Here is a 56728-nt window from a genome sequence, read left to right as displayed (position 1 = left end):
GATATCGACTATGGCAAGATTCAGCTCTATGCCGGAAACTACGATTTCTGGTACGAGTCCAGCCAGCTGATGATCAAGCAGATGAAGGAAGCCAACAAGAAGAAGGAAGAGAAGATCAAGGAGCTGCAGGAGTTCATCCAGCGATTTTCTGCCAATGCTTCCAAGTCTAAGCAGGCAACCTCCAGAAAACGTGCTCTGGAGAAGATTGAGTTAGATGAGATCAAACCGTCCAGCCGTAAGTACCCGTATATCGACTTCCGTCCGGAACGTGAGATCGGTAATGAGGTATTAAGTGTAGAGAACCTGTCTAAGACTATCGATGGTGTGAAGGTTCTTGATAATATTTCCTTCATTCTCGGACGCGAGGACAAGGTAGCATTTGTAGGACCGAACGAGCAGGCAAAGACCGTTCTCTTCAAGATTCTTTCCGGCGAGATGGAGCCGGATGAGGGATCCTATAAATGGGGTCTGACCACCAGTCAGGCATATTTCCCGAAGGACAATTCGAAAGAGTTCGATAACGACGACACGATCGTAGACTGGCTGACCCAGTACTCTCCGGTTAAGGATGTGACCTATGTCCGCGGATTCTTAGGACGTATGCTGTTTGCCGGTGAGGACGGCGTGAAGAAGGTCCGCGTTCTTTCTGGTGGTGAGAAGGTGCGCTGCATGCTTTCTAAGATGATGATCTCCGGTTCCAATGTCCTGATTCTGGACGAGCCGACCGACCATCTGGATATGGAGTCCATTACCGCTCTGAACAACGGTATGATCAAGTTCCCGGGCGTGCTGTTATTCTCCTCCCGTGACCACCAGATCGTTGAGACGACCGCAAACCGTATCATGGAAATCGTAAACGGCAAGCTGATCGATAAGATTACTACTTACGATGAGTATCTGGCAAACGATGAGATGGCGAGAAAACGTCAGGTATTTACTGTTACGGATAGTGAAGAAGAGGACGACTAAGAGCTGGAATCAAAGTGATTTAGACAAAAGTCTGAAAGATAAAAGACAGCCCCAGACGCTGCATGTGAGCGATGCCTGGAGCTGTCTTTTGCACATCTATGGTGTCAATGTCCCGTTTTTGGCGCGATCAATCCTTCTTATGGCGTGATTCCAGATAAACCAGGTAATTGATGTATTCGATCAACTGCTTTTTCGTGGAAGTCTGGAAGGATGAGATACGCCCATTGACCTCTCCATAGGTGACATTTTTAAGAAATGGTTTCGCCATTTCGGGCGGATTCTTCGGGTAGGAGGTTCGACCGAGAATATAATCGGCGCTGACCTGGTAATAATCCGCCAGTTTTATCAGATGCCGAAGAGGCAGATCCGTCCGGTTTGTTTCATAGCGGGAATAGATTTGCTGAGTTGTACCCAGCAGACTGGAAATTTCCGCCTGCGTTTTTCCTTTGTCCTCCCGTAAATCACGGAGCCGGTCACCAGCAGCAATCATTTAAAGCACCTCCCGCATACATCAAATATTTGTGAAAACAATCTATCATACAAGTATGCGCAGAACTAAAAGATACAATTAACTGGTGTAGAAACAGTAAAAAATACATTTATAAAAATGTAAACAAAAAAGAATATCCGCTCTATGGAATAAAACGGCAACTGGGTTTTTGTTTTACTGTTTACAGTCTGCCCGAATTAGTTTAAAATAAAAGGAAACAGGCAATTCTGCTTTGAATGAAAACGGGCAGGATTGTGGATAAGAAACAGAAAGCGAGGACAATTTTCATGAGTCAGAAGCCAGTTCTGGTGATCATGGCGGCTGGTATGGGCAGCCGGTACGGCGGTTTGAAGCAGATTGATCCGGTCGATCGGGAAGGAGATCTGATCATCGATTTTTCGATCTTCGACGCAGTCGAGGCTGGATTCGAAAAGGTCGTATTTATTATCAAGAAATCGATTGAGAAAGAGTTTAAGGAACATATTGGAAACCGCATGGAAAAGCACGTGCAGGTGGAGTATGTGTATCAGGAAAATGACCGTCTTCCGGATGGGTTTGAGGTTCCGGAGGGACGCGTCAAACCGTGGGGAACCGGTCATGCGATTCTCTGCTGCAGCGAGGTGATCGACGGACCGTTTGCGGTGATCAACGCGGATGATTACTATGGAAAATCGGCGTTCAAGGCGATCTATGATCGTCTGGCATCCTGCGGTGATGATGACAAATATCAGTATGCGATGGTTGCCTATCATCTCTACAACACATTGACGGAAAACGGGCATGTGGCGCGCGGCGTCTGTACGGTGGATGCGGATGGACATCTGGCGGATATCCACGAGAGAACGCGCATCGAGAAGCACGGCGATCAGGCGGAATATACCGAGGATGACGGCGCAACCTGGGAGCAGCTGGGGGAGGATACGCTTGTATCGATGAACCTCTGGGGCTTTACTTCCAGCATCTTAAAGGAGTTAAAGGCGCGCTTTGTTCCATTTTTGGAGAAAAACCTGTCGGTAAATCCACTCAAATGTGAGTATTTCCTCCCGTTTGTGGTGGATGAACTTCTGAAAGAGGGGAAAGCCGAGGTGACCGTGTTAAAGAGCGTGGACCGCTGGTACGGCGTGACCTACAAGGAAGATAAGAAGATGGTGACAGACGCGATCCAGGGGATGAAGGACGGCGGTCTGTATCCGAAAAAACTTTGGGAAGAGTAAGAATGAAGAGATAGGTATTAGGAAGGAAAAATGGGTATGAGCAAGTTGATGAAAAGCCTGCCGTTTCGGCTGGTGCTGGGTGTAGCGATCGGTATTATTGCCGGTCTTATAGCAAATGAAAGTTTTATGAATCTCGTTGTGACGCTGAATTATATTTTTGGGCAGATTATTTCGTTCTGTGTACCGCTGATCGTCATCGGATTTATTGCCCCGTCGATCACGAAGCTTGGAAAGAATGCCTCCAGATTGCTTGGAGTAGCGCTGATTCTGGCGTATACATCGTCTCTTGGCGCGGCGCTGTTTTCGATGGCAGCCGGATATACGCTGATTCCGCATATGTCGATTCAGTCGGCAGTCGATGGACTGCGCAGTCTGCCGGAGGTTGTCTTTAAATTGGACATTCCGCCGATCATGGGCGTCATGAGTGCGCTGGTATTTTCCGTTATGATTGGTCTGGCAGCGACCTGGACCAAGGCGGTGACGGTAACGAAACTTTTAGACGAGTTCCAGAAGATCGTTCTGGAGATTGTACAGAAGATTGTCATTCCGATTCTTCCGGTTTACATCGCATTTACGTTCTGTTCCCTGGCATATGAGGGAACCATCACAAAACAGGCTCCGATCTTCATTTCGGTTATCCTGATTGTTATGGCAGGTCACTATATCTGGATGGCGCTGCTGTATACACTGGCTGGTATTTACTCTGGCCGTGACCCGAGAGGCGTTATCAAGCATTATGGTCCGGCATATCTGACGGCAGTCGGTACGATGTCTTCTGCGGCGACCCTGGCAGTGGCGCTCAGCTGTGCCAAAAAGGCAGAGCCGCTTCGTGACGATATGGTTGATTTCGGTATTCCGCTGTTTGCGAATATCCATCTGTGCGGTTCGGTTCTGACTGAGGTATTCTTTGTCATGACGGTATCCAAGATTTTGTACGGTGCCCTCCCGGATATGATGACGATGGTTCTGTTCTGTGTTCTTTTAGGCGTATTTGCCGTAGGTGCACCGGGTGTTCCGGGCGGTACGGTTATGGCGTCTCTGGGACTGATCACCGGTGTCCTCGGTTTCGATGCGACCGGAACGGCGCTGATGCTGACGATCTTTGCGCTTCAGGACAGTTTTGGTACTGCCTGCAACGTAACGGGTGATGGTGCGCTGACCCTGATGCTGACGGGATATGTGGAGAAACATGGGATTAAACATCAGGATTTACACGTAGATTTATAAAAATGAGAGAGGTGGGGCAGGCAGCAGCCGCCCCGAAACTGCTCTGCATCCACAGACCAGTTTCGGAGCGGCTGCCACCTGCCTGCTGTCTTTTTATGTATCGGAAAAACCTTATTTGATAAAAAGGAGAAATAGAATGAAAAAAATGATTTCCTGGAACGTAAACGGCTTGCGGGCGTGTGTGGGAAAGGGATTTCTGGATGTATTTCATGAGCTGGATGCGGATATTTTCTGTATTCAGGAGAGCAAGCTGCAGGAAGGGCAGATTGATCTGGAGCTTCCGGGGTATTATCAGTATTGGAGCTATGCGGAGAAGAAGGGGTATTCGGGAACGGCGTTGTTTTCGAAGGAGGAGCCGCTTAGCGTGAGCTATGGTCTTGGCATTGAGAAGCACGATCATGAAGGGCGCGTCATTACGGCGGAGTACCCGGATTATTATGTGGTGACCTGCTATACGCCGAACTCCCAGAATGAGTTGGCGAGACTTCCGTACCGGATGCAGTGGGAGGATGATTTCCGCCAGTTTTTGAAGAAGCTGGAGGAGAAAAAGCCGGTTATTTTCTGTGGGGATCTGAATGTGGCACACACGGAGATTGACCTGAAAAATCCAAAGACGAACCGGAAAAATGCCGGATTTACGGATGAGGAGAGAAGCAAGTTTACGGAGCTTCTGGACTCTGGATATATCGACACGTACCGCTATTTTTACCCGGATAAAGAGGGCGTTTATTCCTGGTGGTCGTACCGGTTTAAGGCACGCGAGAAGAATGCTGGGTGGCGGATTGATTATTTCTGTGTTTCCAAGAGCCTGAAGGACCGGCTGGCGGGCACACAGATTCATACGGAGATACTGGGTTCGGATCACTGCCCGGTAGAATTACAGATAAAGGATCGGGATGAGACATGAATTTACTGACAGCAGAACATCTGAAAAAATCATATACGGAACGGCTGCTTTTTGATGACGTGGCATTTTCCATCGGTGAAGGTGATAAGATTGGTCTCATCGGCATCAACGGAACCGGAAAATCTACTCTTCTAAAGATTGTAGCCGGTCTGGAAGAGCCGGATGAGGGTACGGTGGTAAAGGGACGAAATCTCTATATCCGTTATCTGCCTCAGAATCCGGAGTTTGAAGCGGGACGGACCGTCTTAGACTGCGTGATCCGGGAAAATATGGCGCATGAGCACGCCTGGGATCTCGAGGGCGATGCGAAATCCATGCTGAATAAGCTTGGAATCACCGATTATAGTGCCAAGGTGGAGACACTTTCGGGCGGACAGAGAAAGCGCGTTGCGCTCGCAGCGGTGCTGTTATCGACGGCGGATCTGTTGATTTTAGACGAGCCGACGAACCATCTGGACAGTGCGATGGCGGACTGGCTGGAAGAGTACCTGAAAAAATTCCGCGGCGCGCTTCTGATGATCACGCACGACCGGTATTTCCTTGATAACGTGACGAACCGCATCGTCGAACTGGACAAGGGAAAGCTGTACAGTTATCAGTCCGGCTATGAGGGCTATCTGGAATTAAAGGCAGAGCGCGAGGCGATGGCGGTGAGCTCGGAGCAGAAACGCCAGAATATCCTGCGGACGGAGCTGGCGTGGATCCGGCGCGGCGCACAGGCACGCAGCACGAAGCAGAAAGGGCGTATTCAGCGCTTCGAGGCGTTGAGTGCGGTGGAAGCTCCGAAAGTAGATGGAAATGTGGAGATGAGCTCGATTTCCAGCCGTCTCGGACGGACCACGGTCGAGGCACACCATCTTCATAAGGCGTATGGTGACCGCCTCCTGATCGATGATTTTTCCTATATCTTCTTGAAGGATGACCGCATCGGCATCATCGGACCGAACGGCAGCGGCAAATCGACGCTGATGAAAATGATTACCGGCTGGGTGAAACCGGATTCGGGCGAGACGATCATCGGCCAGACCGTAAAAATGGGTTATTTTTCACAGGAAAACGAAGATATGGATCAGTCGATGCGCGTGATCGACTACATTAAAAATGTGGCAGAGTACGTGCGGACGGCGGACGGGCTGGTATCGGCATCCCAGATGTTGGAACGGTTCCTGTTCCCGTCCCATATGCAGTACACGCTGATCGGCAAGCTATCGGGCGGCGAGCGGCGCAGACTCTATCTGCTCCATATCCTGATGGGCGCGCCAAACGTCCTTCTGCTCGACGAGCCGACCAACGACCTGGATATCGGCACGCTGACGATTCTGGAGGATTATCTTGATCATTTCCAGGGGATCGTGATTACGGTATCGCATGACCGGTATTTCCTTGACCGCGTAGTGCGCCGGATCTTCGCCTTTGAGGGCGGCGGCGCGATCCGTCGGTATGAGGGCGGCTATACCGACTATCAGGCAGCCTGTGGGGAACGCATAGCGGCAGAGATGGAGGAATCCGGTCAGGAACACGGCAGAGGCCAGAAGACCGGAGGCGCTTCTGGTGCGGGAACGTCAGATGCAGCGGAGACGGCAAAGGATAAAAACCGCGGTCGCCAGCGCGAGAAAAAGCTCAAATTCAGCTATATGGAGCAGAAAGAGTGGGAGACGATCGAGGATGATATCGCGGCGCTGGAAGAGGCAATCGCGGATCTGGAGCAGCAGATGCAGGACTCTGCCCGCGATTATACGGCTCTGAACGGCATCATAAAGGAAAAAGAGGAAAAAGAAGCTCTTTTGGAAGAAAAGATGGACCGCTGGATGTATCTGAACGATCTGGCGGAAAAAATAGAAGCGCAGGCAGCTGCTCACAAGTAGGCACTTTTGGAACCGAAAGTGCCGTATGAAAACGTGGAGGTGGCGGATTTTGCCGATTTGGAATGCGAAGCATCGGCAAAATCCTGTTACAGTCTGCATATGTGTGGACTGTAACAGGCGCAGGCAGCTGCTCACAAGTAGGCACTTTTGGAACCGAAAGTGCCGTATGAAAACGTGGAGGTGGCGGATTTTGCCGATTTGGAATGCGAAGCATCGGCAAAATCCTGTTACAGTCTGCATATGTGTGGACTGTAACAGGCGCAGGCAGCTGCTCACAAGTAGGCACTTTTGGAACCGAAAGTGCCGTATGAAAACGTGGAGGTGGCGGATTTTGCCGATTTGGAATGCGAAGCATCGGCAAAATCCTGTTACAGTCTGCATATGTGTGGACTGTAACAGGCGCAGGCAGCTGCTCACAAGTAGGCACTTTTGGAACCGAAAGTGCCGTATGAAAACGTGGAGGTGGCGGATTTTGCCGATTTGGAATGCGAAGCATCGGCAAAATCCTGTTACAGTCTGCATATGTGTGGACTGTAACAGGCGCAGGCGGCTGCTCACAAATAGGCACTTTTGGAACCGAAAGTGCCGTATGAAAACGTGGAGGGGATACAGGTGAAAGCAGAAAAAATCGTGAGACAGAAGATAAGAACCCCTGATTTTACACCGGGAATCAAGCGGACAGAGACGGGAATGCACTTGTGCGTCGAGGCACCGGGGACATTCTGCCATCTGGCAATTTATGAGACAGGTAAAAAACAGGGTGTTCGGATCCCATTTTCCCCGGAAGAACGGGTGGGGGATCTCTGGATGATGGAGCTTGCGGGCGATGATTTTTCGGGACTGGAATACACGATCGAGACCGAGCAGGGGGAGCTGCCGGATCCGTGCGGGCGTATCTATACAGGACATGAGCGCTGGGGCGATCTAAAAGCTGCGCTCCGTCCGATGCGCTGCCGTTTTCCGGAAGAAACGTATGACTGGGAAATGGATCAGCCGCTGAAACATCCATATGATGAGACGATCCTGTACCGCCTGCATGTGCGCGGATTTACCCGTCATACTTCTTCTGGCGTCGGGGAGCGGGGAACGTTCCGTGCGCTGACGGAGAAAATTCCCTATTTAAAGGAATTGGGTATCACAGCAGTTGAATTAATGATGCCGAATGAATTTCAGGAAGTGATGATGGAGGATGGGGCAGACGGGAATCCATATGCGACCGGGGCACCGACCGGACGGCTCAATTACTGGGGCTATGGGGAGGGATACCTGTTCGCGCCGAAAGCTTCATATACATCTGGGAAAGAGAAAGAACCGGAGCGGGAATTTAAGGATCTGGTGAAGGAATTTCATAAAAATGATATTGAGGTGCTGGTTGAGCTTTATTTTACCGGGAAGGAGAGCGCGGCGCTGGCGCAGGAGGCAGTCCGTTTCTGGGTTTACGAGTACCATGTGGATGGCGTGCACCTGTCCGGGTTTGCGCCGGCCGAACTGCTGGCGTCGGATCCGCTGTTAGCTGATACGAAGCTATTAGCTGGTTCCTGGGATGGCGTGCGCGTGCCAAAAACGGCAGCGGCATCGAAGCTGCGGGAGCGCCGTTGGCATCTGGGCGAGTACAATGAGGGATTTTTGACCGATATGCGCCGGGTATTAAAGGGCGATGAGGATCAGGTCGGCCGTCTCATTTACCAGACACGCCGGAATCCGGACGCATATGGCGTGATCAACTATATGGCGGCGACAAATGGCTTTACGATGATGGATATGGTTTCCTGTGAGCAGAAGCACAACGAGGCGAACGGGGAGAATAACCGGGACGGAAACGATTATAATTATACGTGGAACTGCGGCATCGAGGGCACGACGCGGAAAAGGAAGATTGTGCAGATGCGGAAAAAACAGCTCCGCAACGCATTTCTGCTGCTCTTTTTGAGTCAGGGAACACCGATGTTTTTAGCGGGCGATGAGTTCGGCAATTCCCAGAACGGCAACAATAATGCTTACTGTCAGGACAATGAGATTTCCTGGCTCAACTGGCATCAGCTGGAGACAAACCGGGATATTTATGAATTTGTAAAATATATGATAGCGTTCCGCAAAGCGCATCCAGTGTTCCACCTGCCGATGGAGCCGAAAAATATTGATTACCTCGTCTGCGGACACCCGGACGTTTCCTACCACGGCGTCAAAACATGGTGCCCGGAGTTTGAAAACTTCCGCCGCCAGCTCGGTATTCTCTACTGCGGCGAGTACGGGCGGAGAGCGGACGGCACCAGCGATGACTATTTCTTTGTCGCCTACAATATGCACTGGGAGCCGCATGAATTTGATCTTCCGAAACTTCCGAAGGGAATGCAGTGGACTCTGTGCATCAACACAGACGACGCAGACAATAACGGAATCTGTCCGCCAGAAAGCCTGGAGGCAGGGCAGGAGCCGCAGGAAGAGCTTCGCCAGTATATGGTTCCGCCGCGGAGTATTCTGGTATTTCGCGGCTTTAAGCCAATTTCCGGTCCGGCATCCGAAAAGGATGGCAAAAAAGCCGGGAAAGTGGTAAAATCGGTAAAACGGCAGAATGTCAGAAAAGAACCGGCAAAGGAAGCGGAGACTGTGGTTGCGGCAGCGCGCGAACTGTAAGAACGGAATTGAAAGAGGATAAAGCAAGTTGAAAAAGAAACTTTTTAGAGGGCTGGCAGCCGCCCTGTGTGCTGCCATGATGGCAGGGAGCGCGGCGCTTCCGGCATATGCGGCGGGTCCGTCACGGGAATCGGTTCCCTATGCGGATTCCTATGCCTCCTATCAGTGGGCTTTTTTAAATACAGGTGAACTGCGTCTGGTGCCGAGCCATACGGCGGCGGTGGATGCAGCGATTGGGGCGATTACCGGCAGCCCGGCGCTCTCAGCAGATGGAACGGTTCGTTCTCTGGAAGGGATCGATATAAATATTGTCCCGGCATGGAAGAAATATGACGCGAAAAGTGAAAAACGTCAGGTGATTGTGGCGCTGATTGATACAGGGGTTGACATAACTCACCCGGAGCTTAGCGGTTCGATCTGGACGAATACGGGGGAAATCCCGGGCGATGGCATTGACAATGACGGAAATGGTTATATCGATGACGTTTACGGCTGGAATTTCTATGATAATAATGCCCAGGTATTTACCGGGGTGGATGACAATCATGGTACCCACTCGGCGGGCACGATCGCGGCGGCGAGAAATGGAGTCGGAACGGTTGGAATCTGCGATCCGGCGTATGTGAAGATCATGGTGATCAAGACGCTTGGAACATCGTCCGGTGTCGGAACCGTCAGCAACGTGGTTAAGGCGATCCGGTATGCGCAGGTGAACGGCGCGTCGATCTGCAATCTGAGCTTTGGCACGATGAAATATAGCGAGGAGCTGTATCAGGCGATCAAGGATTCGGGGATGCTGTTTATTGTGGCGGCTGGAAACGGTGACGCCTCCGGTAATGGCTACAGCATCGATGAGCAGCCGATGTACCCGGCAAGCTTTGAACTGGACAATATCATTTCCGTGGCAAACCTGCGCTTTGACGGTCAGCTCGACCGTGCGTCCAATTACGGGGTGAGAAGCGTGGATCTGGCAGCGCCGGGCAATTATATCCTGAGCACGATCACGGGCAATGACTATGCCTACATGAGCGGCACATCAATGGCGGCGCCGATGGTGACCGGAACGGCGGCGATGCTGTACTCCTGCGATGCGTCCCTGTCGCTTATGGATGTGAGAAACCGTATTCTGCAGTCGGCGCGGCCGCTTGAGAGTCTGTCCGGCAAAGTGGCAACCGGAGGTATGCTGGATGCCGGGGCGGCGATGCCGTAGATGAGAAAAACGAAAAGAAAGATTGTTAAAAAAATATTGAAATTCTCGTTTGTATGTGATACTATGACCGGGTGAGATAATTACTCCGCAGATTCACATGTTTATATGTATGAAGACGGAGTAATTACCATGATTTCTTCGGGGCAGGGCGAAATTCCCTACCGGCGGTATAGTCCGCGAACCGCGATGGCGGCCGATTCGGTGAGATTCCGAAACCGACAGTATAGTCTGGATGAGAGAAGAGGCAGGAGTCAGAGAGTGTACCGCTTGAGCGTAAGCAGGCTGGTGTACATCGGCTAAGTTGCGATTTATTATCCCAGGTCCCGAACAACCTGGGATTTTTTAGTTTTACAAATGCAGCTAGTCCGGCACTTGATTCATACTCCTCCTTCGGAGAAATGAGTTTTAAAACCGAAAGGAGATTTAAGATGAAGACAGGAAAATGGAGTATTCAAAAATTGATTTATACGGCGATGCTGGCAGCGGTTGCTGGCGTGCTGATGTCATTGGAATTTTCGGTTCCGATGATGCCGCCGTTTTATAAGGTGGATTTCAGTGATGTACCGTCTGTGATTGCCGTGTTTCTGATGGGACCGGTATCCGGTATCTGTGTAGAAGTCATCAAGCTGTTAATCAAGCTGATTACTGTCGGAACTAACACGATGTACGTCGGTGAGCTGGCCAACCTGATTGCGGCGTTCCTGTTCGTATGGCCGCTGTGGTTCCTCTATCAGAAGCTGGGCGCTAACCGTAAGGCAGCTGTAGAAGCACTTCTGATCAGTATCGTGATCCGCACCGCGTGTGCATGCTTTATCAATGCGAACATTACGCTTCCGTTATATGCGAAAGCGATGAGCCTGCCGCTGGATGAAGTGATCCGCATGGTAGCGTCGGTCAACCCGGCGATCAAAGACCTGAATGGATTTATCATCCTGGCGACGATCCCATTCAATGTATTGAAAGTGGGACTCAACTATATCGTTGGACAGCTTTTGTTTGTACGCCTGCGTGCGGCGAAGATTGTGCCGAAAGCAGTATAAAATGAAATAAGAGGAATGGTTTGACGGATTTGGCTGTTTGCTGTGAAACGGCAGAACCATTTCATAGAAAGGATTGTCGGGAAACCGCTGGGAAAGCTGCCTGGGGGAAGAATCCCGGACAATCCTTTTTGTTTGATGGAACGTGCAAAGACATATCTGTTTTTATAAGAGGAGGAGATACTATGATACGTAACTATAGAGATTTGACAAGATGGGAAATGGAGCAGGTGGACCGTGAGAACACGATTGTCCTGATTCCGCTCGGGGCGCTGGAACAGCATGGCAATCAGGCACCACTGGGAACGGATGATATTATCGCGGAGGCGATGAGTCAGGAGATCAAAAAGGCACTGGAGGCAGAGGGGGAAGAAGACTTCCCGATGCTGCTGTTTCCGGTGATTCCGGTGGGCTTAAGTACAGAGCATAAGAATTTCTGCGGTTCGGTCACAGTCCGGCCGGACACTTACTATCATCTCTTATATGATATATGCGTCAGCCTGGCGCATCACGGTTTTAAAAAGCTGGCTTTTTTGGTATGCCATGGTGGGAATGCGCCGATAGCGCAGGTTTTAAGCCGGGAACTTCGGAGTGAGCTGGGGATTGCACCGTTTATCCTTTCATCGGGGGCATTTGGTCATCCGGATGTAAAAGCAACGATTTCAAAGGGGAATATCTGGGATTTCCACGGTGGAGAGATGGAGACATCGATGGTAATGGCGGTCGATGAGAGTCTTGTGAAGCTGGAACTTTCGGAAGCGGGAGAGCCGACGGCGTTTGAGAAGACCCGCGCCCTGAAGCCATACGGTCCGGTTTCGATCGGCTGGGTGTCGGAGGATTGGAAAACAAAAGACGGATCGCCGATTGGAATTGGAGGAGATCCGTCTGGTGCAAGCGCCGAGAAGGGGCGAATTATATTAGAGACGAGTGCGCGGGAACTGGTCCCGGGGCTGTTAGATATCCGGGATTGGAATGAATAGGAATCAAACTTAAAAATGGGGTGTCTATGTCATCCGAATACCAGTGTTATTTACCAGATTCCCAGCGTCCGGATGCACCGCATGGTAATACCAGTCCGGTGCGGGTAACCGGAAGTCCCAGCTCGTCCGATTTCACTGTGCCGCCGTGGGTGGAGGCAACTTCGGTTGAGAGCATATAGGTCAGGACGGACGGCGCCAGCCCGGTGGTGTAGGAGTTGATGAGGAAGAAGAGCGGGTTGTCCGATAACAGTTTCGTACAGAGCTGCACGAACGGGTAAATCGAAGTTTCGATCTTCCAGATCTCGCCTTTCGGTCCGCGGCCGTAGGACGGCGGGTCCATGATGATTCCGTCGTAATGGTTGCCGCGGCGGATCTCACGCTCAACAAATTTCACACAGTCATCGACGATCCAGCGGATGGGTGCATTTTCCAGCCCGGAGGAACGGGAGTTTTCCTTCGCCCAGGCTACCATGCCCTTGGAGGCGTCCACATGGGTCACGCTGGCGCCGGCTGCGGCTGCCGCCAGGGTAGCGCCGCCTGTGTAGGCAAAGAGGTTTAAAACCTTGATTGGGCGTCCGGCATTGCGGATGCGGTCACCGAACCAGTCCCAGTTTGCCGCCTGCTCCGGGAAGAGACCTGTGTGCTTGAAGCTGAACGGTTTTAAGTTAAAGGTCAGTTCTTTGTAATGGATCGACCACTGCTCCGGCAGGTCGAAAAATTCCCATTCGCCGCCGCCCTTGGAGCTTCTGTGGTAGTGTCCGTTCATCTTTTTCCAGCCGCGGTGTGTCTTGGGGGTGTTCCAGATAACCTGCGGGTCCGGGCGAACCAGAAGATAGTCGCCCCACCGCTCCAGTTTCTCTCCTTCGGAGCAGTCAATCACTTCATAATCGTTCCATCCATCTGCAATCCACATAAAATTTTATCCTTTCAAAAAAATGAGGCGCAAACCCCGGAAAAGGGTATCTGCCGCCTTTATAATCGGTGTTATCCATAAGCCATTTCCATCCAAATGGCATAAATGGTTACTGTTCCCGGGTAGGCACTTTTGGAACCGAAAGTGCCGTAAGAAAACGTGGTGACAGCAGGAATTTGCCGTATTTAAATGCGAAGCCACGGCAAATTCCGTTACTGGGCACGATGCGTGCACAGTAACCATAAACGCAGTCTGTCTGACCGGAAAAACGGTTCAGTTGAAATGCATACCTAATTATATCGGTCATTGATTGGCGTGTCAAACCTTTTGAACGGCTTCCTGCCAAAAAAAAGTAAATAAATTGAAAGATAAATCTCCTTGAAGATTCCTACATCTCCTGTTAAAATGTATATTAGGTAAAAGATAGATTGCACGTATCTGGAACAAAACAAGGCGTTATAAGCATCTGATGCAGTCTCCACACGACGGGAAGTGTGCGAATGCGCAGCAGGTGGGAGAATAGACGTTATCAATCGTGAACTGGGAGGGCTTGTATATGAAGAAACAGAAACTGGCAGTCTGCGTCCTTTCCGCAGCGCTGATGATAGGGGCGGCGACCCTGACATCTTACGCGGCAGAAGGCTGGCAGCAGTCTGGAAACAGCTGGATATATGTGGACAACAATGGCAACAAGGTGACGAATACCTGGAAGAAGGGAGCAGACAATCTCTGGCGCTATCTCGATTCCCAGGGCAACATCGCGTCGAACTGCTGGGTGGACGACGAATACTTTGTCGAGAGTACCGGCATCATGGCGACTGACAAGTGGCTGAAACTGCCGAAGCGCAATCCGGCATGGAACGAGACTTCCGCTACGACGGTCTGGTACTATTTCTCCACCAGCGGAAAGATGGTATCCGACGGCTGGTCCAAGATCGGAGGCAAGTACTATTACTTCGACGGTGATGGAGCGATGCAGACGGGCTGGGTGGATGATGACACCTACTACACGAATGCAGATGGTGTCATGCAGATCGGCTGGGCATATCTGGAAGATCCGGATGATACCAAAAAGGACGATGATGAAGTGAAACCCGGCGACGACGATGAGGATCATCATTGGTACTACTTTCAGAGTTCAGGAAAGAAATATGTGCCTTCTTTAGGCGGTGCTAAATATAAACAGTATAAGATTGACGGAACCTACTACTGCTTCGACGAAAACGGAGCGATGCAGACCGGCTGGGTCGATATGGGAAATTCCTCTGGATTTGCAAATTACCGTTATTATCAGAGCAACGGTCAGGTACAGACTGGCTGGCTCTCCACGACTCCGCCGGAGGATGATGATTACAATCTGGATCTCGGCAGCGATGTACAGTGGTATTATTTTTCAAGCAACGGCGAGCCGAAGGTGGGTCCGAAGATTTCTGACGCTTCGACGAGCAACCTGGTTCGCATCAACAATATTACCTACTTATTTAATGAGAAGGGCAACCCGGTCTATGGTCTGAGACGTCTGGAGGTAGGAACGAGCGGTCAGTATGCCTGCTATTTCTTCGGCGCGGACAAGGCGACCAGCTCAGTCGTAAAAGGCAAGGGAAATGTAGTAGAGGGCGACGGAACGACCGGACAGTTCTATTTCGCTGACAGCGGCAACAAGGCTGGACGCGGCTACTCAGGTGTGGAGGATGGATTCCTGTACTACATGGGTAAGCTTCAGAAGGCAGACAGCGGTACCAAGTATGAAGTCATTGAAGTCAATGACAAAAACTATCTGGTAACGACGAGCGGCAAGGTAGTGAAATCCAGCACCGTGAAGGATGCGAACGGCACAAAGTTTAAGACAAGCTCTGCGGGTGTTGTCACAGAGGTGGACGGCACAAACGACGATGGCAGCGACGAGGCTAGAACCCCGGTGGAACCGACGTATTGGGAGGATTAATTAAAAAAGCTGGGAGTCTTCTCGAATGAGATAAAATTTCTGCATGGAAATATATTCTTGTGGATAAACAGGAGTTTCTTCTATATAAAAGGTGTAATTACCCACCGGAAGAAGAAACTCCTGTTTTTTCTTGAAAAATATAGATTTTTTCTTAAAAAAACACTTGCATTTCCCAGAAAGCTGTGTTATTATAACGAAGCTGTGGCATGATAGCGATGAAACGAGAGGTTGCTGCTTATGATAAGCAGGTTATTCCGCGGAGCGAATGTCAAGTTAGGAAACTGGCGACAAGTCACTGTACAAGAATAGAGTATCCTGAAGACAAATGACGGATTTGGTGTGTGGACTGCGAGGACACACACGGGTATGTGTACAGTCACCGCTTGTCGTGCTTAATAGTACGAAAAGGAGGCGACTTTTTTTATGGCAAGTCAAGTAATGAGAATCACACTGAAAGCTTATGATCATCAGCTGGTAGACACATCCGCTGCAAAAATCATTGAGACTGTAAAGAAAAACGGATCAAAGGTGAGTGGACCGGTGCCGCTGCCAACTAAGAAAGAGGTAGTAACCATTCTGCGAGCAGTTCATAAGTACAAAGATTCCAGAGAGCAGTTCGAGCAGAGAACTCATAAGAGACTCATCGATATCATTGCTCCGAGCCAGAAGACAGTTGATGCACTGCAGAGACTGGAAATGCCGGCTGGCGTGTCCATCAACGTAAAGATGAAAAACAAATAATTAAGAATCCTATACTAGTTTAGATAGAGACATCTGGACAGTTCTAGGATGAACGCGGGAGTTTGACGAACGCGTTCCGCTGTAGAAAAACAGGAGGTCAGATTAATGAAGAAAGCGATTTTAGCTACCAAAGTCGGAATGACTCAAATCTTCAACGAAGACGGAGTTTTAACTCCAGTAACCGTTCTTCAGGCTGGACCGTGTGTTGTTACACAGGTTAAGACAGAAGAGAACGATGGCTACAAAGCAGTACAGGTTGGTTTTGTAGACAAGAGAGAAAAACTTGTGACAAAGCCGGTTAAGGGTCATTTTGACAAGGCAGGCGTTGCTTACAAGAGATATGTAAGAGAGTTCCGCTTAGAGAATGCTGAAGAGTATTCTGTAAAAGACGAAATCAAGGCAGACATCTTCGCAGCAGGCGATAAAATTGATGCAACTGCTATTTCCAAAGGTAAAGGTTTCCAGGGTGCCATCAAGAGACACGGCCAGCACAGAGGACCGATGGCTCACGGTTCCAAGTTCCATCGTCATCAGGGTTCCAACGGTTCTGCAACCACACCGGGACGCGTATTTAAGGGCAAAGGAATGCCGGGTCACATGGGCAGCGTAAAAGTAACTGTTCAGAACCTGGAGGTTGTTAAGGTTGATACTGAGAACAACTTACTCCTTGTTAAAGGCTCTGTACCGGGACCGAAGAAATCCTTAGTAACAATCAAAGAGACAGTAAAGGTCGCTAGATAAGGCTTTTACGGGAAAGGAGGAACATACAGATGGCAAACGTATCTGTTTTCAATTTAGAAGGCAACGAAGTTGGCACATTAGAACTGAATGATGCTGTATTCGGTGTAGAAGTAAATGAACATCTGGTTCACATGGCAGTTGTAGCACAGCTTGCTAACAAACGTCAGGGAACTCAGAAAGCAAAAACCCGTTCCGAAGTTTCCGGCGGTGGTAAGAAACCGTGGAGACAGAAAGGTACCGGACATGCAAGACAGGGTTCAACAAGAGCTCCGCAGTGGACGGGCGGCGGCGTAGTATTCGCTCCGACACCACGTGATTATACAATCCGTTTAAATAAGAAAGAGAAGAGAGCTGCTCTTAAATCTGCTCTGACAAGCCGTGTAAACGAGAACAAGTTCATCGTAGTTGAGGCTATGAACTTCGACGAGATCAAGACAAAGAAATTTGTTGAGGTTATGAACAACCTGAAAGTAAACAAAGCTTTAGTTGTTCTGGATGAGGCTTGTGACAAGGCTGTATTATCCGCTAGAAACGTGGCAGACGTTAAGACTGCTTCCGTAAGCACCATCAACGTTTACGATATCCTGAAATACAACACAGTAGTAGCAACCAAGGCTGCTGTAGCTTCTATCGAGGAGGTATATGCATAATGGCAAACGTACAGTACTATGACGTAATCCTCAAACCGGTTGTAACTGAGAAGAGTATGAATGCTATGACAGACAAGAAATACACCTTCCTGGTACACACCGAGGCAAACAAAACTATGATCAAAGAAGCCGTTGAGAAGATGTTCCCGGGCACCAAAGTTAAGAGTGTCAACACCATGAACATGGACGGCAAGACAAAGAGAAGAGGCATGACCTTCGGTAAGACAGCTGCAACAAAGAAAGCTATCGTTCAGTTGACCGAGGACAGCAAAGAGATCGAGATCTTCGCTGGTTTATAATTCATCCTCAATAGACAATTATACGACGAACACTATGTCGTGAAAAACATGAAGAAACGCCAGGAGGCGTTGAACGAAAGGAGTCAAAGTCATGGGAATTAAATCTTACAGCCCATATACACCTTCCAGAAGACATATGACCGGCTCTGATTTCTCTGAGATTACAAAATCCACACCGGAGAAATCCTTAGTAGTTTCTTTAAAGAAGAACGCAGGTCGTAACAACCAGGGTAAAATCACCGTTCGTCACAGAGGCGGCGGTTCCAGAAGAAAATATAGAATCATCGACTTCAAGAGAAATGCAAAAGACGGTATCGCAGCAACCGTACTTGGTATCGAGTACGATCCGAACCGTACAGCAAACATCGCTCTGATCTGCTACGCAGACGGCGAGAAAGCTTATATCCTTGCTCCGGCTGGTTTACAGGTTGGACAGAAGGTTATGAGCGGTGCAGAGGCTGAGGCAAAAGTTGGTAACTGCTTACCGCTTTCTGAAATCCCGGTTGGTGCACAGATTCACAACATCGAGCTTCTTCCGGGCAAGGGTGGTCAGCTGGTTCGTTCCGCTGGTAACTCTGCTCAGTTAATGGCTAAAGAAGGCAAATATGCAACCCTTAGATTACCGTCCGGAGAGATGAGAATGGTTCCGATCAGCTGCCGCGCTACTATCGGTGTAGTTGGCAACGGCGACCACAACCTGATCAATATCGGTAAGGCTGGTAGAAAACGTCACATGGGTATTCGTCCGACTGTCCGCGGTTCTGTTATGAACCCGAATGACCATCCGCATGGTGGTGGTGAGGGCAAGACCAGTATCGGTCGTCCAGGTCCTTGCACACCTTGGGGCAAACCGGCACTCGGCCTGAAGACCAGAAAGAAAAACAAACAGTCTAATAAGTTAATCGTAAGAAGAAGAAACGGTAAACAGTAATAGGAGGTATACTAATGGGTCGTTCATTAAAAAAAGGACCATTTGCAGATGCTCATCTTTTAAAGAAAGTAGATGAGATGAACGCAGCAGGACAGAAACAGGTTATCAAAACCTGGTCCCGCCGTTCCACAATCTTCCCGCAGATGGTTGGACATACAATCGCAGTTCACGATGGTAGAAAACATGTTCCGGTATACGTGACAGAGGACATGGTTGGACATAAACTCGGTGAGTTCGTAGCCACTAGAACTTACAGAGGCCACGGAAAAGACGAGAAGAAAGCAGGACGTAAGTAAGTTACGCTTGAAAGGAGGTTTCACCAATGGCTAAAGGACATAGATCCCAGATTAAAAGAGAAAGAAATGCTAATAAGGATACGAGACCGTCGGCTAAGCTGTCTTACGCCAGAGTATCCGTTCAGAAAGCATGCTTCGTATTAGATGCCATCAGAGGCAAAGATGTGAAGACAGCGCTTGGTATTGTAACATACAATCCTAGATATGCTTCTACTTTAATTAAAAAATTACTCGAGTCTGCTGTTGCTAACGCAGAGAACAACAACCAGATGAATCCGGAGAACCTGTACGTTGCAGAATGCTTCGCTAACAAGGGACCGACAATGAAGAGAGTAAAACCGAGAGCACAGGGCCGCGCTTACAGAATCGAAAAGAGAATGAGCCACATCACAATCGTGCTTGATGAGAAATAAGAGGAGGCAATTATGGGACAGAAAGTTAATCCGCACGGCTTAAGAGTCGGTGTTATTAAAGACTGGGATTCCAGATGGTATGCGGAAGCTGATTTTGCAGATAACCTGGTAGAGGATCACAAAATCAGAACCTTCCTTAAGAAGAAATTATACAGCGCCGGTGTTTCCAAAATCGAAATCGAGCGCGCTTCTGATAAAGTAAAAATCATTCTTTACACTGCTAAACCGGGCGTTGTTATCGGTAAGGGCGGCGCAGAGATCGAGAAGACAAAAGCTCAGGTTCAGAAATTAACTGACAAGAAAGTTTTTGTAGACATCAAAGAAGTTAAGAGACCAGACAGAGACGCTCAGCTCGTTGCAGAGAACATCGCTCAGCAGCTTGAGAACCGTATTTCCTTCCGTCGTGCGATGAAGTCCGCTATGGGCAGAACCATGAAGGCTGGAGCTAAGGGTATCAAGGCTTCCGTATCCGGACGTCTTGGCGGTGCTGATATGGCTCGTACAGAGTTCTACAGCGAGGGCACTATCCCGCTTCAGACATTAAGAGCAGATATTGACTACGGTTTCGCTGAGGCAAACACAACATACGGCAAGACCGGTGTTAAGGTTTGGATCTACAAAGGCGAGGTACTTCCTGCGAAAGGAAATAAGGAAGGGAGCGATAAATAATGTTAATGCCGAAAAGAGTAAAGCGTCGTAAACAGTTCCGTGGTACCATGGCCGGCAAGGCGCTTAGAGGAAATGTAATCAACTACGGTGAGTACGGTTTAGTCGCTACAGAACCGTGCTGGATCAAATCCAACCAGATCGAGGCAGCCCGTGTTGCCATGACCCGTTACATCAAACGTGGTGGTAAAGTTTGGATTAAGATTTTCCCGGATAAACCAGTAACTGCTAAACCGGCTGAGACTCGTATGGGTTCCGGTAAAGGCGCACTTGAGTACTGGGTAGCAGTAGTAAAACCAGGCCGCGTAATGTTCGAGATCGCGGGTGTACCAGAGGAGACAGCGAGAGAAGCGCTTCGTCTTGCTATGCACAAACTTCCGTGCAAGTGCAAGATTGCTTCTAAAGCAGATTTAGAAGGCGGTGATAACAGTGAAAATTAATAAGTATGTAGAAGATTTAAAAGCTAAGACATCTGCAGAATTAAACGAAGAATTAGTAGCTGCTAAGAAGGAACTCTTCAACTTAAGATTCCAGAACGCTACCAACCAGCTGGATAATACAAGCAGAATTAAAGAAGTTCGCAGAAACATCGCTCGTATTCAGACTGTTATTACAGAGAAAGCGAACTAATTATCATAGATTCCTAAAATAGGAAAGGAGATATCTACCGTGGAAAGAAATCTTAGAAAAACACGTACCGGTAAGGTAGTAAGCAACAAGATGGACAAAACAATCGTAGTTGCTATCGAAAACCACGTAAAACATCCTTTAATCGGTAAGATTGTTAAGAGAACTTATAAATTAAAAGCACACGACGAGAACAACGAGTGCGGTATCGGTGATACTGTAAAGGTAATGGAAACAAGACCGTTATCCAAGGATAAGAGATGGAGACTCGTCGAAATTATCGAGAAAGCGAGATAATTTCTAAATCAGAAAGGAGTATTGGGCATGATTCAGCAGGAGACCAGATTAAAGGTTGCCGACAATACCGGTGCGAAAGAATTACTCTGTATCCGCGTTATGGGCGGCTCTACTAGAAGATATGCAAATATTGGCGATGTAATCGTTGCCAGCGTTAAAGATGCAACACCAGGCGGTGTTGTAAAGAAAGGCGATGTAGTGAAGGCCGTTGTTGTACGTACCGTTAAGGGCGCACGCCGTAAAGATGGTTCCTACATCAAATTTGATGAGAACGCAGCCGTTATCATCAAAGACGACAAGAACCCGAGAGGAACCCGTATTTTTGGGCCGGTTGCCAGAGAGCTTCGTGAGAAACAGTTTATGAAGATTGTTTCCCTGGCTCCGGAAGTACTGTAGGAGGTGTCAGCTGTGCATAAAATTAAAAAAGGCGACCTGGTAAAGGTTATCACAGGTAAAGACAAAGACAAAACCGGAAAAGTTCTTTCCGTTAATGTAAAGAAGAATACAGTCCTGGTTGAGGGATGCAACATGGTAACAAAGCATACCAAACCGTCTGCAGCTAATCAGCAGGGCGGCATCATCCATCAGGAAGGCGCGCTTGACATTTCCAACGTTATGCTGGTAGTGGATGGCAAGGCTACGAGAGTTGGCTTCAAAGTAGAAGACGGCAAGAAAGTCCGCGTTGCTAAGGCAACCGGTAAAGTAATTGACTAATACAGAGAGGAGGAACGTTAAAATTGGCTAGATTAAAAGAAATGTATCAGAGCGAAATCGTAGACGCTATGATCAAAAAATTCGGATATAAAAATATCATGGAAGTGCCGAAGCTGGACAAGATTGTTATCAACATGGGCGTTGGCGAGGCAAAAGAAAATGCTAAAGTTCTGGACTCTGCTGTAAGAGATATGGAAATCATCACTGGCCAGAAGGCAGTTCTTACAAAAGCGAAAAAATCAGTCGCTAACTTCAAACTTAGAGAGGGTATGGCTATCGGCTGTAAAGTTACCCTGCGTGGCGAGAAGATGTATGAGTTCGCTGATCGTCTGATCAACCTGGCTCTTCCGCGAGTAAGAGACTTCCGCGGTGTAAATCCGAACGCATTTGACGGCAGAGGCAACTACGCTCTGGGTATCAAAGAGCAGCTTATCTTCCCGGAGATCGAGTACGATAAAGTAGATAAGGTAAGAGGTATGGATATCATCTTCGTTACCACTGCTAAGACCGACGAAGAAGCACGTGAGCTGTTAACTCAGTTCAACATGCCATTTGCTAAATAATAGGAGGATTTATCATGGCTAAAACTTCAATGAAGATTAAACAGCAGCGTCCGGCAAAATTCTCCACCAGAGAATATAACCGCTGCAGAATCTGCGGTCGTCCGCATGCATATTTAAGAAAATACGGCATCTGCAGAGTTTGCTTCCGTGAATTAGCTTACAAGGGCGAAATTCCGGGCGTAAAGAAAGCAAGCTGGTAAGCCGAAAGCAACTTAGTGAGCGCAGCAAGCGCGAACTTAGTGCGAGGCTCATCGCGAACCTTGATGAAGCGTAAGCTGAATCTAGTTGAGCGATGCGTCACGGCAAGAGGTTGCCTGAAAAGGCAGCCCGTCCCGAGACTTAGTGAGTCAGAGTCGAAGACGATAGACGAGCTTAGTCGAGTGGACGATGCCTATATTATAGAGGACACATCCTAGTGTTCCCAAAACCCACCGAAACCCACTTACAGTAAGTGGTAGTCAAATTATAAGGAGGCACACTCAAAATGACAATGAGCGATCCGATTGCAGATATGCTTACAAGAATCCGTAATGCTAACACTGCAAAACATGATACAGTAGATGTTCCGTCTTCCAAGATGAAATTAGCAATCGCTGACATCCTGGTAAAGGAAGGTTTCATCAAGAAATATGACGTTGTTGAGGACGGCAATTTCAAGACTATCCGTATTACCTTAAAGTACGGTAAAGACAAAAACGAGAAGATCATCTCCGGCATCAAGAGAATATCCAAACCGGGTCTGCGTATCTACGCAAACAAGGAAGATATGCCGAAGGTATTGGGCGGTTTAGGTGTAGCTATCATCTCCACCAACCAGGGCGTTATCACTGACAAGCAGGCAAGAGAACTCGGCGTAGGCGGAGAAGTTCTTGCATTTGTTTGGTAAGCCGAAAGCATCATCATCGGTTTAGACAAGGTATAGATACAACTGAAAACAGAGAAGCCTTAGCGGCTTCTCCGAAAATCTAAGTAGGAGGTAAAAGGCATGTCACGTATCGGAAGAATGCCAGTTGCGATTCCGGCGGGCGTAACCGTAACAATCGCAGAGAACAATTTAGTGACTGTAAAAGGTCCGAAGGGAACACTTGAGAGAGAACTCCCGGTTGAGATGAACATCAAAGAAGAGGATGGTCATATCGTAGTTACCAGACCGAACGACTTAAAGAAAATGAAATCTTTACACGGTCTGACAAGAACCTTAATTAACAACATGATTCATGGTGTAACAGAAGGCTATGAGAAAGTGCTGGAAGTTAACGGTGTTGGTTACAGAGCAGCGAAGCAGGGCAAGAAACTGGTTCTCAGCCTTGGTTACTCCCATCCGGTAGAGATGGAAGATCCGGAAGGCATTGAGACTGTTCTGGAAGGACAGAACAAGATCACTGTTAAAGGTATCAGCAAAGAAAAAGTTGGCCAGTATGCAGCTGAGATTCGGGATAAGAGAAGACCTGAGCCGTACAAGGGCAAAGGTATTAAGTATGCCGATGAGGTTATCAGACGTAAAGTTGGTAAGACTGGTAAGAAATAATTAAGGAGAGTGTGAAGATGGTTAGCAAACAGTCAAGAAGCGAAATTCGCGTTAAAAAACACGTTAGATTACGCAACCGTTTTTCTGGCACAGCCGAGAGACCGCGTTTAGCAGTGTTTAGAAGTAATAATCATATGTATGCTCAGATCATTGATGATACAGTTGGAAAAACTTTAGTAGCAGCTTCCACTGCCGAGAAGGAAGTTAAAGCTGAACTGGAGAAGACGAACGATGTTGCAGCAGCAGCTCACGTTGGAACTGTAATCGCTAAGAGAGCGCTTGAAAAAGGTATTAAAGAAGTTGTCTTCGATAGAGGCGGATTTATTTACCACGGAAAAGTTCAGGCATTAGCAGATGCAGCCCGCGAGGCTGGTCTGGAATTCTAGTAGGAAGGAGAACATACACATGAAACGTACAAAAATTGATGCCAACCAGTTCGAGTTAGAGGATACTGTAGTGGCAATCAAACGTGTATCCAAGACCGTTAAGGGCGGACGTACAATGCGTTTTTCCGCTTTAGTAGTAGTTGGAGATAAAAACGGCCACGTTGGTGCTGGTATGGGAAAAGCTGCTGAGGTTCCGGAAGCAATCCGCAAGGGCAAAGAGGCAGCTGCCAGAAACCTGATGGAGGTTCCGTTCGACGAGAACAATAGCATCCCGCACGATTTCCTCGGCAAATTCGGAAGCGCTAACGTACTTCTGAAGAAGGCTCCGGAAGGTACCGGTATTATCGCTGGTGGTCCGGCTCGTGCCGTACTGGATCTGGCTGGTTACAAGAACATCCGTACAAAATCCCTTGGTTCCAACAACAAGGCAAACGTAGTTCTTGCTACCCTGGCAGGCTTAGGTTCTTTAAAGACTCCGGAAGAGGTTGCAAAACTTCGCGGTAAGTCTGTAGAAGAAATTCTGAACTAATAGGAGGAGATAAAAATGGCAGAGAAATTAAAAATCACATTGGTTAAGTCTCCTATTGGCGCTATCCCGAAGCAGAAAGCAACGGTTGCAGCTCTTGGTTTAAACAAGACTGGCAAGACAGTTGAGCAGCCGGACAACGCCGCTATCAGAGGCATGATCCAGAATGTTAGACATTTAGTTAAAGTAGAGGAAATCTAAGATATTTGCAAGGAGGTGCAGTCATGGATTTATCCAATTTAAAGCCGGCGGTAGGCTCTAAGCACAGCGACAGCTTCAGAAGAGGTCGTGGTCACGCATCAGGCAACGGTAAGACTGCTGGTAAGGGACATAAGGGACAGAAAGCTCGTTCCGGCGCTCCGAGACCAGGATTTGAAGGCGGTCAGATGCCGTTATATAGACGTCTCCCGAAGAGAGGCTTCACAAACAGAAATTCTAAGACCATCGTTGGTATCAACGTAAGTGCTCTTGAGAGATTCGAGAACGACACAGTTGTTACGGTTGAAACATTAATCGAAGCAGGCATCGTAAAGAACCCGCGTGACGGCGTTAAGATCCTCGGCAATGGCGAGCTGACCAAAAAGCTGAACGTAAAGGTTGATGCGGTAAGTGAAGGCGCGAAAGCTAAGATCGAGGCCGTTGGCGGAACCTGCGAGGTGATCTAATATGTTAAAAACACTCCAGAATGCATTTAAGATAAAAGAGGTCAGAGAAAAACTCCTCTATACGTTCTTTATGCTGGTTGTGATCCGTATCGGATCGCAGCTGCCGATTCCCGGAGTTAATACAACATTTTTCCAGGAACTGTTTACAAGACAGTCCAATGATGCGTTTGGTTTCTTCAATACGATTACCGGCGGTTCGTTCACGAACATGTCGGTATTCGCATTGAGTATTACCCCGTACATCACTTCTTCCATTATCATGCAGCTTCTGACAATTGCAATTCCGAAATTAGAGGAAATGCAGCAGGAGGGCGAGGACGGAAGAAAGAAGATTGCGGAATATACGCGTTACCTTACGGTTGCACTGGCGCTGATGCAGTCCGTCGCTATGGCGATCGGTTTCGGCGGCAAGGGACTTTTAGTTGAGTTTACTGCCCTGAATGTGATTGTCGCTATTGTGACAATGACAGCCGGAAGTGCCATGCTGATGTGGATCGGTGAGCGAATCACCGAGAACGGCGTCGGAAACGGTATTTCTATCGTGCTTCTGTTCAATATCATTTCAACCATGCCAAGCGATATGATTACGCTCTATGAGCGTTTCCTGCAGGGCAAGATCGTGGCGGTTGCAGTTGTAACAGCCGTGATTATCGTAGCGGTTATCGTAGCGATGGTTGTATTTGTTATCATTTTACAGGATGCAGAGCGGAGAATTCCGGTTCAGTATTCTAAAAAGATGCAGGGACGTAAGATGGTTGGCGGTCAGTCCACAAGCATCCCGTTAAAAGTAAATACAGCAGGTGTTATTCCTGTTATCTTTGCTTCATCCCTGATGTCTTTCCCGGTGGTAATTGCTGGATTTTTCCAGGTTAATTATGACACCATCGGAGGAAAGATTCTTCTGGCTCTGAATTCCAGCTCCTGGTTTAATCCAGAGCGTCCGGCTTATTCAGTTGGTTTAATTGTCTACATCGCGTTGATTATTGTGTTTGCGTATTTCTACACATCCATTACATTCAACCCGCTTGAAGTAGCAAACAACATGAAGAAATCTGGCGGCTTCATCCCGGGCATTCGTCCAGGAAAGCCAACATCCGATTACCTGGATGGAATTCTGGAGTATATTATACTGATTGGTGCCTGCGGACTGATCATTGTCTGCCTGGTTCCAATCATTGTCTCTGGACTGTTCTCAGTGAGCCGTCTCTCCTTCGGAGGTACTTCTCTTATCATTATCGTAGGTGTAGTACTTGAGACAATCAAAGCAGTCGAATCACAGATGCTGGTTCGCAACTATAAAGGATTCTTAAACGACTAAGACAACTCGCTTTCTGGGCGGGAGCTTGCTTACTTTACGGCTGGAGGTGGCCGGAGACAGCTCCTGCCTGGAGGCGATTCTGTTGTATATAGGGAGATTGTAACCATTATGAAGATTGTTATGTTAGGAGCACCGGGAGCCGGAAAAGGAACACAGGCTCAGAGAATTGCAGAAAAATACGGCATTCCGCACATTTCTACCGGAGATATTTTCCGTTCCAATATCAAGGCAGGCACAGAGCTTGGTAAAAAAGCAAAATCGTTCATCGATCAGGGGCTTTTAGTACCGGACGAGGTAACGATCGGCATGCTTCTTGACCGGATCCATGAGGCTGACTGCAAGAACGGCTATATTCTGGATGGATTCCCAAGAACGATCCCGCAGGCTGAGAGTCTGACAGAGGCGCTGGCAGCAAACGGCGAGGCGATTGATTTCGCGCTCAACGTAGATGTGCCGGATGCAAACATCGTAAACCGCATGGCAGGACGCCGTGCGTGCTTAAAGTGCGGCGCTACCTACCACATCCAGTTCGCAGCACCGAAAAAAGAAGGAATCTGCGACAAGTGCGGTTCTGAGCTGGTGCTTCGTGATGATGACAAGCCGGAGACTGTACAGAAACGTCTGGAAATATACCATGACCAGACACACCCGCTGATCGAGTACTATGAGAAGAAGGGCGTTCTTCATACGGTAGACGGTACACAGACCATGGAAGACGTATTCAAGAACATTACGGATATTTTGGGAGCTTAAAACATGGCAGTGACGATAAAATCTCCCAGGGAGATTGAACTGATGCGTGAGGCGGGAAGAATTCTCGCCAAAACGCATGAGGAACTGGCGAAGAATCTTCGGCCGGGTATGTCCACCTGGGATATTGATCATATGGGAGAGGAAATCATCCGGAGTTACGGCTGCATTCCCTCGTTCAAAAATTACAACGGCTATCCCGCATCGATCTGTGTCTCTGTCAATGATGAGGTTGTACATGGAATCCCGCACAAGGAACATTTTCTCGATGAGGGAGACATCGTCAGTCTGGATGCAGGAGTGATCTACAAAGGATACCACTCAGATGCAGCCCGGACTTACGGCATCGGAGAGATCGACGATGATGCCAAAAAACTGATTGAAGTTACCAGACAGAGCTTCTTTGAGGGAATTAAATTTGCCAAAGCTGGCAATCATCTCAATGACATCTCTGCAGCGATCCAGAAATATGCCGAAAGTTTCGGTTTTGGTGTTGTCAGGGATCTGGTTGGTCATGGAATCGGTTCCCATCTGCATGAGGATCCAGAGATTCCGAATTTTGCAAGAAAAAGAAAAGGAATTCTCTTACAGCCCGGCATGACGCTCGCGATCGAGCCGATGATTACCGAGGGCAGCTACGAAGTAGTCTGGCTCGATGATGACTGGACCGTCATGACGGAAGATGGCGGCTGGGCTGCTCATTATGAAAATACGATTCTTATTACAGAGGGCGAACCTGAGATCCTTTCCTTATAAAGAAGAAGTAAGCTGGGGAAGTTTTTACGAAGACCTAAGCAGGCTTTCCGATTACAGTATGTACGCATCTTGAGGCAGATGTCCGAGCCGATCAATAAGGCGGGCAATGCCAAAAATTCTTTGTCGAAGACAAATCTGCATGAATTTTTGCCCTGTTTGCGAGCTAAGTGAGCAAATAGGCAAGCGAACAAACTGTAATCTGAGAAGCCTGCGGCGGGAGCGGAAACACCTGTCTACAGAAACGGAGATCAGAATGACGGAATATGGAACTGGCTGTCTGGTCCGCTCACTTGCGGGCCACGACAAAGGCACTTATTATATTATAGTCAGAGAAGATGCACGCTACGTGTATCTGGCAGACGGACGCACTAAAACCGCCGCCAAGCCGAAACGCAAGAAGAGAAAGCACGTGCAGTTCTCCCACAAATGGGATGAGGCGCTGGCAGCCCAGTTTGCGGACGGCGCGGCAGTCCAGGATGAAGCGATCCGCTATTTCATTCAGAAATCATTGCAGGGAGGTATATAGAATGTCGAAAGCAGATGTAATTGAGATTGAGGGCGTAGTAGCAGAGAAGCTGCCGAACGCTATGTTTAAGGTAGAACTGGAAAACGGACACATCGTACTTGCTACGATCAGCGGAAAACTCCGTATGAACTACATCCGTATTCTGCCGGGCGATAAGGTTACAATGGAAATGTCGCCATACGATCTCTCTAAGGGAAGAATCATTTGGAGAGATAAATAAAGACCAATCCATTTTTCTCAATAAAATTATTGAGAGAAGTGTAAATTTCGCTTGCATTATAGGATTTTAAATGTTATAATGCTTTAGCGAACTTTGTTGAAGCATCAGGTAAGATCCGCCCTTTTGTCCTCTCACGGCAGGGGGATGGAACGAGTCTGTTGTACCTGTAAGTCCGACACAGGACTACAATAGGTTATAAAAAATTGTATGTCCGAGATTGGACGGACTATTACGGAAAGGAGAATTGCTGTGAAGGTTAGATCATCGGTTAAACCAATTTGCGAAAAGTGCAAGATCATCAAGAGAAAAGGCAGTATCAGAGTAATCTGTGAGAATCCGAAGCACAAACAAAGACAGGGCTAATTTGATTTAGCACCTATTTTTTCGCGCGGCTTTCTATTATGAACCACTCGGATGAGTTGTTCAGTAGTTTAAGCAAATTTATACATTATCAACGAAGAAGTAAGAAAAACTAATGGAGGTGTACTACACACATGGCTCGTATTTCAGGTGTCGATTTACCAAGAGAGAAACGCGTAGAGATCGGCTTGACTTACATCTACGGTATCGGTAGAGCAAGTGCAGCCCGTATCCTGGCCGAAGCTGAAGTTAATCCTGACACTCGTGTTAAGGACTTAACTGACGACGAAGTTAAGAAGCTTGCGGCAATCATCGCTGACAGTCAGGTGGTTGAGGGTGATCTGAGAAGAGAGATCGCTATGAACATCAAGAGACTGCAGGAGATTGGATGCTACAGAGGCATCCGTCATAGAAAGAGCCTTCCGGTTCGTGGTCAGAAGACAAAGACCAACGCTAGAACTCGTAAGGGTCCGAGAAAGACAGTAGCAAACAAGAAGAAATAATTAAGTAACAAGGAAACTGAATCAGGTTAGGTTTAGCAACAGGATTCAATATTTGAGAAAGTAGGTTAGTTTAAAATGGCTAAAAAAGTGTCCACTGGCAAGAAAGTGACAAAAAAGCGTGTAAAGAAAAACGTTGAACGCGGACAGGCGCACATCCAGTCATCTTTTAATAACACAATCGTTACTTTAACAGATGCACAGGGTAATGCCTTATCATGGGCAAGTGCAGGCGGTCTGGGATTTAGAGGTTCAAGGAAATCTACTCCATATGCAGCTCAGATGGCTGCAGAAACTGCAACGAAGGCAGCTCTTATCCATGGCTTAAAGTCTGTAGACGTTATGGTAAAAGGTCCGGGATCAGGTCGTGAAGCAGCAATCCGTGCTCTTCAGGCATGTGGTCTGGAAGTAACAAGCATTAAGGACGTAACTCCGGTTCCGCATAACGGATGCCGTCCGCCGAAACGTAGAAGAGTCTAATTAGGAGGTGCAAGTAAAGTGGCAGTAGATAGAGTTCCTGTACTTAAAAGATGTAGATCTCTTGACCTTGATCCGGTTTATTTAGGAATCGACAAGAAATCAACGAGAAAATTAACGAGAGCCAACAGAAAGATGAGCGAGTATGCACTCCAGCTGAGAGAAAAGCAGAAAGCAAAATTCATCTACGGTGTGTTAGAGAAACCGTTTAGAAATTACTATGCAAAAGCATCCAGAATGAATGGTCAGGTCGGTGCTAACCTGATGATCCTTCTGGAGTGCAGACTGGATAATGTATTATTCAGAATGGGCTTTGGCCGTACAAGAAAAGAGACACGTCAGATCGTAGATCACAAGCACGTTCTCGTAAACGGCAAGAGCGTAAACATCCCGTCCTACTTAGTTAAGGCTGGCGATGTAATCGAGATCAAAGAGAAGTACAAATCTTCACAGAGATATAAAGATATCGCTGAGGTAACCGGCGGAAGAATGGTACCGGCATGGCTGGAAGTTGACGCTGAGAACCTGAAAGGTACTGTTAAAGAGTTACCGAGCAGAGACGAAATTGACGTTCCTGTAAACGAAGTGCTTATCGTCGAGCTGTACTCCAAATAATAAGAAGTATTACTATTATGTTAGTCCAGAATCTCCCATGTATCTGCTTTGGCAGCTGCTTGGGAGATTCCGAGACTACAAGAGTATGGCAGACCCTCAAAAATGTTCCCAAAAGGAGGGGCTATCGTGTTCGATTTTGAAAAACCAAAAATTGAAATTGCTGAGATTTCCGAAGACAAAAGATATGGCAAATTTGTGGTTGAACCGCTGGAAAGAGGCTATGGTACCACATTAGGCAATTCCTTAAGAAGAATTATGCTTTCCTCTTTGCCTGGTGCAGCAGTAAGTCAAGTGAAAATCGACGGCGTTTTGCATGAGTTCAGTTCTATCCCTGGTGTAAAAGAGGATGTAACTGAAATTATCATGAACATCAAGAGTCTGGCGATCAAAAACAGCAGCGAGACGAATGAGCCGAAGACGGCTTATATCGAGTTCGAGGGCGAAGGCGTCATCACAGCAGCTGACATTCACGCTGATTCTGACATTGAGATTTTGAATCCGGACCAGGTCATCGCTACATTAAGCGGCGGCGCGGACAGCAAATTCTACATGGAGCTGACGATCACGAAGGGCCGCGGCTACATCAGCGCAGATAAGAACAAGAGTGAAGATCTTCCGATCGGAGTTCTGGCTGTTGATTCTATCTACACACCGGTGGAGCGTGTCAATATGACCGTTGAGAACACCCGTGTGGGTCAGGTGACAGATTATGATAAGCTGACATTAGATGTATACACAAATGGAACGCTGGCACCAGACGAAGCTGTCAGCCTGGCAGCAAAGGTTCTGAGCGAGCATCTGAACCTCTTCATTGACCTTTCCGAGAATGCCAAGACCGCAGAGGTTATGGTAGAGAAGGAAGACAACGAGAAAGAGAAAGTGCTTGAGATGAACATCGACGAGCTGGAGTTATCCGTTCGTTCTTACAACTGTTTAAAGAGAGCCGGAATCAATACAGTGGAGGAGCTGTGCAACCGCACACCGGAAGATATGATGAAAGTCAGAAATCTGGGCCGCAAATCCCTGGAAGAGGTTCTTGCAAAACTGAAAGAATTAGGCCTGCAGCTCAACCCGAGCGAAGAGGCTTAAGATACCGCGTGGGTGGACGTGCTTTGCAGTGCGTCCCTTTCATGCAGATACGGGGACGGGTAAGTCCGAATGGCACAGGTCCCTGCATAACCATCAAACAATTATATTTTATATAGCAGACATTCAGTAAGTCCAAAGGGCATGAGTGCCGGCTTCCGCAAATGGAGGAGAAAGAATCATGGCAGGATATAGAAAACTTGGAAGAACTTCCAGTCAGAGAAAAGCAATGCTGCGCAGCCTGGTAACCGCACTGTTATTCAACGGCAAGATCGTTACCACTGAGGCAAGAGCAAAAGAAGTGAAGAAGATCGCTGAGGGTCTGATCGCTCTGGCAGTAAAAGAGAAAGATAACTTCGAGACCGTTAAAGTTACCGCTAAGGTAGCTCGCAAAGACGAGAACGGCAAGAGAGTAAAAGAAGTTGTTGACGGCAAGAAAGTTACCGTTTACGACGAAGTAGAGAAAGAGATCAAGAAAGATAAAGCTTCCAGACTTCACGCTAGAAGACAGATGCTGAAGGTTCTCTACGATGTAACAGACGTTCCGACTGCAAGAGCAGGCAAGAAGAAAAACACTAAGAAGGTAGATATGCCGGCTAAGCTGTTTGATGAGCTTGCACCGAAGTACGCTAACCGCAATGGTGGTTACAGCCGTATCGTTAAGATCGGTCAGCGTAAGGGCGACGGCGCTATGGAAGTTCTGTTAGAGCTGGTATAATTTAGATAGATTCGTTTGTTTAAGTTGTATCAAATCTTCGTTCTTTTACGCAAGTTTTGAATCGTAAGATGATTTTATATCCCCGGTTTGGGAGACAGAGAAATCTGTCTTCTGAACCGGGTTTTTTGACGTTAGAATGGAATTTTTCAGGTTTTCCATTTACCTTGAGAAAAAGTCAGGGTTTTAATAACACTTGAATGAAAAAAATAGAAAGAATGGCGCAAAAATAGCAGACTGAATTTTACGGTTTTCCGCATACTAGGATTAAACGATTTTATCGAACAAGTTCTTGGATTCAAACAGAGTGTACATCTGCATTTCGTTGAGATTCGCCGCAGTGCGGAATCTACGGAACGGGGGAGGTACATAGGAGTAGAAGGAGGAAAAACCGTGCGAAAAAACTCTGGTATGTGGAAAACAATAAGTCGGAAGGAAAAACTTCGCCGTGTTCTGCTGATAATCTTTGGTGCGGGGGTCATTGCGCTTGCCGGCGTGTCTTATCAATATGTGAAGAACGCGGTTCCCGACCGCATCAATGTGGTGGTGGACCGGCAGGAGCAAGTTCGCTTTGGGCTGCCGTTTCGAGCATTGCTGGAAAGTGAGAGCGAGGAGGTGCTTCTAAACGGCAGCTCTAAAATTCCGTCCGACCAGATCCATCTGCAGCTCAACCAGCCCTTTTCCATCTATTCTGAACAGGAGGGAACGTACCGTTTAAGTCTCAAACTCTTTGGAATATGGAAATTAAAGGATATCGAGGTAGATGTGTCGGACGTCCAGTATGCGGTTCCCTGTGGGCTGCCGGTGGGTATTTACATGAAATCCGATGGACTGATGGTGATTGGAACCGGAAGGGTGACGGCACAGACGGGGGAAGTGATAGATCCGGCGGACGGGATCCTGCGTTCTGGAGATTATATCGAGGCAATCAACGGGACGCCGGCGACGGACAAGAAAGATATGATACGGGCGGTCAAGGAAGCGGGAAATATGGCTCTGACACTTTCAGTGCGCCGCGAGGGAGAGACGATGGATGTACAGATGACGCCGGTACAGACGCAGGAGGGAGACTATAAGCTGGGGCTGTGGATCCGCGACGATACGCAGGGCATCGGTACGATGACCTATGTATGTGCTAACGGCGCGTTTGGAGCGCTGGGACACGGTATCAGCGACGGCGACACGGGACTTCTGGTGCAGACCTCCGGCGGCGAACTATACGATACGGAGATTCTGGGTGTGGAGAAGGGTAGTTTCGGAAAGCCGGGCGTGATGTCGGGCGTTATTTACTATGGAAATCAGTCGCGGCTGGGAAGTGTGGAGGCGAATACGGATCAAGGCATTTTCGGGACGGCAAATCCGCGCTTTTTAAGCCGGGTAAAGAACCCTGCAATTCCGATCGGTTACCGTCAGGACGTCAAAAAAGGCCGTGCCTGCATCCGCAGCAGCGTGTCCGGGGAATTGAAAGACTACGAGATTGAGATTCAGAAAATAGACCACTCTTCCAACCGCCACAACAAGGACATGGTCATCCGCGTAACCGATCCGGAACTTCTGTCCCTGACCGGCGGGATCGTCCAGGGCATGAGCGGCAGCCCCATCATCCAGAACGGAAAACTCATCGGAGCAGTCACGCACGTTTTTATTCAGGATTCGACGCGAGGGTATGGGATTCTGGTGGAGAATATGCTGGGACATTGAATCTGGATGCAAAGTAACTGTTTACAAGTGGGAATTTTCTGGACTGAAAATTCCATATGATACAGTTCTGGCAGCAGATTTTGCCGATTTTGAATACGCAGCATCGGCAAAATCCTGTTGCTGGGCACACGTGTGTGAACAGTAACATGCAAAGTACAAAGTTTTTGCTCTCTTTATTGACAGGATATAAAAAAAGCGTATATAATAGAGCAAATTACATATTTGGCAAAACAGTTGAAAAGCTGCGACGCAAAGCTATAGGGCCTGTAAAATGGCAGCCAGTTGCATTAACACGATAACAGAGTATGTTATAGTTGTATGGCTATGGCGTAACTCTGTTTTTTTATAGGAATTTATCGAAACTTGATCTGCAAAGATGGAATTTTCATGTTCAGAAACCGGTCGTGGAGGCTTTTTAATTGCGTGTATTTTATGTGTCTTTCGACCGGAATCGGTAAAACGTGGTGATAAGGGATCGTTAGATAGGCGTATGGCGGCTGGGCGGTAGAAGGTTTATAGCGGAATCTTAACAGATACGGTTAGCTACAATACATGCTTATATATGGTTTGCATCTTGTGTAATTTATTTTGCATCAAAAGAATTGATAGACAAAATGAGCGTTGAGTGTCGAACTGCGCGATCAAAACGAGTTGAAACTTGTTAAAAAAAGAATTTATAATTATTTTAATCATCACAGGTGCCGAGGAGGAGAATATTATGGCAGAAATGAAGATTGCGATCGCAGAGGATAATCGTCAGGCATTGGATATGCTTGGAAATATACTGGAAAGTGATAAGGAGATTCAGGTGGTCGGAAAAGCGGAAAACGGAACCGATGCCTATAATATGATCGTAAAGACAAAGCCGGATATTGTATTTCTGGACGTAGTGATGCCGGGAATGGATGGAATTTCGGTTATGGAGCGCATCAAGACAAATCAAGACTGTTCAGCTGACACTTCCTTTGTTATGATTACAGCTGCGAGCAGCGAGAATCTGACAGCGGATGCTTTTCGGATGGGCGCCTGTTATTACATAGTAAAGCCATTTTCGAAGGAGGCGGTTTTAGACAAGGTACATCGCCTGAAGAATTACAGGAACCGCGCTTCGACCCTGGCGGGCAACCGGAAGGTGGAGCCGTATATGGTGTCGGCGGAATATGAAAGACAGAATCTGGAGAGCGATGTGACGCAGATTCTGCATGAGATTGGGATTCCGGCTCATATTAAGGGATATCAGTACCTGCGGGATGCGATTATTTTGTCAGTCAGTGATAAAGAAATGCTCGGTTCTGTGACGAAAATCCTGTACCCGACCATCGCCAAGAAGCGCCAGACCACTTCAAGCCGTGTCGAGCGGGCAATCCGCCACGCGATTGAGGTCGCATGGAGCCGCGGCAAGATGGACACGATCAACGATCTATTTGGATATACCGTCAGCACAGGGAAAGGAAAGCCGACCAATTCGGAATTTATCGCATTGATTGTTGATAAGATTTGCCTGGATTATAAGCGGGATGTATAAAATCGTGCGGTGCTTTTTGGAGCCGAAAGTGCTGTAAGCCTTTTTAACACGATTGTAACACATTTATGAAAGTGACTGATTGCATGGGTAAATGTGTGTATGATAAGATAAAGGGGAAATAAAAGATGCAGGACTGAAAAACTGCCCCTGTATAAAACAGCTGGACAGAGAGGTCAGGAAAGCAGCTAAAAGAACGGAGAATTGCCTATGAAAAAAAAAGTACCGGCGTACAATGGAACCCTGCGGGATCACACGATTATGTGTCCGTATTGTATCAGTGAATGTTCAGGAATCCGCATCTTTGGAAAGCGTATCAAATCGATCGCCTTTTCAACGGATGTGGCAATCATCAAAAATATCAACGCGGATGCGATCATCGCAGTTTATCCGTTTACTCCGCAGGCAGCTATCTCACAGTCGATCATCAGCATCTCGGATGTGCCGGTGTTTGTCGGGGTCGGCGGCGGTCTGACCGGAGGAAAGCGTTCCGTCCGTCTGGCGCTTCAGGCAGAACATCAGGGAGCCTACGGTGTAGTGGTCAACGCGCCGATCGCGGATGAGGTCATCACGGAGATCAAGCGGGTGGTTGACATTCCGGTCATTGCGACGATTGCTTCGGTTCACACGGATGTCCGCCGCAAACTGGAGGCGGGAGCCGATATTTTAAATGTATCAGGCGCTGCCGCCACCGCATCGATGGTAGCCGAGATACGGAAGGAGTATCCGGACGTTGCCATTATCGCGACCGGAGGACCGACTAACGAATCGATTTTGGAGACGATCGAGGCGGGCGCCAATGCGATCACGTACACGCCGCCGTCCAACGGCGAGCTGTTTGCGCGGACGATGAAGAAATACAGGGAGATCAATCCCTGATTATACAAAAGCCGGGGCCGAAGAGAAAACATAATTTTCTTTTCGGCTCCGTCTTTTATTTTTGTTTCATAGGAAATTGCGTCCTATGAAACAAAAAACGCTCCGCGAGGATGCGCACTCGCGCGAAGCAGAAACATGTCGCAAGCGACCGCGCTCGGCGCGAGAATGTGCCAAGGCACATTCTTTTTCATGCGGTAAAATTTATAATTCATCCGGTACTATGCAAAATATCCAATTCAGAAAATACAGTCTGCAAATCGGAACTATTTGTCATATATTTCCCGATTTTTTTCTCTGTCGCCTACTTTCTAATTCCCTGATTCTATTGTATAATAATTTTAATAGGGTGCCGGATCGCGAGCGGGCACGGTTGGGAGGTAGTAGCTATGAAGAATATTCTATTTATTGCATCGGAGGCGGTTCCATTTATCAAGACAGGAGGTCTGGCAGACGTTGTCGGATCTCTTCCAAAATGTTTTGATAAGCAGTATTTTGATGTGCGTGTTATGATCCCGAAGTATCTGTGCATCAAAGAGTCATTCCGCAGTGAAATGAAGTATGTGAACCATTTTTATATGGATTATCTGGGACAGAACCGGTATGTGGGCATCCTGGAATATGAATATGAGGGCGTGACCTTCTATTTTATTGATAATGAGAGTTATTTCTGGGGTGATCGCCCGTATGGGGACTGGTATTACGATCTGGAGAAGTTTTCTTTCTTCTGCAAGGCGGCTCTCTCATCCCTGCCGGTGATCGGCTTCAAGCCGGATGTCATCCACTGCCACGACTGGCAGACGGGACTTATCCCGGTGCATCTCAAGGACAAATTCCACGGCGGCGAGTTCTTCCGGGATATCAAGTCCGTCATGACGATCCACAACCTGAAATTCCAGGGTGTGTGGGATGTGAAGACAATCCAGCATTTCTCTGAGCTGCCGGACTACTATTTTACACCGGATAAGCTGGAAGCTTACAAAGACGGCAATATGTTAAAAGGCGGCATCGTATACGCGGATGCGATCACGACGGTCAGCAACACCTACGCGGAGGAGATTAAGACTCCGTTCTACGGCGAGGGACTGGACGGTCTGATGCGTGCGAGAAGCAACAGTCTGCGCGGTATCTTAAATGGTATTGATTACGATGAATTTAATCCGGAGACAGATAAACGGATCGTACAAAATTATAACGCAAAGACATTCCGCAAGGAGAAATCCAAGAATAAAAAGGCGCTGCAGGCGGAGCTGGGACTGGCGCAGGACGAGAAAAAGTTCATGATCGGTATCGTCTCCCGTCTGACCGACCAGAAGGGACTTGACCTGGTACAGTGTGTGATGGATGAGATCTGTACGGAAGATGTACAGCTGGTTGTGCTGGGAACCGGAGATGAACGGTATGAAAATATGTTCCGCCACTATGACTGGAAGTACAATGATCGTGTTTCCGCTAATATTTATTATTCGGAAGATATGTCGCATAAGGTATATGCAGCCTGTGACGCATTCCTGATGCCGTCGCTGTTTGAACCATGTGGGCTGAGCCAGCTCATGGCGCTTCGCTACGGAACCGTGCCGATCGTGCGTGAGACGGGTGGCCTCAAGGATACTGTATGGCCATACAATGAATACGATGGAACCGGAACAGGATTTTCCTTTGCTAACTACAATGCACATGAGATGCTCGACTGCATCCGCTATGCAAAATACATCTATTATAATAAGAAGCGCGAGTGGAACAAGATCGTAGACCGCGGCATGGCGGCTGATTTTTCCTGGCAGACATCGGCTGGAAAATATCAGGAATTGTATGACTGGCTGATAGGATATTAATGACGGACCGAGTGATTTAGGACAGTGGCATATGTGTGGAAGAAAACAGAGGAATTAAGATAGTACAGGAGAGAAACATGACTTTTTTTCAGGAATTGACATCAAACCAGACGCTGATGACCGGCGTGACCGGGTGGGTGGTCGCCCAGGTGCTCAAGACGATTCTGGACATCGGGCTGAACCATTCGTTCAACCCGGAGCGTCTGATTGGCTCCGGCGGTATGCCGAGTTCCCACTCATCCACTGTATGTTCGCTGGCAACGGCGGCGGCGCTGCGGTACGGAGTGGGAAGCTTTGAATTTTCCATCAGCTTTATTCTGGCGATGGTTGTTATGTATGACGCGATCGGTGTCCGGCAGGAGACAGGAAAGCAGGCAAGAGTTCTGAACCGCCTGCTTTTCGATGATTTCCTCAAGCTGGACGGCGTGGTATTACAGGAAAAATTGAAGGAATACGTGGGGCATACGCCGATACAGGTAGCAGCAGGCGCGATTTTAGGCATTTTGATTGCATTTATTCTCGATCCGATGTTCATATAACGAACATCGGATCTTTTCATTTTGGCTGATAGATGGTATAAATATAGGGATAACGTGTATCTAAGCGTTAAATGAAACTGAGGAAATGAGAACAGAACAATGGAACAGAGAAGAGACATAGAAAATATCAAACCAGCCTGCCGGTTAATTTTGGCGAGTGCGTCTCCGCGCCGCAGGGAGCTTTTGGAGCGGATTGGGCTGAAACCGGAGATTCATCCGAGCACTTTGGAGGAAAATCCGCTCTGTACGGAACCGGCGCAGGTTGTGATGGAACTGGCGGGACAGAAGGCGCGCGATGTGATGGCGCAGGTGCGTGAGGAGGCGCGGACGACGGGAATCCCATTTTCCGGGATTATCATTGGTTCCGATACCGTTGTCAGTGTGGATGACGAGATTTTAGGAAAACCGGCGGATCGGGATGAGGCGCTTGAGATGATCGGACGGATCCAGGGGCGCAGCCACCGTGTATACACGGGCGTGGCGATCCTGACTGAGGATCGGGAGAGCTGCTTTGCGGTTGAGACGCGGGTGGATGTATATCCGATGAACGATGCGGAGATCGAGGCGTATGTAGACTGCGGCGAGTCGATGGACAAGGCGGGTGCATACGGCATTCAGGGAAGTTTTGCCGCGCATATCCGCGGAATCGATGGTTCTTACACGAATGTGATGGGGCTGCCGGTCGGAAGGCTCTATCAGGAATTGAAGCGGATCTGCCCGGAGAAGATAGAAGATCTGCTCAAGCATACGGCCTGAGGTGGATGGCTGATGGAAAGAAAGTTACTGTTCACGGGTAGGCACTTTTGGAACCGAAAGTGCCGTAAGAAAACGTGGTGGCAGACCGTGAACCAGAGTGGAAGGATTGACAGAACGCAGCGCTGCTGGTCATATGTGTGAACAGTAATAAATCAGCCGCTCAGAGAGAATATGTGACAGGAATTGCTAAAATATGCAGGAGAAAGGGAGTATCCATGCAGAAACAGAAAAGGAAGACAAACCATATCCACCGGGCGGCGTGTGCCCTGCTTGCGGGGCTGGCGCTCAGCCTGGGGCTTTTGACTGGATGCGGCTCGGACGGCAGCACGATCGTGGTGGGAAAGAAGAATGAAAAGGGTTATTTCCGCGCGGAAGTGATGGTGATTGCCATGACGGAGAAAAAACGCTATGAGGAGGTCTGTACGGATCAGATCTGGGGTGTTTCAGTTGGAGAAAAGGGCGATGATTTTGAAACGTATCTAAAAAAACAGATCCGTTCGTTTATGGATGAGCTGAAAATCATGAACCTGCTGGCAGCCGATCGGGGGATTTCCCTGACTTCAGAGGAGCGGGCGGCGATGGACCGGGCAGCAGCCGAGTATTTTGGGCGTCTGCCGCAGTCGGCGATTGACTCGATGGGCGTGACAGAGGCGGATGTCCAGCATATCTATGAGGATTATGGTCTGGCGGAGAAGCTGGCGGGACAGCTCACGGACAATGTGGCGCTGGAGGTCAGCGACAGTGAGGCAAAGGTGATCCATGTCAGTCAGATAAAGACATCGGATGAGAGCGAGGCAGACGCCTTCCAGCGGGCGGCATCGCAGGAAGATGCCGATTTCCAGTCCTGTGCCGAGGAGGCGGGGCTGACGGTGAGTGACCGGGTGCTGGGGCGCGGTGATGAGTCGGATGCCTATGAGAAAGAGGCATTTTCCCTTGCCGAGGGCGCAGTCAGCCAGGTGATCCATGCGGACGACGCGTACTATGTGCTCAAATGTACGGACGATTATGACGAGGACGAGACGGCGGCGCGCAAGGAGCGCATCTACGAGGAGCGGAAAAAACGCGCCTTTCAGGAGATCTACGACCGGTTCAGCAATACGATCTCCGTTTCTTACAGCAGCGGGCTCTGGGACAGTCTGGATCTGACCTCGGAGTTCGAGAAAAATGACGCGGATTTCTTTGAGATTTACGCGGAATATGCGATCAAATAGGTAGTCTGTACCTGGGGCGGGTAGATAAAAAGTAAACTTATTTTTAAAAAAGGATAACAATTCGGAACAACCGCTTGACTACCGGGGAAAATTCTTCTACAATGAACGGTAATGTCCGGTCAGGCGGACATACTGTGGAGGAAAAATACATGAATATCATAAAAGCGGTCAATCTTGTATTTGATTATATAAGACGCGATGAAGAGGGGCAGGTAGAGGAAGTAAAGCGCGCCCTGGATCATGTGAATCTGGAGATTGAGAAAGGCAGCTTTGTGGCAATCCTGGGACACAATGGTTCCGGCAAGTCCACATTTGCCAAGCAGATCAATGGCATTTTGAGCCCGACTGACGGTACGCTTTTTGTATCGGAGATGGATACGAGGGACGAGGCGCATCTGTGGGATATCCGCAAAAATGCGGGCATGGTCTTTCAGAACCCGGATAACCAGATCATAGGAAATATAGTGGAAGAGGACGTCGGATTCGGTCCGGAAAATATCGGAGTTCCGACCGAGGAGATCTGGAAGCGAGTGGATGAGAGCTTAAAGGCAGTCGGGATGACGATGTACCGCAAGCAGTCCCCGAACCATCTGTCCGGCGGACAGAAGCAGCGTGTGGCGATCGCGGGCGTCATGGCGATGAAACCAGAATGTATCGTGCTCGATGAGCCGACGGCGATGCTCGATCCGAACGGACGCAAGGAGGTTATCCGCACCGTCCATGAGTTAAACCGGGCGGAAGGAATCACGATGGTGCTGATCACCCATTATATGGAAGAGGTGGTCGATGCAGACCGCGTGATCGTCATGGATGACGGTCATATCGTGATGGACGGCACGCCGAAGGAGATTTTCTCCCGCGTGGAGGAACTAAAACAATACCGGATGGATGTGCCGCAGGTGACGGAGCTTGCGTGGGAGCTTAAGAAAAAGGGAATTCCGCTTCCAGATGGAATCCTTCGTAAATCGGAGCTTCTGGACGCACTGGTACCGCTTTTGAAAGAGGAATAGAGATGGCAATACAGGTAGAAGATTTGTGCTACACCTACGGCGAGGGCACGGCGTTAGAGCGCCAGGCATTAAAGCACGTGAGTTTTGAGATTCAGGACGGCGAATTTGTCGGTCTGATTGGTCACACTGGATCGGGAAAATCAACCCTGATCCAGCATTTAAACGGTCTGATCAAGCCGACCAGCGGCGACATTAAGTATCAGGGTGTCAGCATTTACAGCCAGGGTTATAAATTAAAGGATCTGCGGAGTAAAGTGGGGCTGGTGTTCCAGTATCCGGAGTACCAGCTCTTTGAGGCAGATATTTTTACAGACGTCTGTTTCGGACCGAAAAATCTGGGGCTTCCGCAGGAAGAGGTGGAAAAACGTGCCCGCCATGCCTTAAAGCTGGTCGGCATGGATGAAAAATTTTATAAGCAGTCCCCGTTTGAACTTTCCGGCGGACAGAAACGCCGCGTCGCGATCGCGGGTGTACTGGCGATGCGTCCGGAGATGATGATCCTCGACGAGCCGACGGCGGGACTCGATCCGCAGGGGCGCGATGAGATTTTAGGTCAGATCGAGCGCCTGAACCGGGAGCACGGGCTGACGATTTTGGTGGTTTCCCACAGCATGGAGGACATGGCGCGCTACGTGGACCGCATCATGGTCATGAACGACGGCGTGAAGATGTTTGACGATACGCCGAAGGAGGTATTCCGCCATTACAAGGAGTTAGAGGCGATCGGTCTTGCCGCGCCGCAGATCACTTATGTGGTGCAGGGACTTCGGGAGCGCGGGATTCCGATCGACGACACGATCACGACGGTAGAAGAGGCGCGGGAGGCGATTCTGGCGCTGTATAACAAGCGGAGGGAGAAACAATGATACGGGATATCACAATCGGACAGTATTATCCGGTCGAATCAGTGGTTCACCGGCTGGATCCGCGTACCAAGCTGTTTGGAACGCTGATCTACATTATTTCATTATTTTTCGCGGACAACCTGCTCTGCTATGCAGTGGCAACCGTATTTCTGGCGATGGCGGTCCGCACCTCACGCGTACCATTTAAATTTATCGTGCGAGGACTCAAGGCGATCGTGTTCCTGTTACTTATCAGTATCAGCTTTAATCTGTTTCTGACAAATGGACGGGTGATTTTTCAGATAGGATTCTTAAAAGTGACGCATGAGGGCTTGCGGCTGGCAGTTTTCATGGGTCTGCGCCTGATGTATCTGGTGATTGGTTCCTCTGTCATGACGCTGACGACGACCCCGAACCAGCTTACGGACGGCTTGGAGCGGAGTCTGGGATGCTTGAACCGTCTCCATGTGCCGGTGCATGAGATCTCGATGATGATGTCGATCGCGCTGCGCTTTATCCCGATTCTGATTGAGGAGACGGATAAGATCATGAAGGCACAGATGGCGAGAGGCGCTGATTTTGAATCTGGCAATCTCGTACAGCGGGCAAAGAGCATGATCCCGATTCTGGTACCACTTTTCGTATCGGCGTTCCGCCGCGCGACGGATCTGGCGATGGCGATGGAGGCGCGCTGCTACCGGGGCGGAAGTGGGCGCACGAAGATGAAGCCGCTGCATTATGAGAGGAGAGACCGGATTACCTACTTGATTCTTCTGGCTTATCTGGGAATTGTGATTGTACTGCGGATCGTTTTTTAGCGAAAAAGGGGTTACTGTCCGCGGGTAGGCACTTTTGGAACCGAAAGAGAGGTGCATAGGCTGTGCAAGCTGTGTGCCTCTTGATTTTTGTATTTTGGTTAGTTACAGCTAACATAAGGTGGAATGGAGAACAACAGAAGGAGGACTTCAATGGAATTAAAACAGCTTGAATATTTTATGGTTGCCTGTGAAAAAGGTAGTTTTAATCAGGCAGCAGAATGCCTATACACATCCCAACCGAATGTCAGCAAGGTGATCGGGATGCTGGAACAGGAGCTGGGGCGTGCGTTATTTGAGCGGACAAGCAGAGGGCTCAGGGTTACCCCATATGGAGAAACGGTCCGGGAGTATGCACACAATATTTTAAATCATGTGAGTCTTATTAACTCGCTGGCAGAAGATACGCAGGAACGGAAATTTACCGTTTCTACCTACCCGAGCAACATGATTGCGAGGCTTCTGACAGATTTTTATAAGAAATATGGCTGCGAGTGCCAGATTTCCCACCGGGAAGGCAGTGTGGAGGAGATTAGTGATCAGGTATCCCAGGGAATTTCGGAGTTGGGGATTGTGTATGTAGCACAGAAACAGGTTCCGGCATTCCGGCATATTTTGTCCCACAAAAAATTGTCTTTTCAGGAACTGGATGTCAAACCTGCCTGTGTTTATGTGGGACCAAATCATCCGCGTTATGAGGATGAGAGTATCGATTTTACCGAGCTTCCGCAGTTAAAATTCGTCAGCGGAATCCGGGATTTTTTCTCAATGGAGCATCATTTAAACCATGTGAGCCTGGGAGCGATCAGCACGGATATGCTGAATACGGTTGTACATACCAATAGCGATCATATGACAATGAATCTCCTGATGCAGAGCGATATCTGCAGCCTGGGAATTGATTTTTTATATGAGGATTATAAACAATATCCAATCCGTAATCTGAAGATCCGGAATAGTGAACCATTTCTGGTAATCGGATATATTTACCAGAATGAAGAAAAGCTGAGTGCGGAGGCAGCGTGGTTTTTAGAACATTTCAAAAAAATGCTTTAATTGTTTAGATATAACAAATCGTTATAGCAATCCCCCTGTAAAACGATAGTGGTTAGTTGTGCGTAACTATGTTATCCTTTTATCTGCCGGTAAAAACGAATTGTTTTAACAAAGTAGATAAAAGAGATGCAGGCTTTCAAACCTGCGTCAGGCATAACAGGAGGACATATATGAAAAAAAGTAAAAGACTCATAGCGGCAGCTGGTGTTCTTTCCGTGGCTGTCTTGGCTGGATGTGGCGGAAACGCTTCAAACAGTACAGAAGGGACAAAATCAGAGCAGAGTGCATCGGCAGAGAGCACGAAGGATGAACTGGTATTTGTTAATTACCGGGATATCCGTGATCTGAATCCACATCTGTATGCAGGTGAAATGTATGCACAGGAAATGCTCTACGAGACCTTAGTCAATATTACAGAAAATGGGTATGAGGGCTGCCTGGCAGAGAGCTGGGATATCAGTGGAGATGGAAAGACCTACACGTTCCACATCCGTGATGGAGTGAAATTTTCGGACGGAGAGGTGTGTGACGCCAACGCGATCAAGGCAAACTTTGATGCAATCATTGAAAACAAAGATCGTCACACCTGGCTGGAAATGATGAATCTTCTGGTTGGGGTTTCGGCTCCGGATGATAAAACCTTTGTGATCGAACTGTCGGAGCCGTACTATCCTCTGCTGACAGAGTTGGGAGTTACCCGTCCGTTTGCAATGATTTCTCCGAAGGCGATGAAGGACGGAAGCACAAAGGATGGCGTAAACGAATACATTGGAACAGGTCCATATGTCCTGACCGATTTTGTGACAGATGAGTATGCAGTATTTGAAGCAAACGAAAACTATTGGGGGGAGCAGCCGTCCATCAAAAAGATTACGGTAAAAGTAATACCGGATAATCAGACGCGTATCATGGCACTGGAAAAAGGGGAAATTGATCTGATTTTCGGTAAAAATATGATTGATGCGGATGCAATTAACCAGTATACGGGAAATGACAATTTTACGGTTGCGTTATCGGATCCGACCTCGACCCGGCAGATTGTACTGAATACAACCCGTGATATTCTGGATGAGAAGGAAGTGCGTAAGGCACTTCAGCATGCGACAAACAAAGCAGCGATTTCAGAAGGTATTTTTTATGGTCTGGAACAGCCGGCGGATACACTGTTTGCATCTACCGTTCCTTACTGCGATATCAATCTGACCCCATATGAGTATGATGTGGAAGAAGCAACGAAGATGCTGGAGGAAGCAGGCTGGACGTTGGCTAGAGACGGCGTACGTGAAAAAGACGGCCAGAAAATGGAACTGGAGCTGCTTTATAACAGCGATAGTGTGACGGAAAAAGCGATTGCGGAGTACCTCCAGAGCGAATACCAGAAGCTGGGTGTCTCCCTGAACATTCATGGAGAGGAAGAACAGTCTTACCGTGATAGTATGAAGGCTGGAAACTTTGACATGGTATTTAATATCTGCTGGGGAACTCCGTATGACCCGCAGTCCTCCCTGGCGGCGATGCGCGCTCCGGTTTATGGAGATTTTGCGGCACAGCAGGGACTGGAAGATAAGGCAGATATCGATGATGCGATTACAGAGATCCTGGTTTCCACGGATGAAGAGCGCCGTCAGGAGCTGTATACATTTGTGCTGACCCGTCTGCATGAGGATGCGGTCTATATTCCGCTTACTTATGAGTGTAATAAGGCAATCTACCGTTCGGATCTGCAGGGCTTCCATTTTACGCAGACTCAGTATGAGGTTCCGTTCGCTGATTTCTATTTTGGAGAGAAGAAATAAAGGAAAAATAAATGAAACAATATATCATAAAACGAATCCTGTCGGCAATTCCGCTTCTTATTATCATTTCGTTTGTGTGTTTTGTGTTTATTAACCTGATACCATCCGATCCGGCGGAGGTGGCACTGCGCATCCGCCAGGTACCGATTATTACAGAAGAAGCGGTGGCACAGGTAAGGGCGGAACTTGGATTGGACAAACCATATCTGATACGATATATTTCCTGGCTGGCTGACTGTCTGAGGGGAGATTTTGGAATCAGTTACGTCAATCCGAGCCGTACAGTTGCGGGCGAACTGATGCGCTGTCTTCCGGCGACTCTGCAGCTTGCGGGTGTATCGTTTGTGATGGTTCTGGTACTGAGCATTCCGATTGGAGTGCTCTGTGCCGTTTATAAGGATGGTGTGTTTGACCGCATCATGCGGGCGATTGTTTTTATGACAACGGCGATGCCTGCATACTGGGTAGGGCTTCTTCTGATCTGGCTGGTTTCGATCAAGCTGGATCTGCTTCCAACGAGCGGAAGCGGGAGCTTTAAACACCTGATTCTGCCATCGTTTACGGTATCATTGAGTTATATATCGACGTATATCCGCCTGATCCGCAATAATATGTTGGAAAACATGAAACAGGATTATGTTCTCTATGCCAATGTGAGAGGCATTCCAAACCGGCAGATTCTTCTTAAACACATTTTGAAAAATTCGATGCATACTTGTATTGTAGCGATCGGAATGAGCATACCGCAGCTGATTTCCGGAACGATCGTCGTTGAGAATGTATTTGCCTGGCCGGGGCTTGGGACACTCTGTATCAGCTCGATTTTTAACCGGGATTATCCGGTGATCCAGACGTATGTGCTATTGATCGGAGTACTATTTGTCGGATTTAATTTATTATTTGATATTCTTCAGACAATTTCAGATCCGCGTCTTAGAAAGGAGAGTCATTGATGGTAGGACGATTGATTCGAAACCGGGCGGCCGTTGGAACGATTGGTCTGGTGCTTATCGTGGCGCTCATAGGGATCTTTGCACCGTTTATCGCACCGAATGATCCGTATGCAACGGATATTTTAAATAAATTTGCCGGATTCAGCCAGCAGTATCCACTTGGTACCGATAATCTGGGACGGTGTATTTTGTCGAGAATGATTTATGGAATCCGTCCGACGCTGGGGCTGGCAGTCCTGACCATGCTTGGAACGATTGGCCTGGGAGCGTTGATGGGACTTTTGGCAGGTTATTTCCGCGGGATCGTGGAAGAGGTGATCATGCGCACAGTCGATGTAATGCTTTCATTTCCGAGCCAGATCATGGTGTTTGCAGTGGTAGCCCTGTTGGGAATCAGCGTGCAGAATGTAATTCTGGCCAATGTGTTTATTAAATGGGCCTGGTATGCGCGGATGATCCGGACAGGTGTTATGCAGTATCGTGACCGGAACTTTGTGCGCTTTTCACGATGTATAGGAACACCAGAATCTTTTATATTATTTCGCCATCTTGTACCGTCAATTGCGGCAGATCTGGCAGTTTTATCCTCTCTGGATGTCGGATGGGCGATTATCAATATTTCAACCCTCTCATTTCTGGGACTGGGTGTACAGGCACCGACACCGGAATGGGGAGCGATGCTGAGCGAGGCGAAGAATGTCCTCACCAGCAATCCGGTACAGATGCTGGTTCCGGGAATTGCGGTGGTAATTCTGGTAGCAGCGTTTAACCTGATGGGAGATGCCCTGCGGGATGTGCTGGATCCGAAGGAGGTGCAGAAATGAGCCTGAATCATGAGCGGGTGCAGCCGATTCTGCGGGTGGATGGACTGAATGTAGAACTGAAAATCAGAAATAAACAGAAAAAATTGGTCGAGAATGTAAGCTTTGAGGTAGAGCCGGGGCAGTGCCTGGGTATTCTGGGAGAATCCGGAAGCGGAAAAAGCATGACGGTAAAAGCAATTCTGGGACTTCTGGACCGCCAGTTCCGGATAGAAGGACAGGCATGGTTTGAGGGAAAGGATCTATGCCGGGCAGGACGGGATGAACTGCGGCGGCTGCGTGGGCAGAAGATAGGCATGGTTCTCCAGAATCCGATGACCTGCTTTGATCCACTTTACCGGATTGGAAGCCAGATGGCCGAGACCTTTGCAGCCCATACAGATTGGGATCGGGCAAAGATCCGGGAGATTTCCCTGGAAGTATTGGAAAAAATGAGAATTCATAATCCGGAGGAAGTGCTGGGGCAGTATCCACACCAGCTTTCCGGAGGAATGCTTCAGAGAATCATGATTGGGCTGGCACTGGCGATGAAGCCGGCACTTCTGGTGGCAGATGAACCGACAACGGCAATCGATGCCATCACCCAGGCTGAAATTTTGAAGGAATTTCAGCGGATCAAGGAAGAAAGTCATACGGCGATGATATTTATCTCCCATGATTTGGGGGCGGTTTCGAAGATTGCGGACGAGATCGTCGTGATGAATGGAGGAAAACTGGTCGAACAGGGCGATTTTGAACATATCTTAAGGCATGCAAAGGATCCGTATACACGGATGCTTGCAGAGACACGGCGCTCGGTCATGGAGCGCTACCGGCTTTGCCTGGATAATCAGGAGGAATTATGCTTGAATTAAAAGATATATGTGTCAGCTTCCGGAGTGAGCGTCAGGATAAATTGTTTGGAACCTCCAGGGACCAGGTGCTGTTTGACGTATCTTTGCAGGTGGAAAAGGGAAGCTGCCTGGGGATCTTAGGAGAAACCGGAAGCGGAAAATCGACGGTTGGACGTGTCCTTTGCGGACTTTTAAAACCGGATTCCGGGCAGGTGCTTCTGGATGGGGAGGAGATTTATCGAAACCGTCAGGGGAGAAAGAATCTGCAGAAGAAAATCAGTATTGTTTTTCAGGATTATACAACCTCGGCGAACCCGCGTTTCCGTATACGGGATATTCTGGCGGAGGGACAGCGGGCAGCAGCACGTAAAAAGGGAATCCGGAAGCTTTCAAGAGAGAAAATAAAAAAAGGTGCCGGAGAGCTGATGGAGATGGTGGGACTAAGTGCAGATTTTCTGGATCGATATCCCCATGAATTGTCCGGCGGTCAGCTCCAGCGAGTCTGCATTGCCCGGGCGGTAGCCTGCGAACCGGAGATAATTCTGTTCGATGAGGCGATTTCATCTTTGGATGCACATACGCAGGTGCAGGTTATGGATCTGCTTATAGATTTAAAGGAGAAACTGAATCTGACGTATGTATTTATTACGCATGATTTGACGTCGGTTACCTATCTGTGCGATGAGGTGCTGTTTTTATACCGCGGACATATCACAGAATGCCGTCCGGTCCGGGAGCTGGGAAAGACAACGGATGAATATGCGCGCAGGCTGCTGCAGGCGATCGTTTAGATGGAATTGAGTAAAAGGAGCAGAAAAGTTCTCAGAACAGGAAATAGAACATGAAAATATATGAAACGAAGGTGGAGGCAGGCACGAAGCAGTGGCTGAAAATTCCGGTGGATGAGGAATGCAGCCTGAAAGCGGCGGCTTTCTGTGGTTCAAGACCGGGAAAACGGTTGATTGTTACAGCGGGGGTACATGGCTGTGAGTACATAGGAATTCTGGCAGTTTCCCGTCTGATTCAGGAACTGGATCCGAGGCAGATGAAGGGAGAGGTTGTATTTCTTCCGATTGCTAATGAAGGTGGATTTTATAAGGAAATCAAGCAGCTGGTACCGGAGGATGGTGTCAATTTAAATCGGGCATTTCCGGGAACGGAAATGGGAAGCCGGTCAGCGAAGATAGCAGCAACTGTGGAAACGTATCTGTATCCAGATGCGGACTTCCTCGTGGATCTCCATAGTGGAGATATTCACGAGATGGTAGTTCCGTTTGCCTTTTTTCCGGTGGCAGCAGGAGAGACGGTAGAAAAAAAGGCGGCTGCAGCGGCAAGAGCGATGTCTTTGTCGTGGAGAGTGGCATCAACGGCGAAAAATGGTCTGTACAGCTGGGCAGCGCAGAAAGGAATCCCGGCTCTTCTACTAGAACGGGGCGGACTGGGACGTTGGACAGAACGGGAGGTGGATGCATATCGGATAAACCTGTATGAACTGCTGGTTCATCTGGATATTTTGCCAGAAAGTATTCTGGAATCAGTCAAAGGAATGAATTTAAAAGATTCAGAAAGCTCCCCGGAATCAGAAGTACTTCCATCCGGGAAAATAGAGCAAAGGGAGATTCGGATCATGCGCTATCTGGAGGCACCGGGAAATGGATTCTGGTATCCGGCTATCCGGGAAGGAAGCTGCCTGAAAAAAGGAGATTTACTGGGAGAAATCCGGCGGCTTGACGGCAGCCTGATGTATCGTTATGAATCAGAGCTTGACGGCATGGTCTTTTACTATACCTTGTCACTGGGGGTAAGTGAGGGAGAACCGCTGGTAGCATATGGGGAATGCTAAGAAAAAAGCATCTTTGGATGAAAGGATCCAAAGGTGCTTTTTGCATAGGAAAAGACGGTCAATAAAAAAATATCTGTCAAAAAAAGGGGATTATATGGTATGATAAATAGCAGAAAATAGATTTTTGAGGATAAATATAGAAATAGAGGAATATATATGAGACGAATTAAGCTAGTGGTTTCCTATGACGGAACTGCCTACTGCGGGTGGCAGCTCCAACCCAACGGAGTGACCATTGAGGAGGTGCTGAATCAGGCACTTTCTTCTCTTTTAAAAGAAGATATCCAGGTCATCGGGGCCAGCCGGACGGATTCCGGAGTCCACGCCATGGGAAATGTGGCAGTTTTTGATACAGAAAGCCGGATTCCAGGGGATAAGATCTGTTTTGCATTGAACCAGCGTCTGCCGGACGATGTGCGGATCCAGGCATCGGAGGAGGTGCCCCTTACCTTCCATCCACGCAAGGCAAACTGCGTGAAAACCTATGAATACAAGATTTTAAACCGCAAGATCGATATGCCGCTGCAGCGCTTATACAGCTATTTCTGCTATTTCAATCTGGATTTAGAGAAAATGCAGAAAGCGGCATCCTATCTCATCGGCGAGCACGATTTTAAGAGCTTTTGTACGGTGCGGACCCAGGCGGAGGAGACGGTGCGGACCATCTACAGCTTAGATATCACCAAGGTAAATGACCTTATTACCATCCGGATCAGCGGCAGCGGCTTTCTCTACAACATGGTCCGCATCATCGCCGGGACGCTGGTTAAGATCGGCATGGGCGTTTACCCGCCGGAGAAGATGGAGGAGATTCTGGAGGAGAAAAACCGAGCGGCAGCAGGTCCTACGATCCCAGCACGCGGGCTGACGCTCGTAAGCCTAGAGTATGAAAAAGAGCTGGCACCGTACCTGGAGGGCGAAAATAAGCACTGGCACTATGTGCTCGATCAGAGAAATGTCTCGGAGAAAGGGTCTGCATACCTCACAATCCAGCGCTGTGAGCCGGAAGAGCTTGACGGCGTGCTGCGCCGCGTGATCCATCAGGCATACCGAAACGGCGCGAAACAGGTGTTTGTGCGGGATACGTTTGGAGAAGAGGGGAGCATCTGCGGATATTACCGGCTGAGACGGCAGCCGGAGACGGAAGAAGGCTGGCTGGAAGCCGTCTACGAGGGTGAACATCAGTGAGTATGAGTAGAACATTTGATTATCTGGTCTGTTTCAGCGTCTATTCGCTGATTATCCTGATCATAGGAAAATCATCGTTCGGTGAGAGCGATTCGATTGGGAAATTTTTTATCGGAGAACGGAAATGCGGGTTCTGGCGGCTGTTTTCCACCTTCGTCGGGACCTGGGTGTCCGCTGCGACCATTCTGGGATACACGGGCAATGTTTTTGAAAATGGAACCTCCGTGATCGCTGTGACGGTTATCCCGTGGTTCATCGGCGCGGGGCTGCTGTATCTCATCAGCGGCCGTATCTATGACTGCGACATGCTCACGATCCCGCAGTTTATCGGGGAGCGCTACCATTCCCGCTTTCTGCGTACCTGCTGTGCGCTGCTGCTCTCGGGCGGTTACGTTTTTTATCTGGTGATCCAGATCAAGGGATTTGGAATTGCGGCGGCGACGCTTTTAAATATCGATTATAAAGTTGCAATTTTTTTGGTTTATCTGTTTATTCTGTATTCTACCTTTGGAGGATTCAATTCGGTTACCAAGACGGATGGCGGAAACCTTATCATGCTCACGATCAGTATAGTGGTTGTCTATTTTGTCGTGGTCGGAGGAATAGAGGGAAGCGGATTTCTGACAAACGCGGAGGTGTTCAGCCGAAATGCGGCGGGCAGCGGGACGGACAGTTTTGGAAATCTGATGAAAGATTACAGCCTTACCATGTACCTCACGATGTTTTTTGGCTGGGGTATGGGGCTGGCAGCGAACCCACAGTATCTGATCCGGATTGTGGCGGCAAAGAGCCGTGAGACGGCGCGGAAAGTCCTGATCTGTTCGCTGGTGTTCTTGACATTTTTTTATTTCTGCCTGACCCAGATCGGTCTGGGGCTTCGGATCCTGTTTCCTTATCTGTCCTATTACTTCGGATCAGACGATATTTTTGTCTACGCAATTAATTATTTGCTCCGATCACGGTTCAGCGGATTTTTCTTAATCAGCGTGATCGGCGCGTGCATGTCGACGGCGAACTCGCAGCTGCTTCTGATTGGCTCGATGATGTCCTACGATGTGGCGGCGCAGTATGGAAAATGGAAGAAAACAGAGGACCGTATCCTGGGGCTGACGCAGCTCTTTATCTTTCTCGGCGGAACGCTGGCGCTTCTGCTCTCCTTAAATCCACCGTCCAACAGCCTGTTTTTCGGCGCGGATATCTGGGGATTGTTTTCAGCAATTCTGACGCCACTTCTCTACGGCACGCTTTATTATAAGCGGGCAACGAGGACGGGCGCATGGGCGGCATTTGTGACAGGGGTAACCGGGACGGTGCTGCTTCAGCCACGCGAGCTGCCGGTTTACTGGGGGTTTCCGGTGACGCTGTGTTCGACCCTGGTTTTTGTCCTTGTCCCGGTGCTGGAGAGTATATGGAAAAAACGTGCTTGCTAAAGGCGGGCATTTGGAAACATGAAGCTGTCAGACAACAGCGAGAAGGAGGCGAAAACGAGCGATGAATAAATGGCTGAAACGTCTTTCAAATTGGTTTTTCCAGATTGAAAATGAGGTCATGATTCCCTTTGTTCTGGTGGGAATCCTTGTCATCGGAAGTTTCAGCGTGATTTCCTATTATAATGGCTACACGATGCAGAAAAACAGTGAGCTGGAGCTGGCGGATACGCTGTTTGAGGATGTAAACCGCGATCTGCACTTTCTGGAAAAGCGTCTGCCGGAGGAGGAGATCGCGGAAAAATACCGGAATTTTGAGCGCGGGCGGATTCGGATTCTGGATCGTGACGGTGAGGAGATCACGGCTGGAACCCGTTGGGAAAACACATCGGTACTGGCAGTCAGCAAGGGGGACAATCCATTTGGCTGGCGGCTGGAGTACCGGATGGATGAGAGAATATTCGGGGAACGCATCTTAGAGCAGCAGAGCTATTTGGTAGTCGGCGCCATCGCGTCGCTGATTCTCATCTGCCAGGCAAGCATTTTCATTTCCCACAGTATCACGCGCCCCATCCGCCGGATGAGCCATACCTGTAAGGAAATCGAGGAAAACAAGGGCAGTTATCAGAAATACCGGTTTGAGGCGGTCAGCCGCCACGACGAGATCGGACAGCTGGCGGTTACCTTTGAGGGGCTGCTCAAAAACATGGATAATTACACGAAAATGGAATATACCAGCCGGATGGCAGCGACGCTGGCGCATGAGATCAAGAACCCGATCGCGGGCATCCGCTCCGGCATTCAGCTTTTAAAGGGCAGGACGGTCAAGGACGGCGATAAAATGCTCTGTGACAGCATGATCCATGAGATCGACCGTGTCACGGCGCTGATCATGAACCTTCTGACTTTGTCAATCCGGCGTGAATCACCGAAAACGGAGATTTCTGTGACCGGTGTTTTAAAGGAGATCGGAATGATCTATGCGAAAGGACCGGACAGCCGCCGCGCATCGCTTTTTGTGGAGGCAGAAGAGGGACTGAGGGCGTGTCTCAATGAAAATGAGTTTCGCCAGATCATTCACAACCTGATCAGCAACAGCCTGAGGGCGCTGGTACCGGACCGCGAGGGACAGATTAAGCTTATGGCAGCCGCGCAGGAGAAAGAAGTGATTGTGACGGTGCGGGACAACGGAAAAGGCATGACGGAGGAAGAAGTCTCCAAGGCGCTGGAACCATTTTATACAAAGAGCATCAACGGAACCGGGCTTGGGCTCTCAATCGTGAGCCGCCTGGTGGAGTCAAATGGAGGAACGATGGAGATCGTGAGCAAGCCGGGGGTAGGGACAGACGTGGTTTTAAAATTTCCGGGGAAAATGGTATAGTGTGACCATTTAATGAGGTATTTCACGAATTTAGTATTTAGAGTATAATGTTATGAAACAGGGAGGAGGATGCACATGGATCGAATTTTGATTGTGGACGATGAATTTCTGATTCGCTATACACTGGAGGAAGGACTGAAAGACAGGGGATATGACGCCTATTCAGCCGCAACCGTCGAGGAAGGGCTGGAGTTTGTCAGGAAATATCATCCGGGTGTGCTCCTTCTCGACAATCTCCTCGAAAACAGTGTCGGGATGGATGAGATTGTCAATTTCAAAAATGCAGATGAGGAACTGCAGGTCATCATGATGACGGCGTACGGTTCCGTCTCCCAGGCGGTTGAGGCGACGAAGCGCGGTGCATATGATTATATTTTAAAGCCGTTTGATGTGGATGAGATCGATATGCTGATCAAGCGGTGTCTGGAGCAGAAGCGCAACCGGGATTCACTCGTCTTCCTGAAAGGCGATGTGCCGCAGTTTTTAGGTGTCAGTGAGGCAGCTGCCCGGATCCGGCACCTTATTCAGGTGCTTGGGGAAAATTTGTCGGTCAATGTACTCCTGCGCGGGGAGACGGGAACGGGCAAGGAAGTTGTGGCGCGGCAGATTCATGCGAACAGCGCCCGCAAGGATAACCTGATGGTACGCATTAACTGCGGTGCGATTCCGGAAAATCTGATGGAGAGCGAGCTCTTTGGCTACGAGCGCGGCGCGTTTGCGGGGGCGCTCAAGACGAAAAAGGGCTTGATTGAGCTGGCGGACGGCGGTACGGTCTTTTTGGACGAGATCGGCGAATTGCCCATGGCGATGCAGACGAAACTTCTGACCTTCCTGGATGACCGGAAATTTAAGCGGATCGGCGCGCTGGAGGACACGGCGGTCGATGTTCGGATCATTGCGGCGACGAACAGAAATCTCGAGGAGGCGATCAAGGCGGGGCAATTCCGGGAGGATCTGTTCTACCGGCTGAATGTCATGCAGATCGAGATTCCGCCGCTTCGTGACCGGCGCGAGGATATCCCGGTGCTCTGTGACTATTACCTTGACTATTATAATAAAGCCTTTGCCCGCAATATCGAAAAAGTGGATCCGGATTTCATGCGGGAGCTGCTCTTGTACGACTGGAAAGGCAATGTCAGGGAGCTTAAAAATATTTTTGAGCGTTGTTTTCTCTTCAGCCAGGGAAATATCCTGGAAAAACACGTGGAGTTGGCGCCGGTCGAGCGGGAGGCAAGGCCGGAGAGCGGGGACTGCATCTATCTGAAAGATTTGAAAAAAGGACCGATCGACCTCGAGCAGGAGGTCGCGGCGCTGGAGAAACGATATATGTCGGAGGCGTTGAAACTTTCCGGCAATAACCTGACGCGGGCGGCGGCACTGCTCGGCGTCACCCGGTTCTCAATGAAACGGAAGATGGAGCGGGAAGACGGGGAGAAGTAGAAAAAGCAGAAAAACTGTATCAGGAGGAAGGACGAAAATGGTTGTCTGGTAAACCGGGTGCAGGAATGAATGGTAAAAGAGTGCAAAAAATCACATCGTGCAAAAACGCACGCCTAAAACGTG

At 48.6% G+C, this 56728-nt stretch carries 65 protein-coding genes and 2 riboswitches (1 of these 67 cut by a window edge); of the genes, 63 read left to right on the top strand and 2 right to left on the bottom strand.

The window, feature by feature from the left end:
* On the top strand, positions 1 to 969 hold the 3' portion of the coding sequence (locus tag DWV73_RS09250) for an ATP-binding cassette domain-containing protein (protein ID WP_022360588.1). 669 nt of this gene lie to the left of the window's left edge; 969 of the gene's 1638 nt are visible here — the last part of the coding sequence; the start codon falls outside the window, past its left edge; its stop codon occupies positions 967 to 969.
* Positions 970 to 1096: 127 nt separating this feature from the next.
* Here DWV73_RS09250 and DWV73_RS09245 read toward each other — a convergent pair whose 3' ends face one another.
* A complete protein-coding gene (locus DWV73_RS09245) occupies positions 1097 to 1459 on the bottom strand; it encodes a helix-turn-helix transcriptional regulator (protein WP_022360587.1) in 363 nt (120 codons plus the stop codon).
* A gap of 287 nt (positions 1460 to 1746) precedes the next feature.
* Between DWV73_RS09245 and DWV73_RS09240 the strand changes: the two genes are divergently transcribed.
* The 8 genes from DWV73_RS09240 to DWV73_RS09205 all read left to right on the top strand — a co-directional run bounded on the left by DWV73_RS09240 (position 1747) and on the right by DWV73_RS09205 (position 12533).
* Positions 1747 to 2673 (top strand): sugar phosphate nucleotidyltransferase, encoded by a 927-nt coding sequence (locus DWV73_RS09240; protein WP_107001017.1) that lies wholly within the window; start codon positions 1747 to 1749, stop codon positions 2671 to 2673.
* Positions 2674 to 2709: 36 nt separating this feature from the next.
* Positions 2710 to 3900 carry a dicarboxylate/amino acid:cation symporter gene (locus DWV73_RS09235; RefSeq protein ID WP_117796583.1) on the top strand — a complete coding sequence of 397 codons (1191 nt, stop codon included), beginning with the start codon at positions 2710 to 2712 and terminating at the stop codon, positions 3898 to 3900.
* Between the two features lie 136 nt (positions 3901 to 4036).
* Positions 4037 to 4807 (top strand): exodeoxyribonuclease III, encoded by a 771-nt coding sequence (locus DWV73_RS09230; protein ID WP_022360584.1) that lies wholly within the window; start codon positions 4037 to 4039, stop codon positions 4805 to 4807.
* Positions 4804 to 6672 (top strand): ABC-F family ATP-binding cassette domain-containing protein, encoded by a 1869-nt coding sequence (locus DWV73_RS09225; RefSeq protein WP_117796501.1) that lies wholly within the window; start codon positions 4804 to 4806, stop codon positions 6670 to 6672. Before DWV73_RS09230 ends, DWV73_RS09225 begins: the two co-directional genes overlap by 4 nt.
* A 630-nt stretch (positions 6673 to 7302) precedes the next feature.
* Complete coding sequence (locus DWV73_RS09220) at positions 7303 to 9306, top strand: alpha amylase C-terminal domain-containing protein (protein ID WP_242995782.1); 2004 nt, start codon at positions 7303 to 7305, stop codon at positions 9304 to 9306.
* Between the two features lie 28 nt (positions 9307 to 9334).
* Positions 9335 to 10516, top strand: a complete 1182-nt coding sequence (locus DWV73_RS09215) for a S8 family peptidase (protein WP_242995781.1) — start codon at positions 9335 to 9337, stop codon at positions 10514 to 10516.
* A gap of 130 nt (positions 10517 to 10646) precedes the next feature.
* Positions 10647 to 10764, top strand: a riboswitch (FMN riboswitch).
* 180 nt (positions 10765 to 10944) lie between these two features.
* Positions 10945 to 11556, top strand: a complete 612-nt coding sequence (locus DWV73_RS09210) for an ECF transporter S component (RefSeq protein ID WP_117796500.1) — start codon at positions 10945 to 10947, stop codon at positions 11554 to 11556.
* Between the two features lie 182 nt (positions 11557 to 11738).
* The gene (locus DWV73_RS09205; RefSeq protein ID WP_107000797.1) at positions 11739 to 12533 is read left to right on the top strand and encodes a creatininase family protein; all 795 of its coding nucleotides are present in this window, start codon (positions 11739 to 11741) and stop codon (positions 12531 to 12533) included.
* Positions 12534 to 12579: 46 nt separating this feature from the next.
* Here DWV73_RS09205 and DWV73_RS09200 read toward each other — a convergent pair whose 3' ends face one another.
* Positions 12580 to 13446 (bottom strand): class I SAM-dependent methyltransferase, encoded by an 867-nt coding sequence (locus DWV73_RS09200; protein WP_117796499.1) that lies wholly within the window; start codon positions 13444 to 13446, stop codon positions 12580 to 12582.
* Between the two features lie 556 nt (positions 13447 to 14002).
* Here DWV73_RS09200 and DWV73_RS09195 point away from each other — a divergent pair.
* The 54 genes from DWV73_RS09195 (at position 14003) to DWV73_RS08925 (ending at position 56605) form a co-directional block, all read left to right on the top strand.
* The gene (locus DWV73_RS09195; protein WP_117796498.1) at positions 14003 to 15391 is read left to right on the top strand and encodes a cell wall-binding protein; all 1389 of its coding nucleotides are present in this window, start codon (positions 14003 to 14005) and stop codon (positions 15389 to 15391) included.
* Positions 15392 to 15814: 423 nt separating this feature from the next.
* Positions 15815 to 16132, top strand: coding sequence for a 30S ribosomal protein S10 (gene rpsJ / locus DWV73_RS09190; RefSeq protein WP_022360576.1), 318 nt, complete (start codon positions 15815 to 15817; stop codon positions 16130 to 16132).
* Between the two features lie 105 nt (positions 16133 to 16237).
* Positions 16238 to 16873, top strand: coding sequence for a 50S ribosomal protein L3 (rplC, locus tag DWV73_RS09185; RefSeq protein ID WP_022360575.1), 636 nt, complete (start codon positions 16238 to 16240; stop codon positions 16871 to 16873).
* A gap of 29 nt (positions 16874 to 16902) precedes the next feature.
* Positions 16903 to 17523, top strand: a complete 621-nt coding sequence (gene rplD, locus DWV73_RS09180; protein ID WP_022360574.1) for a 50S ribosomal protein L4 — start codon at positions 16903 to 16905, stop codon at positions 17521 to 17523.
* Positions 17523 to 17822, top strand: coding sequence for a 50S ribosomal protein L23 (gene rplW, locus DWV73_RS09175; RefSeq protein WP_022360573.1), 300 nt, complete (start codon positions 17523 to 17525; stop codon positions 17820 to 17822). The genes rplD and rplW overlap by 1 nt, the downstream gene beginning before the upstream one ends.
* A 91-nt stretch (positions 17823 to 17913) precedes the next feature.
* Positions 17914 to 18753, top strand: a complete 840-nt coding sequence (gene rplB / locus DWV73_RS09170; RefSeq protein ID WP_022360572.1) for a 50S ribosomal protein L2 — start codon at positions 17914 to 17916, stop codon at positions 18751 to 18753.
* A gap of 14 nt (positions 18754 to 18767) precedes the next feature.
* Positions 18768 to 19049, top strand: coding sequence for a 30S ribosomal protein S19 (gene rpsS, locus DWV73_RS09165; protein WP_022360571.1), 282 nt, complete (start codon positions 18768 to 18770; stop codon positions 19047 to 19049).
* A 26-nt stretch (positions 19050 to 19075) separates the two neighbouring features.
* Positions 19076 to 19462, top strand: coding sequence for a 50S ribosomal protein L22 (gene rplV, locus DWV73_RS09160; protein ID WP_022360570.1), 387 nt, complete (start codon positions 19076 to 19078; stop codon positions 19460 to 19462).
* 12 nt (positions 19463 to 19474) lie between these two features.
* A complete protein-coding gene (gene rpsC / locus DWV73_RS09155) occupies positions 19475 to 20131 on the top strand; it encodes a 30S ribosomal protein S3 (RefSeq protein ID WP_022360569.1) in 657 nt (218 codons plus the stop codon).
* Positions 20131 to 20568: a 50S ribosomal protein L16 gene (gene rplP, locus DWV73_RS09150; RefSeq protein WP_022360568.1), complete on the top strand. Its 438-nt coding sequence runs from the start codon at positions 20131 to 20133 to the stop codon at positions 20566 to 20568. The genes rpsC and rplP overlap by 1 nt, the downstream gene beginning before the upstream one ends.
* Positions 20558 to 20758 carry a 50S ribosomal protein L29 gene (rpmC, locus tag DWV73_RS09145; RefSeq protein ID WP_022360567.1) on the top strand — a complete coding sequence of 67 codons (201 nt, stop codon included), beginning with the start codon at positions 20558 to 20560 and terminating at the stop codon, positions 20756 to 20758. The genes rplP and rpmC overlap by 11 nt, the downstream gene beginning before the upstream one ends.
* A gap of 39 nt (positions 20759 to 20797) precedes the next feature.
* On the top strand, positions 20798 to 21052 hold the full coding sequence (gene rpsQ / locus DWV73_RS09140; protein ID WP_107000794.1) for a 30S ribosomal protein S17: 255 nt from the start codon (positions 20798 to 20800) through the stop codon (positions 21050 to 21052).
* A gap of 27 nt (positions 21053 to 21079) precedes the next feature.
* Positions 21080 to 21448, top strand: coding sequence for a 50S ribosomal protein L14 (gene rplN, locus DWV73_RS09135; protein ID WP_022360565.1), 369 nt, complete (start codon positions 21080 to 21082; stop codon positions 21446 to 21448).
* A gap of 12 nt (positions 21449 to 21460) precedes the next feature.
* On the top strand, positions 21461 to 21766 hold the full coding sequence (rplX, locus tag DWV73_RS09130) for a 50S ribosomal protein L24 (RefSeq protein ID WP_022360564.1): 306 nt from the start codon (positions 21461 to 21463) through the stop codon (positions 21764 to 21766).
* Between the two features lie 23 nt (positions 21767 to 21789).
* Positions 21790 to 22329, top strand: coding sequence for a 50S ribosomal protein L5 (gene rplE / locus DWV73_RS09125; protein ID WP_022360563.1), 540 nt, complete (start codon positions 21790 to 21792; stop codon positions 22327 to 22329).
* Positions 22330 to 22343: 14 nt separating this feature from the next.
* Entirely contained in the window at positions 22344 to 22529 is a 186-nt protein-coding gene (locus tag DWV73_RS09120) for a type Z 30S ribosomal protein S14 (protein WP_022345134.1), read from the top strand.
* A 284-nt stretch (positions 22530 to 22813) separates the two neighbouring features.
* Positions 22814 to 23215, top strand: a complete 402-nt coding sequence (gene rpsH, locus DWV73_RS09115; RefSeq protein WP_022360562.1) for a 30S ribosomal protein S8 — start codon at positions 22814 to 22816, stop codon at positions 23213 to 23215.
* Positions 23216 to 23314: 99 nt separating this feature from the next.
* On the top strand, positions 23315 to 23857 hold the full coding sequence (gene rplF, locus DWV73_RS09110) for a 50S ribosomal protein L6 (protein WP_022360561.1): 543 nt from the start codon (positions 23315 to 23317) through the stop codon (positions 23855 to 23857).
* 17 nt (positions 23858 to 23874) lie between these two features.
* Positions 23875 to 24243, top strand: coding sequence for a 50S ribosomal protein L18 (gene rplR, locus DWV73_RS09105; protein ID WP_022360560.1), 369 nt, complete (start codon positions 23875 to 23877; stop codon positions 24241 to 24243).
* A gap of 19 nt (positions 24244 to 24262) precedes the next feature.
* Positions 24263 to 24772, top strand: a complete 510-nt coding sequence (rpsE, locus tag DWV73_RS09100) for a 30S ribosomal protein S5 (RefSeq protein WP_022360559.1) — start codon at positions 24263 to 24265, stop codon at positions 24770 to 24772.
* A 15-nt stretch (positions 24773 to 24787) separates the two neighbouring features.
* On the top strand, positions 24788 to 24970 hold the full coding sequence (gene rpmD / locus DWV73_RS09095) for a 50S ribosomal protein L30 (RefSeq protein ID WP_022360558.1): 183 nt from the start codon (positions 24788 to 24790) through the stop codon (positions 24968 to 24970).
* A gap of 23 nt (positions 24971 to 24993) precedes the next feature.
* Entirely contained in the window at positions 24994 to 25434 is a 441-nt protein-coding gene (rplO, locus tag DWV73_RS09090) for a 50S ribosomal protein L15 (RefSeq protein ID WP_022360557.1), read from the top strand.
* Between the two features lies 1 nt (position 25435).
* Entirely contained in the window at positions 25436 to 26752 is a 1317-nt protein-coding gene (gene secY, locus DWV73_RS09085) for a preprotein translocase subunit SecY (protein WP_117796497.1), read from the top strand.
* 108 nt (positions 26753 to 26860) lie between these two features.
* Entirely contained in the window at positions 26861 to 27505 is a 645-nt protein-coding gene (locus DWV73_RS09080; RefSeq protein WP_022360555.1) for an adenylate kinase, read from the top strand.
* Between the two features lie 3 nt (positions 27506 to 27508).
* The gene (map, locus tag DWV73_RS09075) at positions 27509 to 28258 is read left to right on the top strand and encodes a type I methionyl aminopeptidase (RefSeq protein WP_117796496.1); all 750 of its coding nucleotides are present in this window, start codon (positions 27509 to 27511) and stop codon (positions 28256 to 28258) included.
* Between the two features lie 253 nt (positions 28259 to 28511).
* Positions 28512 to 28784 carry a hypothetical protein gene (locus DWV73_RS09070; RefSeq protein WP_117796495.1) on the top strand — a complete coding sequence of 91 codons (273 nt, stop codon included), beginning with the start codon at positions 28512 to 28514 and terminating at the stop codon, positions 28782 to 28784.
* 1 nt (position 28785) lies between these two features.
* Positions 28786 to 29004: a translation initiation factor IF-1 gene (gene infA, locus DWV73_RS09065; protein WP_022360552.1), complete on the top strand. Its 219-nt coding sequence runs from the start codon at positions 28786 to 28788 to the stop codon at positions 29002 to 29004.
* A 249-nt stretch (positions 29005 to 29253) separates the two neighbouring features.
* The gene (gene rpmJ / locus DWV73_RS09060) at positions 29254 to 29367 is read left to right on the top strand and encodes a 50S ribosomal protein L36 (protein WP_003497809.1); all 114 of its coding nucleotides are present in this window, start codon (positions 29254 to 29256) and stop codon (positions 29365 to 29367) included.
* Between the two features lie 131 nt (positions 29368 to 29498).
* Positions 29499 to 29867 (top strand): 30S ribosomal protein S13, encoded by a 369-nt coding sequence (gene rpsM / locus DWV73_RS09055; RefSeq protein ID WP_022360551.1) that lies wholly within the window; start codon positions 29499 to 29501, stop codon positions 29865 to 29867.
* A gap of 75 nt (positions 29868 to 29942) precedes the next feature.
* Positions 29943 to 30344, top strand: coding sequence for a 30S ribosomal protein S11 (gene rpsK / locus DWV73_RS09050; protein ID WP_022360550.1), 402 nt, complete (start codon positions 29943 to 29945; stop codon positions 30342 to 30344).
* 18 nt (positions 30345 to 30362) lie between these two features.
* Positions 30363 to 30956, top strand: a complete 594-nt coding sequence (gene rpsD, locus DWV73_RS09045; protein ID WP_107000789.1) for a 30S ribosomal protein S4 — start codon at positions 30363 to 30365, stop codon at positions 30954 to 30956.
* Positions 30957 to 31082: 126 nt separating this feature from the next.
* The gene (locus DWV73_RS09040; RefSeq protein WP_107000788.1) at positions 31083 to 32045 is read left to right on the top strand and encodes a DNA-directed RNA polymerase subunit alpha; all 963 of its coding nucleotides are present in this window, start codon (positions 31083 to 31085) and stop codon (positions 32043 to 32045) included.
* 178 nt (positions 32046 to 32223) lie between these two features.
* On the top strand, positions 32224 to 32760 hold the full coding sequence (locus DWV73_RS09035; protein WP_022360547.1) for a L17 family ribosomal protein: 537 nt from the start codon (positions 32224 to 32226) through the stop codon (positions 32758 to 32760).
* A gap of 408 nt (positions 32761 to 33168) precedes the next feature.
* Positions 33169 to 34458 carry a SpoIVB peptidase gene (gene spoIVB / locus DWV73_RS09030; protein ID WP_181986245.1) on the top strand — a complete coding sequence of 430 codons (1290 nt, stop codon included), beginning with the start codon at positions 33169 to 33171 and terminating at the stop codon, positions 34456 to 34458.
* Positions 34459 to 34672: 214 nt separating this feature from the next.
* Positions 34673 to 34748, top strand: a riboswitch (cyclic di-GMP riboswitch).
* Positions 34749 to 35176: 428 nt separating this feature from the next.
* Positions 35177 to 35983, top strand: coding sequence for a sporulation transcription factor Spo0A (gene spo0A, locus DWV73_RS09020; RefSeq protein ID WP_117796494.1), 807 nt, complete (start codon positions 35177 to 35179; stop codon positions 35981 to 35983).
* Positions 35984 to 36190: 207 nt separating this feature from the next.
* The gene (locus DWV73_RS09015; protein WP_117796493.1) at positions 36191 to 36859 is read left to right on the top strand and encodes a hydrolase; all 669 of its coding nucleotides are present in this window, start codon (positions 36191 to 36193) and stop codon (positions 36857 to 36859) included.
* Positions 36860 to 37245: 386 nt separating this feature from the next.
* A complete protein-coding gene (glgA, locus tag DWV73_RS09010; protein WP_117796492.1) occupies positions 37246 to 38691 on the top strand; it encodes a glycogen synthase GlgA in 1446 nt (481 codons plus the stop codon).
* Between the two features lie 77 nt (positions 38692 to 38768).
* Positions 38769 to 39230: a divergent PAP2 family protein gene (locus DWV73_RS09005; RefSeq protein ID WP_117796491.1), complete on the top strand. Its 462-nt coding sequence runs from the start codon at positions 38769 to 38771 to the stop codon at positions 39228 to 39230.
* Positions 39231 to 39329: 99 nt separating this feature from the next.
* Positions 39330 to 39986, top strand: a complete 657-nt coding sequence (locus tag DWV73_RS09000; RefSeq protein WP_117796490.1) for a Maf family protein — start codon at positions 39330 to 39332, stop codon at positions 39984 to 39986.
* Positions 39987 to 40201: 215 nt separating this feature from the next.
* The gene (locus DWV73_RS08995) at positions 40202 to 41197 is read left to right on the top strand and encodes a peptidylprolyl isomerase (protein ID WP_117796489.1); all 996 of its coding nucleotides are present in this window, start codon (positions 40202 to 40204) and stop codon (positions 41195 to 41197) included.
* A gap of 149 nt (positions 41198 to 41346) precedes the next feature.
* Complete coding sequence (locus tag DWV73_RS08990; RefSeq protein ID WP_117796579.1) at positions 41347 to 42207, top strand: energy-coupling factor transporter ATPase; 861 nt, start codon at positions 41347 to 41349, stop codon at positions 42205 to 42207.
* A gap of 2 nt (positions 42208 to 42209) precedes the next feature.
* Complete coding sequence (locus tag DWV73_RS08985; RefSeq protein WP_107000782.1) at positions 42210 to 43073, top strand: energy-coupling factor transporter ATPase; 864 nt, start codon at positions 42210 to 42212, stop codon at positions 43071 to 43073.
* On the top strand, positions 43070 to 43870 hold the full coding sequence (locus DWV73_RS08980; RefSeq protein ID WP_117796488.1) for an energy-coupling factor transporter transmembrane component T: 801 nt from the start codon (positions 43070 to 43072) through the stop codon (positions 43868 to 43870). The genes DWV73_RS08985 and DWV73_RS08980 overlap by 4 nt, the downstream gene beginning before the upstream one ends.
* Positions 43871 to 44020: 150 nt before the next feature.
* Complete coding sequence (locus tag DWV73_RS08975; protein ID WP_107000780.1) at positions 44021 to 44923, top strand: LysR family transcriptional regulator; 903 nt, start codon at positions 44021 to 44023, stop codon at positions 44921 to 44923.
* Positions 44924 to 45093: 170 nt separating this feature from the next.
* Complete coding sequence (gene nikA / locus DWV73_RS08970) at positions 45094 to 46719, top strand: nickel ABC transporter substrate-binding protein (RefSeq protein ID WP_117796487.1); 1626 nt, start codon at positions 45094 to 45096, stop codon at positions 46717 to 46719.
* 11 nt (positions 46720 to 46730) lie between these two features.
* Positions 46731 to 47672, top strand: coding sequence for a nickel/cobalt ABC transporter permease (gene opp1B / locus DWV73_RS08965; RefSeq protein ID WP_117796486.1), 942 nt, complete (start codon positions 46731 to 46733; stop codon positions 47670 to 47672).
* Positions 47672 to 48496, top strand: a complete 825-nt coding sequence (gene opp1C, locus DWV73_RS08960) for a nickel/cobalt ABC transporter permease (RefSeq protein WP_107000778.1) — start codon at positions 47672 to 47674, stop codon at positions 48494 to 48496. Before opp1B ends, opp1C begins: the two co-directional genes overlap by 1 nt.
* The gene (locus tag DWV73_RS08955; RefSeq protein ID WP_107000777.1) at positions 48493 to 49347 is read left to right on the top strand and encodes an ABC transporter ATP-binding protein; all 855 of its coding nucleotides are present in this window, start codon (positions 48493 to 48495) and stop codon (positions 49345 to 49347) included. Before opp1C ends, DWV73_RS08955 begins: the two co-directional genes overlap by 4 nt.
* Entirely contained in the window at positions 49335 to 50117 is a 783-nt protein-coding gene (locus DWV73_RS08950) for a dipeptide/oligopeptide/nickel ABC transporter ATP-binding protein (RefSeq protein ID WP_117796485.1), read from the top strand. The genes DWV73_RS08955 and DWV73_RS08950 overlap by 13 nt, the downstream gene beginning before the upstream one ends.
* Positions 50118 to 50167: 50 nt before the next feature.
* Entirely contained in the window at positions 50168 to 51169 is a 1002-nt protein-coding gene (locus tag DWV73_RS08945) for a succinylglutamate desuccinylase/aspartoacylase family protein (RefSeq protein WP_117796484.1), read from the top strand.
* 156 nt (positions 51170 to 51325) lie between these two features.
* Positions 51326 to 52357: a tRNA pseudouridine(38-40) synthase TruA gene (gene truA, locus DWV73_RS08940; protein WP_117796483.1), complete on the top strand. Its 1032-nt coding sequence runs from the start codon at positions 51326 to 51328 to the stop codon at positions 52355 to 52357.
* 2 nt (positions 52358 to 52359) lie between these two features.
* The gene (locus DWV73_RS08935) at positions 52360 to 53787 is read left to right on the top strand and encodes a sodium:solute symporter family protein (RefSeq protein WP_107000773.1); all 1428 of its coding nucleotides are present in this window, start codon (positions 52360 to 52362) and stop codon (positions 53785 to 53787) included.
* A 61-nt stretch (positions 53788 to 53848) separates the two neighbouring features.
* Positions 53849 to 55165, top strand: a complete 1317-nt coding sequence (locus DWV73_RS08930) for a HAMP domain-containing sensor histidine kinase (protein WP_117796482.1) — start codon at positions 53849 to 53851, stop codon at positions 55163 to 55165.
* 75 nt (positions 55166 to 55240) lie between these two features.
* On the top strand, positions 55241 to 56605 hold the full coding sequence (locus DWV73_RS08925; RefSeq protein WP_107000771.1) for a sigma-54 dependent transcriptional regulator: 1365 nt from the start codon (positions 55241 to 55243) through the stop codon (positions 56603 to 56605).
* Positions 56606 to 56728 lie beyond the last annotated feature (123 nt).

The sequence above is a fragment of the Clostridium sp. AF12-41 genome (assembly GCF_003461685.1).
In the GTDB taxonomy this organism is placed as follows: Bacteria; Bacillota; Clostridia; order Lachnospirales; family Lachnospiraceae; genus Otoolea; species Otoolea fessa.
Note: the sequence above shows the minus strand (reverse complement) of the source record. Positions and strands in the feature narration are given on the sequence as shown.

Bases quoted from the DNA above. Each gene is read 5' to 3' on its own strand.
- DWV73_RS09245 (WP_022360587.1), bottom strand. From the start codon at position 1,459: ATGATTGCTGCTGGTGACCGGCTCCGTGATTTACGGGAGGACAAAGGA.
- DWV73_RS09240 (WP_107001017.1), top strand. From the start codon at position 1,747: ATGAGTCAGAAGCCAGTTCTGGTGATCATGGCGGCTGGTATGGGCAGC.
- DWV73_RS09235 (WP_117796583.1), top strand. From the start codon at position 2,710: ATGAGCAAGTTGATGAAAAGCCTGCCGTTTCGGCTGGTGCTGGGTGTA.
- DWV73_RS09230 (WP_022360584.1), top strand. From the start codon at position 4,037: ATGAAAAAAATGATTTCCTGGAACGTAAACGGCTTGCGGGCGTGTGTG.
- DWV73_RS09225 (WP_117796501.1), top strand. From the start codon at position 4,804: ATGAATTTACTGACAGCAGAACATCTGAAAAAATCATATACGGAACGG.
- DWV73_RS09210 (WP_117796500.1), top strand. From the start codon at position 10,945: ATGAAGACAGGAAAATGGAGTATTCAAAAATTGATTTATACGGCGATG.
- DWV73_RS09205 (WP_107000797.1), top strand. From the start codon at position 11,739: ATGATACGTAACTATAGAGATTTGACAAGATGGGAAATGGAGCAGGTG.
- DWV73_RS09200 (WP_117796499.1), bottom strand. From the start codon at position 13,446: ATGTGGATTGCAGATGGATGGAACGATTATGAAGTGATTGACTGCTCC.
- DWV73_RS09195 (WP_117796498.1), top strand. From the start codon at position 14,003: ATGAAGAAACAGAAACTGGCAGTCTGCGTCCTTTCCGCAGCGCTGATG.
- rpsJ (WP_022360576.1), top strand. From the start codon at position 15,815: ATGGCAAGTCAAGTAATGAGAATCACACTGAAAGCTTATGATCATCAG.
- rplC (WP_022360575.1), top strand. From the start codon at position 16,238: ATGAAGAAAGCGATTTTAGCTACCAAAGTCGGAATGACTCAAATCTTC.
- rplD (WP_022360574.1), top strand. From the start codon at position 16,903: ATGGCAAACGTATCTGTTTTCAATTTAGAAGGCAACGAAGTTGGCACA.
- rplW (WP_022360573.1), top strand. From the start codon at position 17,523: ATGGCAAACGTACAGTACTATGACGTAATCCTCAAACCGGTTGTAACT.
- rplB (WP_022360572.1), top strand. From the start codon at position 17,914: ATGGGAATTAAATCTTACAGCCCATATACACCTTCCAGAAGACATATG.
- rpsS (WP_022360571.1), top strand. From the start codon at position 18,768: ATGGGTCGTTCATTAAAAAAAGGACCATTTGCAGATGCTCATCTTTTA.
- rplV (WP_022360570.1), top strand. From the start codon at position 19,076: ATGGCTAAAGGACATAGATCCCAGATTAAAAGAGAAAGAAATGCTAAT.
- rpsC (WP_022360569.1), top strand. From the start codon at position 19,475: ATGGGACAGAAAGTTAATCCGCACGGCTTAAGAGTCGGTGTTATTAAA.
- rplP (WP_022360568.1), top strand. From the start codon at position 20,131: ATGTTAATGCCGAAAAGAGTAAAGCGTCGTAAACAGTTCCGTGGTACC.
- rplN (WP_022360565.1), top strand. From the start codon at position 21,080: ATGATTCAGCAGGAGACCAGATTAAAGGTTGCCGACAATACCGGTGCG.
- DWV73_RS09120 (WP_022345134.1), top strand. From the start codon at position 22,344: ATGGCTAAAACTTCAATGAAGATTAAACAGCAGCGTCCGGCAAAATTC.
- rpsH (WP_022360562.1), top strand. From the start codon at position 22,814: ATGACAATGAGCGATCCGATTGCAGATATGCTTACAAGAATCCGTAAT.
- rplF (WP_022360561.1), top strand. From the start codon at position 23,315: ATGTCACGTATCGGAAGAATGCCAGTTGCGATTCCGGCGGGCGTAACC.
- rplR (WP_022360560.1), top strand. From the start codon at position 23,875: ATGGTTAGCAAACAGTCAAGAAGCGAAATTCGCGTTAAAAAACACGTT.
- rpsE (WP_022360559.1), top strand. From the start codon at position 24,263: ATGAAACGTACAAAAATTGATGCCAACCAGTTCGAGTTAGAGGATACT.
- rpmD (WP_022360558.1), top strand. From the start codon at position 24,788: ATGGCAGAGAAATTAAAAATCACATTGGTTAAGTCTCCTATTGGCGCT.
- rplO (WP_022360557.1), top strand. From the start codon at position 24,994: ATGGATTTATCCAATTTAAAGCCGGCGGTAGGCTCTAAGCACAGCGAC.
- secY (WP_117796497.1), top strand. From the start codon at position 25,436: ATGTTAAAAACACTCCAGAATGCATTTAAGATAAAAGAGGTCAGAGAA.
- DWV73_RS09080 (WP_022360555.1), top strand. From the start codon at position 26,861: ATGAAGATTGTTATGTTAGGAGCACCGGGAGCCGGAAAAGGAACACAG.
- map (WP_117796496.1), top strand. From the start codon at position 27,509: ATGGCAGTGACGATAAAATCTCCCAGGGAGATTGAACTGATGCGTGAG.
- DWV73_RS09070 (WP_117796495.1), top strand. From the start codon at position 28,512: ATGACGGAATATGGAACTGGCTGTCTGGTCCGCTCACTTGCGGGCCAC.
- infA (WP_022360552.1), top strand. From the start codon at position 28,786: ATGTCGAAAGCAGATGTAATTGAGATTGAGGGCGTAGTAGCAGAGAAG.
- rpsM (WP_022360551.1), top strand. From the start codon at position 29,499: ATGGCTCGTATTTCAGGTGTCGATTTACCAAGAGAGAAACGCGTAGAG.
- rpsK (WP_022360550.1), top strand. From the start codon at position 29,943: ATGGCTAAAAAAGTGTCCACTGGCAAGAAAGTGACAAAAAAGCGTGTA.
- DWV73_RS09035 (WP_022360547.1), top strand. From the start codon at position 32,224: ATGGCAGGATATAGAAAACTTGGAAGAACTTCCAGTCAGAGAAAAGCA.
- spoIVB (WP_181986245.1), top strand. From the start codon at position 33,169: ATGTGGAAAACAATAAGTCGGAAGGAAAAACTTCGCCGTGTTCTGCTG.
- spo0A (WP_117796494.1), top strand. From the start codon at position 35,177: ATGGCAGAAATGAAGATTGCGATCGCAGAGGATAATCGTCAGGCATTG.
- DWV73_RS09015 (WP_117796493.1), top strand. From the start codon at position 36,191: ATGAAAAAAAAAGTACCGGCGTACAATGGAACCCTGCGGGATCACACG.
- glgA (WP_117796492.1), top strand. From the start codon at position 37,246: ATGAAGAATATTCTATTTATTGCATCGGAGGCGGTTCCATTTATCAAG.
- DWV73_RS09005 (WP_117796491.1), top strand. From the start codon at position 38,769: ATGACTTTTTTTCAGGAATTGACATCAAACCAGACGCTGATGACCGGC.
- DWV73_RS09000 (WP_117796490.1), top strand. From the start codon at position 39,330: ATGGAACAGAGAAGAGACATAGAAAATATCAAACCAGCCTGCCGGTTA.
- DWV73_RS08995 (WP_117796489.1), top strand. From the start codon at position 40,202: ATGCAGAAACAGAAAAGGAAGACAAACCATATCCACCGGGCGGCGTGT.
- DWV73_RS08990 (WP_117796579.1), top strand. From the start codon at position 41,347: ATGAATATCATAAAAGCGGTCAATCTTGTATTTGATTATATAAGACGC.
- DWV73_RS08985 (WP_107000782.1), top strand. From the start codon at position 42,210: ATGGCAATACAGGTAGAAGATTTGTGCTACACCTACGGCGAGGGCACG.
- DWV73_RS08980 (WP_117796488.1), top strand. From the start codon at position 43,070: ATGATACGGGATATCACAATCGGACAGTATTATCCGGTCGAATCAGTG.
- DWV73_RS08975 (WP_107000780.1), top strand. From the start codon at position 44,021: ATGGAATTAAAACAGCTTGAATATTTTATGGTTGCCTGTGAAAAAGGT.
- nikA (WP_117796487.1), top strand. From the start codon at position 45,094: ATGAAAAAAAGTAAAAGACTCATAGCGGCAGCTGGTGTTCTTTCCGTG.
- opp1B (WP_117796486.1), top strand. From the start codon at position 46,731: ATGAAACAATATATCATAAAACGAATCCTGTCGGCAATTCCGCTTCTT.
- opp1C (WP_107000778.1), top strand. From the start codon at position 47,672: ATGGTAGGACGATTGATTCGAAACCGGGCGGCCGTTGGAACGATTGGT.
- DWV73_RS08955 (WP_107000777.1), top strand. From the start codon at position 48,493: ATGAGCCTGAATCATGAGCGGGTGCAGCCGATTCTGCGGGTGGATGGA.
- DWV73_RS08950 (WP_117796485.1), top strand. From the start codon at position 49,335: ATGCTTGAATTAAAAGATATATGTGTCAGCTTCCGGAGTGAGCGTCAG.
- DWV73_RS08945 (WP_117796484.1), top strand. From the start codon at position 50,168: ATGAAAATATATGAAACGAAGGTGGAGGCAGGCACGAAGCAGTGGCTG.
- truA (WP_117796483.1), top strand. From the start codon at position 51,326: ATGAGACGAATTAAGCTAGTGGTTTCCTATGACGGAACTGCCTACTGC.
- DWV73_RS08935 (WP_107000773.1), top strand. From the start codon at position 52,360: ATGAGTAGAACATTTGATTATCTGGTCTGTTTCAGCGTCTATTCGCTG.
- DWV73_RS08930 (WP_117796482.1), top strand. From the start codon at position 53,849: ATGAATAAATGGCTGAAACGTCTTTCAAATTGGTTTTTCCAGATTGAA.
- DWV73_RS08925 (WP_107000771.1), top strand. From the start codon at position 55,241: ATGGATCGAATTTTGATTGTGGACGATGAATTTCTGATTCGCTATACA.